Source organism: Proteiniphilum sp. (assembly GCF_040307845.1).
Taxonomy (GTDB): domain Bacteria; phylum Bacteroidota; class Bacteroidia; order Bacteroidales; family Dysgonomonadaceae; genus Proteiniphilum.
The window spans coordinates 173,015-230,685 of record NZ_JAWRIS010000058.1 but is presented as its reverse complement, the minus strand read 5'-3'; the positions used below and the strand labels follow the sequence as shown (position 1 = coordinate 230,685).

Annotated in this window: 34 protein-coding genes (2 of these 34 running past the window's edge); 31 read left to right on the top strand and 3 right to left on the bottom strand. The window is 43.4% G+C overall.

Annotated features, from left to right (window positions below; translation table 11 throughout):
• Together ABV001_RS13940 and ABV001_RS13935 are read right to left on the bottom strand one after the other, a co-directional pair.
• Positions 1–1,995 carry the 5' portion of a TonB-dependent receptor gene (locus ABV001_RS13940; protein ID WP_352423372.1) on the bottom strand. 714 nt of this gene lie to the left of the window's left edge, so 1,995 of the gene's 2,709 nt are visible here — the first part of the coding sequence; it begins with the start codon at positions 1,993–1,995; its stop codon lies beyond the left edge, outside the window.
• Between the two features lie 197 nt (positions 1,996–2,192).
• Entirely contained in the window at positions 2,193–3,923 is a 1,731-nt protein-coding gene (locus ABV001_RS13935) for a DEAD/DEAH box helicase (RefSeq protein ID WP_352423371.1), read from the bottom strand.
• Between the two features lie 566 nt (positions 3,924–4,489).
• Here ABV001_RS13935 and ABV001_RS13930 point away from each other — a divergent pair.
• The 9 genes from ABV001_RS13930 (at position 4,490) to ABV001_RS13890 (ending at position 21,839) form a co-directional block, all read left to right on the top strand.
• Positions 4,490–5,497 (top strand): LacI family DNA-binding transcriptional regulator, encoded by a 1,008-nt coding sequence (locus ABV001_RS13930; RefSeq protein WP_352423370.1) that lies wholly within the window; start codon positions 4,490–4,492, stop codon positions 5,495–5,497.
• A 90-nt stretch (positions 5,498–5,587) separates the two neighbouring features.
• Entirely contained in the window at positions 5,588–6,868 is a 1,281-nt protein-coding gene (locus ABV001_RS13925; RefSeq protein WP_352423369.1) for a bile acid:sodium symporter family protein, read from the top strand.
• 120 nt (positions 6,869–6,988) lie between these two features.
• Positions 6,989–10,360 (top strand): SusC/RagA family TonB-linked outer membrane protein, encoded by a 3,372-nt coding sequence (locus ABV001_RS13920; protein WP_352423368.1) that lies wholly within the window; start codon positions 6,989–6,991, stop codon positions 10,358–10,360.
• Between the two features lie 20 nt (positions 10,361–10,380).
• On the top strand, positions 10,381–12,285 hold the full coding sequence (locus ABV001_RS13915) for a RagB/SusD family nutrient uptake outer membrane protein (RefSeq protein ID WP_352423367.1): 1,905 nt from the start codon (positions 10,381–10,383) through the stop codon (positions 12,283–12,285).
• Between the two features lie 12 nt (positions 12,286–12,297).
• Positions 12,298–16,275 (top strand): type 1 glutamine amidotransferase family protein, encoded by a 3,978-nt coding sequence (locus ABV001_RS13910; protein ID WP_352423366.1) that lies wholly within the window; start codon positions 12,298–12,300, stop codon positions 16,273–16,275.
• A gap of 102 nt (positions 16,276–16,377) precedes the next feature.
• On the top strand, positions 16,378–17,838 hold the full coding sequence (locus tag ABV001_RS13905) for a sialidase family protein (RefSeq protein WP_352423365.1): 1,461 nt from the start codon (positions 16,378–16,380) through the stop codon (positions 17,836–17,838).
• Between the two features lie 103 nt (positions 17,839–17,941).
• The gene (locus tag ABV001_RS13900) at positions 17,942–18,763 is read left to right on the top strand and encodes an HpcH/HpaI aldolase family protein (protein ID WP_352423364.1); all 822 of its coding nucleotides are present in this window, start codon (positions 17,942–17,944) and stop codon (positions 18,761–18,763) included.
• Between the two features lie 109 nt (positions 18,764–18,872).
• Entirely contained in the window at positions 18,873–19,829 is a 957-nt protein-coding gene (locus ABV001_RS13895) for a 2-hydroxyacid dehydrogenase (RefSeq protein ID WP_352423363.1), read from the top strand.
• Between the two features lie 45 nt (positions 19,830–19,874).
• The gene (locus ABV001_RS13890) at positions 19,875–21,839 is read left to right on the top strand and encodes a glycoside hydrolase family 97 protein (RefSeq protein ID WP_352423362.1); all 1,965 of its coding nucleotides are present in this window, start codon (positions 19,875–19,877) and stop codon (positions 21,837–21,839) included.
• A 250-nt stretch (positions 21,840–22,089) separates the two neighbouring features.
• Here the strand turns inward: ABV001_RS13890 and ABV001_RS13885 are convergent, their stop codons facing one another.
• On the bottom strand, positions 22,090–23,097 hold the full coding sequence (locus tag ABV001_RS13885) for a tyrosine-protein phosphatase (protein ID WP_352423361.1): 1,008 nt from the start codon (positions 23,095–23,097) through the stop codon (positions 22,090–22,092).
• Positions 23,098–23,907: 810 nt separating this feature from the next.
• Between ABV001_RS13885 and nadA the strand changes: the two genes are divergently transcribed.
• The 22 genes from nadA to ABV001_RS13775 form a co-directional block, all read left to right on the top strand.
• On the top strand, positions 23,908–24,852 hold the full coding sequence (gene nadA, locus ABV001_RS13880; RefSeq protein WP_352423360.1) for a quinolinate synthase NadA: 945 nt from the start codon (positions 23,908–23,910) through the stop codon (positions 24,850–24,852).
• A 268-nt stretch (positions 24,853–25,120) separates the two neighbouring features.
• On the top strand, positions 25,121–26,224 hold the full coding sequence (ychF, locus tag ABV001_RS13875) for a redox-regulated ATPase YchF (protein WP_323425615.1): 1,104 nt from the start codon (positions 25,121–25,123) through the stop codon (positions 26,222–26,224).
• Positions 26,225–26,362: 138 nt separating this feature from the next.
• A complete protein-coding gene (locus ABV001_RS13870) occupies positions 26,363–27,358 on the top strand; it encodes a LacI family DNA-binding transcriptional regulator (RefSeq protein WP_352423359.1) in 996 nt (331 codons plus the stop codon).
• 196 nt (positions 27,359–27,554) lie between these two features.
• Positions 27,555–29,330 carry an L-fucose isomerase gene (locus ABV001_RS13865; protein WP_352423358.1) on the top strand — a complete coding sequence of 592 codons (1,776 nt, stop codon included), beginning with the start codon at positions 27,555–27,557 and terminating at the stop codon, positions 29,328–29,330.
• A 211-nt stretch (positions 29,331–29,541) separates the two neighbouring features.
• Positions 29,542–30,741 (top strand): glycoside hydrolase family 172 protein, encoded by a 1,200-nt coding sequence (locus ABV001_RS13860; RefSeq protein WP_352423357.1) that lies wholly within the window; start codon positions 29,542–29,544, stop codon positions 30,739–30,741.
• 21 nt (positions 30,742–30,762) lie between these two features.
• The gene (locus ABV001_RS13855) at positions 30,763–33,906 is read left to right on the top strand and encodes a SusC/RagA family TonB-linked outer membrane protein (RefSeq protein WP_352423356.1); all 3,144 of its coding nucleotides are present in this window, start codon (positions 30,763–30,765) and stop codon (positions 33,904–33,906) included.
• 95 nt (positions 33,907–34,001) lie between these two features.
• Positions 34,002–35,810, top strand: a complete 1,809-nt coding sequence (locus ABV001_RS13850) for a RagB/SusD family nutrient uptake outer membrane protein (protein ID WP_352423355.1) — start codon at positions 34,002–34,004, stop codon at positions 35,808–35,810.
• A 23-nt stretch (positions 35,811–35,833) separates the two neighbouring features.
• Positions 35,834–36,244 carry a DUF4945 domain-containing protein gene (locus ABV001_RS13845; RefSeq protein WP_352423354.1) on the top strand — a complete coding sequence of 137 codons (411 nt, stop codon included), beginning with the start codon at positions 35,834–35,836 and terminating at the stop codon, positions 36,242–36,244.
• A 129-nt stretch (positions 36,245–36,373) separates the two neighbouring features.
• Positions 36,374–37,804: a glycoside hydrolase family 183 protein gene (locus ABV001_RS13840; protein WP_352423353.1), complete on the top strand. Its 1,431-nt coding sequence runs from the start codon at positions 36,374–36,376 to the stop codon at positions 37,802–37,804.
• Positions 37,805–37,808: 4 nt separating this feature from the next.
• Complete coding sequence (locus ABV001_RS13835) at positions 37,809–38,456, top strand: hypothetical protein (RefSeq protein WP_352423352.1); 648 nt, start codon at positions 37,809–37,811, stop codon at positions 38,454–38,456.
• Positions 38,457–38,582: 126 nt separating this feature from the next.
• The gene (locus ABV001_RS13830; RefSeq protein WP_352423351.1) at positions 38,583–39,749 is read left to right on the top strand and encodes a glycoside hydrolase family 172 protein; all 1,167 of its coding nucleotides are present in this window, start codon (positions 38,583–38,585) and stop codon (positions 39,747–39,749) included.
• A 57-nt stretch (positions 39,750–39,806) separates the two neighbouring features.
• A complete protein-coding gene (locus ABV001_RS13825; protein ID WP_352423350.1) occupies positions 39,807–41,900 on the top strand; it encodes a hypothetical protein in 2,094 nt (697 codons plus the stop codon).
• A 99-nt stretch (positions 41,901–41,999) separates the two neighbouring features.
• Positions 42,000–43,253: a DUF6786 family protein gene (locus tag ABV001_RS13820; RefSeq protein ID WP_352423349.1), complete on the top strand. Its 1,254-nt coding sequence runs from the start codon at positions 42,000–42,002 to the stop codon at positions 43,251–43,253.
• A 175-nt stretch (positions 43,254–43,428) separates the two neighbouring features.
• Positions 43,429–44,877, top strand: coding sequence for an L-fucose:H+ symporter permease (gene fucP, locus ABV001_RS13815; RefSeq protein ID WP_352423348.1), 1,449 nt, complete (start codon positions 43,429–43,431; stop codon positions 44,875–44,877).
• A 5-nt stretch (positions 44,878–44,882) separates the two neighbouring features.
• Positions 44,883–46,511: a ribulokinase gene (locus ABV001_RS13810; protein ID WP_352423347.1), complete on the top strand. Its 1,629-nt coding sequence runs from the start codon at positions 44,883–44,885 to the stop codon at positions 46,509–46,511.
• A 143-nt stretch (positions 46,512–46,654) separates the two neighbouring features.
• Entirely contained in the window at positions 46,655–47,671 is a 1,017-nt protein-coding gene (locus tag ABV001_RS13805; protein WP_352423346.1) for a LacI family DNA-binding transcriptional regulator, read from the top strand.
• 144 nt (positions 47,672–47,815) lie between these two features.
• Positions 47,816–48,754, top strand: a complete 939-nt coding sequence (locus ABV001_RS13800; protein ID WP_352423345.1) for a dihydrodipicolinate synthase family protein — start codon at positions 47,816–47,818, stop codon at positions 48,752–48,754.
• A gap of 120 nt (positions 48,755–48,874) precedes the next feature.
• Positions 48,875–49,894 carry a PKD domain-containing protein gene (locus tag ABV001_RS13795; RefSeq protein WP_352423344.1) on the top strand — a complete coding sequence of 340 codons (1,020 nt, stop codon included), beginning with the start codon at positions 48,875–48,877 and terminating at the stop codon, positions 49,892–49,894.
• A 41-nt stretch (positions 49,895–49,935) separates the two neighbouring features.
• The gene (locus ABV001_RS13790; protein ID WP_352423343.1) at positions 49,936–53,349 is read left to right on the top strand and encodes a SusC/RagA family TonB-linked outer membrane protein; all 3,414 of its coding nucleotides are present in this window, start codon (positions 49,936–49,938) and stop codon (positions 53,347–53,349) included.
• Between the two features lie 13 nt (positions 53,350–53,362).
• Entirely contained in the window at positions 53,363–55,021 is a 1,659-nt protein-coding gene (locus ABV001_RS13785; protein ID WP_352423342.1) for a SusD/RagB family nutrient-binding outer membrane lipoprotein, read from the top strand.
• 113 nt (positions 55,022–55,134) lie between these two features.
• On the top strand, positions 55,135–57,315 hold the full coding sequence (locus tag ABV001_RS13780) for a ligand-binding sensor domain-containing protein (RefSeq protein ID WP_352423341.1): 2,181 nt from the start codon (positions 55,135–55,137) through the stop codon (positions 57,313–57,315).
• A gap of 93 nt (positions 57,316–57,408) precedes the next feature.
• On the top strand, positions 57,409–57,671 hold the 5' portion of the coding sequence (locus ABV001_RS13775) for a PhoPQ-activated pathogenicity-related family protein (RefSeq protein ID WP_352423340.1). Its footprint extends 1,096 nt past the window's final position; the window shows 263 of its 1,359 coding nt (coding positions 1–263); its start codon is at positions 57,409–57,411; the stop codon falls past the right edge of the window.

Sequence of the window (57,671 nt, the reverse complement as noted above, 5' to 3'; positions counted from 1 at the left end):
CTGGTAGGGAGAAATCTCCTTCGATTGCGGCAGGGTGTATGTTTTGCTTGCACCGAAACGTACACTGTTTTTGTCGTTCAGGTCATATTTTAAATTGAGGCTTGGCAGGAAATAATTCTTCCTGATGGCCTCTTTACCGGGAGCAACATGGGTAACATGATGCTCTATGGTTAAATCCACCCTGTCCATACGAAAACCTATGTTACCCGTAAGCACTCTTGACAAAGAATAAGATGCTTCGGCAAAACCGGAATGGATCTGTTTCGTCACATGATATGAATTCGGGTCACCCACAGCCATAGTCAACAGTCCGTTAGCCAGGTTTTGCCTGAACAACTCATCCATATCCAGATTTTCAAGGGATAAAGAAGGCATCCCCAACGGACTGAAATTATACTCGATCGCCTTAAACTTGTCATCTACAAAACGCCCGTTATAACCGATCTTCAGATGTGAGTTATCTGTCCCGAAGTGGTTTTTCAATTTGAGAGTAAGCGTAGCCCTTGTATTCACGTCATTGTTCTTCAGATCGGAAAAGAAACGCTTGTTCCTGTTGCTTCTGGTCAGGTCATACAAATTATCCTCCTTTAAAGAGAAATAATTTTCTCTCCGGTCAGGTTCCAATCCTTTTATGGTGTTGTAAGAAACACCCACATCAAGTTTGAGCGAACCCGTCAGTGCCCAGTCAGACAATAGTTGATTTACAACCAACAGGTTGTCATTGGTCTGTTGTCTTCTTGAGAAGCCCATATAGGTAGGGCTTCCCTGATGACGTTCCGAATTGTATCCGCTGTATTCACCCACATATTGGTCATTGGCATGAACCAGCATGAAATTATATTGTAGATTGTGTTTGCGGTTGAGGCCCAAAAGTGCATTCGCGAGAACAAGCTGGTTGGTGTTCTGCAAAAATTTATCACCTGTCTGGTCCTGCCAGATAGTTCCGTCCGTTGTGGTGTTGCGGACAATCTCTTCGGTATAGGAATAATCGGTACTGTGTGAAGCCACCACAAAAAACGAGAAAGGATTGTTATTTTCACCCAGCCGGAACGATTTCCCGCCGGAGATGCCGTAACTATGGTTCAACGGCATAGAAATCTCCTTCGGATTGAGGCTGTTAGGAAAATTATACTGGTTATCTGAGGGACGACTATTATTGGCAAACCCAAAATAACCGGAACCGTCCTGACGTAAAAAATCAGTTCCTGCTGCGGCTGTATTTACTCCTCCGGAAAAATCAACCGACAACGCACGATCTCCCACAAGTTCTTTCGAAATAATATTGATACTCGCACCCCCCACATCGGAGTAATCGCTGCTACTGAATGCCTTGCTTACACTTATGTTTTGAATTATATCGGTTCCGAAGAACTCAAGTGCTATGTTCTTGTACTGGGGATCTTCCGAAGGAATGGCAAAACCATTGAGCAAGGTCACATTGTACCGGTCTCCCAATCCGCGGACAAATACATTTTTCACCCCTTCCTGACGGGAAATACCGGAAATCTGGGCGACCGCCGCCTGCGCGTCACCGATCCCTTTTCTCGACAGTTCACGTGCACCGACCGCCTGCGTGGCGACCAGAGCCTGACGTTGCTCCATCAACAGGATATTCTCACTCTCACGGTTTGCCCGTGCAACCACTTCCACTTCCTGCAGGCTGATATCATCTGGATTCAACAAAAAATCGATGGTGATTTCATTGTTCGTTCCAACTACAACCCCGGTTTTTGTCTTACTTTGATAAGCAACATACGACGCAATAAGCGTGTAACTGCCCGTTTCCACATTCCGGATAATATAATTCCCGTCTAAATCGGCAGCGGCGCCATGATTGGTTCCTTCAATCAGCACCGATGCACCGATCAAGGGTTCATTGGTCTGGGCGTCCTCTATTTTTCCTTTGATAGTGCCTGTCTGGCTATAACTGTATGCCGGAAAGACAAGAAAAAATAATAAACCGGACAATATTGACAAAATACATCTATGTCTCACAAATTTCTCTTTACGTTAGATTTTCGGGACAAAGGTCATTTATAAATGTTACAGATCGATTACGGTTTGGTTACGTTGTTATTAAGATTTCAAGGATAGTGTGGTAACGCAACTAAATCAGTCACCTGACGGCACACTAAAAAAGGGGTAAATCACATTGTGAAATACCCCTTGTATAAAAAGCTTCATTAGCCTGTTTACCTTTTCTGTTTATTTTTTTTCTTCTTCTTTCCATTGAAAGATTCATAGAATTGTTTCTTTTCCTTCTGCGGTTTATTTTCATCGCGGGAAATTTCAACAACCAGTCTCCTGTCTTCGATATACATCCCCTTGAATGATTTCACTACTTTCGGGGCAAGTTCTTCCGGTATTTCAAAAAAAGAAAAATTCTTCATCAGGTCAATCCTGCCTACCGGCACTTTCCCTTTTACATGTTCATTGATAAAACCCATCAAGGTAGCCGGATTTACCCCGTCCATCTTCCCGATATTGATAAACAGGCGGGCATATCCTTTTTCCGGCTGCACTACTCCACCTTTCTCGCGCTTTCCTTTCTTATCCGGCCATGCATCCTCTCTCCTGCCCTTCGATGATCTCTCTTCCGGTTCGTAGATCTCCTCCGCCTGGCGGTAATATTCAATCAGACGATTGAATTCAAGCGATACCACCCTTTTGATGATATCTTCTTTTTCTAGCCATTCCAACTTACGGAAAATAGAGGGCAATAACCGGTCTATCTCTTCTTCGTTGACTTTTACCTTCTCAATCTTGTCCACGAAATTGAATAGTTGTTTTTCACAGATCAGGTCACCTTTAGGAACAGAACGTTTCTCAAATTGCTTGTTGATCAACTTCTCGATCTGCGCGATCTTCCCTTTTTCCTTTATATGGATGATGGAGATAGAGGTACCTGTCTTTCCGGCGCGGCCTGTCCTGCCGCTACGATGGGTGTATACTTCATAATCATCGGGCAACCCGAAGTTAATGATATGGCTTACATCATCCACATCCAATCCCCGGGCGGCCACGTCGGTAGCCACCAATATCTGGAGATTATGGTTCCTGTACTTACTCATCACATAATCGCGCTGCGCCTGCGACAGGTCGCCATGCAACGAGTCGGCGTCATAGCCGTCCTGCATAAGTTTGTCGGCAATCTCCTGTGTTTCTTTTCTGGTACGGCAAAATACAATACCGTATATATTGGGATAATAATCCACGATCCTTTTCAGTGCGAGGTACTTATCTTTGGCATGTACCATATAATAGAGATGCCGCACATTCTGTGCCCCTTCGTTTTTCCTGCCGATAGTGATCTCCACCGGATCACTCATATACTTACGGGTGATTTTCTCGATCTCTTTTGGCATGGTAGCCGAGAATAACAGCATGGAGCGGTTTTCGGGCACACTGGAAAGGATCTCATCAATGCTTTCCGAAAAACCCATGTTCAGCATCTCGTCCGCTTCATCCAGTACAATGGTATGCACATGTTTCAACGAAACCGTTTTACGGTTGATCAGGTCGATAAGCCGCCCCGGGGTAGCCACGATGATGTGCACTCCTCTTTTCAAAGTCCGTATCTGGCTTTCTATACTCGATCCTCCATATACAGGAAGAATTTTCAGGTCTTCTATATAAGTGGAGAAGTCAGTAAGGTCACCTGCTATCTGAAGGCATAATTCCCTTGTAGGGCAAAGGATGACCGTCTGTGGAGATAATAATGAAAGATCTGTTTTCTGGATGACAGGAATGCCGAATGCAGCTGTCTTGCCCGTACCGGTCTGTGCCAGGGCGATAATGTCTCTCGTCTCGGAGAGTAATTGCGGGATTACTTCTGCCTGTACCGGCATGGGATTTTCAAATCCCAATTCCTCGATAGCCCGGCGGATCTCCGGAATGACTCCCAATTCTTCAAATGTGTTCATTTTATAAATATTTTAGCGTGATGGGTATCGATGCTTCTCTTTACCCCATTACCGCGACAAGAAAGAAGAGAGAGAATTCAATGACAACCTGTGACTTTTTGAGGACGGCAACCGGAAACTCCGAAAAAGCCGGTTAAAAATTATCCTGTTATTAAAATCGGATGCAAAGGTATGAAAATAAATTGAATATTTTCTATAAGTAAAGGATTGGATGTTGTTATATTATGCTATTGTGAAAAAATAGAATATCTAAGCTTACCGAATAGTGCCTGTCAATAAATTCAAAACGTTTACAATTCCTCAAGTTTGTAGACACTCATTCGCATTGTCAAGACATATCAAATCCCTGTTTATCCGTTCGCTTAGCATCATCCGTGCCCTAAAAATAGAATTTGTTAAATCATATGGATATTCATTATTTATCAATCGAAATAGAAAAAACGTTTTTTTACATTAATTAATTGATAAACAAATATATAAATAAAAATATGTTTTATAACATATAAAATAATTATAAAAAGTGTATTTTGTTGTTTTATATTTGCAGTGTAAAATTATTATGATTGATGGCTACGACGATTAAAGATATTGCACAATATACAGGCCTGTCAATTTCGACTGTATCTGTAGCTCTTAGTGGGAAAGCCAATAAATCCCGAATTACCCAGGAGACGATTAACCGGGTAAAAGAGGCTCAGATTGCACTTAATTACAAGCCGAATATGTTGGCAAGCGGACTCAGAAAGGGCTATACAAATACCATCGGATTTGTTCTATCGGACGTAGCCAATCCTTTCTTTGTCAAACTGGCGAGTGTTGTAGAAATGGAGGCTGCAAAACATGGTTACAGGGTATTTTTTGCCGGTTCGGAAGAAGACGATTTGAAATGTAAGCAGGCGATAGAAACTTTTGTAAACTATCAGGTTGATGGTTTAATTATAGCACCTACAAGTGGGGTAAAAGAGACAATCCAGCAGCTTTCGAGACGAAAAATTCCGTTTGTATTGGTAGACCGTTATTTCAAGAGGATGAATGTCAATTATGTTGTGATGGATAATTATGGTTCTGCCTACCGTGCGACCAAATATCTTTTGTCGAAAGGACGCAAACGGATAGCTACTTTTTCTTACAATACGGATTTGCTTCATATGCTGGATCGTTTTGAAGGGTACAGGGCTGCGTTGAAAGAACATCAGATCAGGTTTGATAAAAGGTTGGCACCCGTCATTCCTTTTATGAAAGACGAGAGTTTGATGATAAAAGAGTATGTGAAAGATTTGATGGAAAATCAAAAAGCGGATGCATTCTTCTTCCAGACGAATCAGACCGCCTTGCCTGCTTTGGAGTTTTTGCTACTTAACGGTTACAAGATACCAGAAGACGTGTCAGTTATTGTTTTTCATGATAATGATTTTTATAAATTGATAAGCCCGGGTATTACGGCATTAAGACAGCCGATGGAAAATTTAGGTTTGGAAAGTGTCGATACGCTGATAAAATGGATTGAGGGCGCTACGAATGTAGAAAAGAAAACACTCCCCATGTTAGGAATAGAAGAACGTAGAAGTGTTTAAATTTTTACCAGTTTGAAAAAACGTTTTTTCAAAAAAACATGTTGATTATAAGATATTTATTAATATATAAAAAAGTAAATAATAAAATTAATGTCAACAAACATCGTAAAGAACATCTTTAAGGTATTATTATATTTAGGAATTGTAAATTTGTTTTTTGCAATTCTCATTTATTCATTTCAGCTGCCGTTTTCTGCCGCGTTGATTGCCGTAATAGGATTAGTATGTATCGCAATTTCATTCAACGGGTTTGAAAGACTGAAAGGATTTGCCTATACTGTATGGATATTAGTAGCCATTACGTTGGGGATGTGCTTTCCAAGTCATTTCATCACATGGGGTGATTTTGAGCTAAAACGGGTCATAATACCTTTTACGCAGATAACCATGTTGGGAATGGGGGCACAAATGAGCTTTGACGACTTCAAAGGTGTTGTGAAAATGCCAAAAGGAGTGCTTATTGGGCTGATTTGTCATTTTACCGTCATGCCCCTAATCGGTTATACACTCTCAAAGACATTCCATTTTCCGCCTGAAATTGCCGCGGGAGTAGTATTGATAGGTTGCGTTCCGAGCGCGATGGCGTCCAATGTCATGTCGTTTTTGGCAAAAGCCAATTTAGCCTTATCGGTAACTGTCGGCGCCATAGGTACCATGTTGGCGCCATTTCTTACACCTTTACTAATGCAATGGTTAGGTGGAGCATATGTCGAAATCAACGTGCTTAAAATGATGATGGAAATTATTAATATGATTATTTTTCCCATCATAGCCGGTTTTATTTTCAATATGTTCTATCACCGGAATGCAACGCCAAAAGCAATGAAAGTACAACTCTCGGCTTTTGCCCTCATCATTATAATTACGATCATCGTTCTGCATTTTTCAATGAAAAACCCGGTTGAAACTTCACTGAAAACCTTTGGGAATATTATGTTCTGGTTTTATTTGCTTCCGATGGTAATCACGTTGATATTAAGGAATATTAGAAAAATAACTAAACAGCACATCAGTAATGCATTGGGCTTTATCGCCATGATGGGTATCGTCATCAATACGGTAGTCATTACCTCTGCCGGACGAGACAACTTTATACAGGTCGGTTGGCTGTTGGTGCTGAGTTGTTTGCTCCATAATGTAATAGGTTATACTATCGGGTATTCGACCGCAACCCTTTTCCGATTGCCGATTCCCGATCGCCGTACAATTGCTTTTGAAGTTGGTATGCAGAACGGAGGCGTAGCTACCGGACTTGCATTGGAAATAGGGAAAATAGCAACAGTAGGATTGGCTTCTGCTATTTTCGGACCCTTGCAGAATCTGACTGGGTCGGCTTTGGTGAATATATTTAAAAGGAGGCCGATAGATTGACATATTTCAATTTTAATAACCATTTAAAAACAAAAACAATTCATTTAAACGATTTAAAACATGAAAAAGAAAAAGACTTTAAGGGGATGCCGAAAAAGGTTAAAAAAATGTTTGAGCGTTATGAAGTATTTATTTTTCTTTATGACACTAGGACCGCTTCAGGCCATTGCTACAGTGAACTATTTCCACACTGAAATTGAGTACCAGGACCAGGATAATGTTATCCAGGAGATTACTATAACCGGTACCGTCACCGACGAATTCGGAGAAGCATTACCTGGCGTGAATGTAATCGTCAAAGGAACCACTACTGGTGTAGCTACCGATGCTAGTGGCAGGTATTCTATCAAAGTTCCGGGAAACAATGCCGTGTTGGTTTTTTCGTTTGTGGGCTATGCCAGTCGAGAGTTTTTAGTCGGCAATCAACGATCTATAAATGTCAGACTTAGTGAATACACCAGCGAAATAGAAGAAGTGGTGGTCGTTGGTTATAGCGAACAGAAAAAAGTGAATTTGACAGGATCGGTATCTACCATCAGTTCTGAACAATTAGAGAATCGTGCCACACCAAACTTTCAGACTTCTTTAGTGGGTTTGGCTCCAGGTCTAAACGTTACTCAGAATTCTGGTAATCCGGGTGATGAGAATGTGGCGATCAGGATTCGCGGATTGGGTTCCATCAATGGCGGAAGTCCAATGTTTATAGTAGATGGTGTACAAGTTGATCAGGGTAGTATGGCAGCTATTAATTCCGAAGATGTGGAAAATATTAGTATCCTTAAAGACGCAGCTTCTGCGGCTATTTACGGATCGCGGGCGGCAAACGGGGTGATACTAATTACCACCAAAAAGGGAAAAGGGAAAAAGCCAACGGTTACTGTTTCGGCCATGTATGCCCAACAATCGGCGAAAACGGAAAAAGCGTTTTTATCGGACGTACCTACACTCATGAATATTATTAACACGGCGTATCGTAACTCTTCTCCATTAACATATATTCCAATCTTCTCCCAAGATATGATTGACGAGTGGGAAGCAGCAAATAGAAACCCCAACGGAATGTACACACATCCCGTTACAGGAAACACAATTCCTAACTGGTTGGCGTACCCGAATACCGATTGGTATTCCGTACTCTTCCAGCCCACGATGTATCATCGTTATAATGCTTCCGTTTCGGGAAGAAGCGATAATATTAGTCATATGCTGTCGATAGGATATCAGGATAACCCCGGTACAATAGAAAATACCGGACAAAAGCGCTTTAATGTTCGTGTAAATCTAGAGTCTAAAATTGCCAACTTCCTTACGATAGGAACTCAAACGCATGCATCAAAGGATTTTAAGGATCCGGGGAGTTTAGATTGGAATAGTAATGTCTCATATAACATTTCCCCGATGATATATCCGAAATACAATGGTATGTATGGCCATATTGAGGACAACCGTGTAAGTTGGGGGAATGGTAATCACCTGCGAGCGATTGCACAAAAAGGTGGAAAACTGGAAAATACCCGCATCAGTTCCACATGGTTTGCTGAAGCGGATATTTGGAATGGAATATCTGCTGAGGCCCGGTTTAATTACAGCGAACATCACGACGAAGAGGAATCTTATACAAAGAATATTCCCCGATACAGCTTTCGCGAAGGACCGGATTATCCGCAATATACATCACAGCTTGCAACGTCGCCTTCGAGTCGTTATTCCGGCGTTTTGTCCAATTATACAGCCGATCTGATATTACGGTATGAAGGTGTTTTTAAGGATCATAAGGTCAATACTTTTGCCGGCTACGAACAATACTATTGGAAAAATACAGCCTTTAGTGCCACAAAAAGAGGTTTGATGGATTTTGAGGTTACAGATTTTCAAAGTGCAACCGAAATGGTGTCAATGGGAGGCTCTGCCAAAACTGAATTAGCAATACTGTCATACTTTGGTCGGCTAAATTATGCATACAAAAACAGATATTTATTTGAAGCCAATATCCGTGTCGACGGATCATCCCGCTTTGCGCCCGGTCATCGTTGGGGTACCTTTACAGCATTCTCCGGAGGATGGCGTATATCAGAAGAACCATTTTTCGAGCCGATCAAGAAATATGTGAACGATTTGAAGTTGAAAGCGTCCCATGGCGAATTGGGTAATCAGGTTAGCGGATTTTATAGCTGGCAGTCTATTTACGGGAAGAAAGACGTAGTACTTGATCAGGCTGTGACAGCTGCTATCGCGGCGACACAGTTGCCAAACTTTCAGATGTCATGGGAAAAGACAACTACCACCAATATCGGTTTTGAGTCAAGCTTCCTCAAAAGACGACTATCACTGGAAGTAGATTATTTTATTAAAAAGACTACTGACATGCTGATAAACCCTTCTGTATATCTGTCAGTGGGTAATATTAGCCTGCCTCAAACCAATGCGGCCGAATTGACCAATAAGGGTTTTGACATCAGTATTGGATGGAAAGATACAATTAAAAAAATGCAATACTCCATCGATATTAACGCTGGCTATGCCGCCAACGAAATAACCAAATATTATGGAGAACTAAAATACGAGGCCGATCCAAACGTCCTTGATGTATGGGGAAATCCTACATGGCGTTATACCAATCTTGCAGCTGTATCTACTGGCGGCAATAATCGCATTGTAGAAGGACATCCGTACAATGAATATTACCTGCGTCGACCGTATCAGGGAACTGGTACCTATACAAAAGCAGATGGCTCCGTGGATCCTGACGGTGGGCCAAAAGATGGCATGATCCGCACCAAAGCAGACTTGGATTGGGCAAGAAGCATGATAGCTGCTGGATATTCTTTCAACAATCAGGCTTTAAGCCCTACAGGAGCTACCAATTACTGGTATGGCGAAGTATTGATGGCTGATGTTAATGGCGATGGACGGTACGGTAACAATGACGACATTGTTTTTACGGGAAAAACACCTTTCCCAAAGTGGATATTTGGCGCAACCCTGTCCGCCCAATGGAACGGAATCGACTTGAGCATGACCTGGTCGTGTCGTCTGGGTTCTTATCACTACATACTTGAACGCGGCGTTAACAGTTCAAATCTGGCTATTCGTCAAGTTCCGGCCCGCTATGTGAACGACTATTACACATACGACGCAGTTGCCGCGGCAACCAATGGGGGGGTGAACGATTACGATCCGGCACTAGATCCCAATGCAAATTTCACTGCTAAATTCCCTCGGTTTAATATAGGTGCGGCAATGCCAGTCAGTTCTTTCTATTTGTATAATTCTTCTTATCTGAAATTAAAAACAATGCAGGTAGGTTATTCGTTGCCAAATAAATGGTTAAATGAATTAAATATCAGAAATTTGCGCGTTTTTATTTCAGGCGAAAACATGCTGACCATCCGGCATAAAGATTACCCGGGTGTAGACCCTGAATTTGGCAGCAATGTTAATCTGTATCCTATGGCAAAGATCTTTTCTGGAGGTGTAACCATTACTTTTTAATTTTTTTAAATATATATACAATGAAAAGGCTAATATTTTTAACTATAATTGCTGTTATGCTGATTCATATAGCGGCATGTACAAGTTTATTAGATCAAAATCCTCACAATAGTCTTACCAGCGGTAACATGTGGAAGACTGAGGAGCATGCGGACCAGGGTGTTGCTGGTATTTATAGTGCATTGAAGGATCCTTTATCAAGTAGTGAGATTGCAAGCGAATCAGTTAATCTGGGTCATTATGCTTTTGATTTATACGGTATGACCATGGATGCACGAGGGAGTAGTTCTATGTTTCAAGCCTCTGCCAGTCCAAACATCGACATGTTTGCACGTATTTGGAAATGGTGTTATACCGGAATCCATCGGGCAAATAATGCCATTGCTTATATTCCGGATATCGACATGAACGCACAGAAAAAAGCCCGATTGATTGCCGAAAGTAAAGTTCTGCGGGCGTTTTTCTATATGCGCCTGAACGAATTGTATGGCAGCGACGGATTGGGTGTACCGGTATATCTGGAACCGATATCACCCACTGATGCAAACCGAGGACAAACACCCGAAGCCGAAGTATGGGCTAACGTGATTATTAAAGATCTTACTGATGCCATCAATGAACCTGCTTTGCCTGACAACTATATTCCGGCTACAGGACGCATCAGCAAGGGGGCAGCATACGCTTTCAGAGGACGCGTCTACCTGCTCGCAAAAGAATATAACAAAGCGATCCTTGATTTTGCAAAAGTGGGCGATTGTGGATATAAGCTATATAATCCAACCAATCAGCCTTCTGATTACAAACAGTTGTTTAAAGTGGCGCAGGAACGTTGTGAAGAAATGATATTCAGTGTACAGTATATTGAAACACCGACGGGTTTTGGAAGCAAGTTCCAAAAATATTTAGCAGCCTATCAACAAGGAGCCAAAGCAGGGAGCCTCGTTCCCAATACTGATTTTCGGGTTTCAAAGAATATGGCGGAGCTATATGAGACGATTGTAGATGCTAATACAGTTAAACCATTCACCTGGAGCGACTATATTCCGGAATGGGAGTCTATAACCGATCCGGCACAGCGAAAAGTTTTTTTCATTCGTGATACCAAGCTGAATGGGATGGAAATTCATCCTCAAATTACCAATGTTATTAATCGAGAGCTAAATTCATTGCCTTCCGCAGTTCAGGCGCTGTATCTGAAAGAAGGTAATGAAGCCCGCATAAAGGCAGCTTTTGCCAATCGGGATCCTCGTTTGGCATATAATGTCATCACGCCCTATTCTGATTTTCTAGGGCGACTAAGAAATACTATAACTACGTGTTGGTATACATATCGTTTTCCCGTATATAACAGAAATCATAATGATGAGCCAACTAGTGACCGCAACTTAAATCCGTTATTACCTGCAAATTATTATTCTTCAGGATGCGCCAACGCTATTTCTGATTTCTGTTATTTGGCCCGCAAGTTTGTTGGTGAGGGAATTGAATATGAACAAATGGATCACAATCCCGTAGATGAGCCACTTATACGTTATGCTGACATATTGTTGATGTGGGCAGAAGCTCTGGTAGAATTAAACGATCTGCCTGGAGCCATGGCAAAGGTGAAACAGATAAGAGACCGCATCGGAATTCCTACAATGGCATCATCATTTGCCAATCAAACAATAGCCCGTAATTATGTACGCGATGAACGCCGACGTGAACTGATGACCGAAGGAATCAACTACTTCGACGAATTACGTTGGAGAACACTCAAAGAGACAAAGTTCGATCAGGGAGGCACATATACTGTGTGGGGAGGACCTAACACCACCAATATAGTTTTCCAATGGATTGGCGATCACTATTATACATGGCCGGTTCCCAGAGCCGAAGTTGAGATGAACCCTAACCTACAGCTTACACCGGGATGGCATTATTAAAGTTTATTGAGTATGAAAACTTTTCAAATATTCTGTTTAATTTTTTTCCTGACCAATTGTTTTGGTCAGGAAAAAATTAGAGATGCGGATTACATAAAGACATTGCAAAACATCTATAGGGATAGTGTAGGCACTGACTGGCTAAATTGGGTGGTTGTTGATGCGGCGCCAACAAGAATTTATATGCAAAGCTGGACAGATGAACAACGGGAAACCTTTTTTAATGATTTTGATCCGGATTTTCTCGATATGTGGAGCGGTGCTGCAATGAATCGCGGTGATTTTTACCGGATGCGCGGTGTGGCGGTGAACAGCCCTATGGAATGCGAATACCAGGAATCCATAAATCCAGTAATGTTCTATGCTGAAAAATTGTTCGGAACGAACGGAATTGCCCGTAAGGAAGACGGGACTGTGGCAATGCGGGGATTTACGGAAACAGTAAGTGCGACATGTATGTGTAATCTTGCTCCAAAATGGGAAGAGGTAGTGCGACAAGGGGTGATTCGTCCGGGTATTTTCGGCAACGCGCTCTATCAAGATAACATCGCCAATCCACTTTACACATGGAATCAGGGCTTCTGCGGGTGGTGCAATTATCGGTTTATTCGTTTCATGGAAGAGCGTTTTACGAAAAAGCAACTTTCGGAAATGCACTTTGACCCCGAAACTTTTAATATCAATAAATACATCAGAGAAAAGCGTCTGCTCTTGAATACCGATTTTAGCATGGATGGCTCTCAAATTTATCAGGAACAGGAGCTGAAGAATTCATCGGCAGAGGAATTACTGATTGACCCAATTTTACGAGAGTATATTCGATTTCAGTATATTACAAATATAGCACTGGTTGTAGATAAAGCCAATGCTTTGAAAAAAGTCGCCAGACAATTTGAACTCCCAACACCTGTGTTTTATGGTAATATACCGCATATAAGCGGATTACGCGCTTCCCCGACAATTATGGCAGCATACGTTGACGTTCCATGGTCGGAAGTGTCAACAGAATTACAGCCACCGTTTTATGCGGGACGTCAGGCATGGTCAACATTGGTATATAAAGTTGGCCGGGCGATGAGTAATTTTGAACGTCCTGTTTTTACCGTACAATATCACGGTGGCAAGCATAGTCCGTATGGAGGTAATAAAAAACTTCCAACGGCGTTGGCGGCAGCAGAAGCGCATGCAAACGGAGGTGTTCCGGTACAAACATGGATTGCTACTGAATTTAATCATTTAATGGGTAAAAAAGGATGGGATAAAAACTTTTACGAGGTGAACAGAGTACATGCCAAATTTACTGGTAGAAATCGAGTTTTGTTTACTGATCGTACACAAGTTGCGCATATCGGACTTGTGCACTCTTTAACCAGTACTTTCTGGAGACAGTTTCAATCATTTACTGTACCACGTCCTCACCTCAACCATTTTACGGCAGTGGCAAGATTTCTTGAAGAAGAACACCTGCCGTATGAAATTATTCCATTCGGACATCCTGACGTTTTTGATGACACTCCTGCTCTTGCACGACTAAACAGATACCGTTCAATAATCATTCCGGAGGCAGACTGCATCTCTGATGTACAGGCAGAGGCGATTTCGAATTGGGTGCGAAACGGAGGTAATTTAATATTATGGGGAATAAACGGCGTTCGTGATGAAGAAATGAACCCTCGGAAAAAGCCGGTCTTTTCAGATTTACTTAACAATACCGGTAGCGGGACAGTACGCATTGTTGACAAAAAAATGGCAGATCTCTATGCCTTGGGGGTGTACATTTTGCCGACCTCAAAAGAGAAGGCTAAAAAATGGAAATACACTTTTTCAATGCCGTCGCCTGACTGGTTTCATACCGATTTTAACGATGCGGGCTGGGCCAGCGGTAACGCTCCGTTTGGCAGCAAAGAGATTAGAGGTGCAGTACCGAATACTGAGTGGACGTCTTCCGATATTTGGCTGCGCCGGGAGTTTGATGTTCAAACAAATGCAAATCTAAAGACATTGATTTTTGATATAATTCATTTATGGGATACCGATGTGTATATCAATGGTGTTCTTGCAGCGAATGCAAAGGGTAGGGGACGGGTCTTTGAAGGTTACCAAACGTTAGACCTCTCACCTGAAGCAATGGCTGCAGTTCGTATTGGATGTAATGTCATTGCTTTACACTGTAAAAATAATCCTGCTGATATTGCCAGCGGCCAGATTGTGGATGTCGGTATTCTTTCTTTCGAAGGCAATGAGAAAATTACCGGCATCATGCAGCTCGAAAAAGATATTTTGGACACTGATCTGCTGCCAACGGTCTGGACAAATGTCTGGAAGCATGGCGCCGGACCGATGACCACCGTCACACTGGTAAATTATGATCTCAAAGCCAATGATGATTTTGTACGCCCCGTTAGAAATTTCACCATTCGTTTCCAATCGCCTGATGTAAATAAGCTTTCTAAAGCATATTGGTTTGCACCTGATTATTTTGGTGACGATCCACCTCCACCGATCGAACTTGCCATCACGAGAGATGGCAACTGGATTAATGTACAGATTCCGCAACTGGATTTGTTCGGCGTTGTGGTGTTTTCGGCAGAGCAGGAACTGCCGGTGCGCACTAATGCCGCCGCTGCCCGTAAAGCGTTTAACCGAATTCGTATTGCGCAACATTGTCTTGAAGGTGCACCGGTTATGGATGATGCTGCAGAAACAGCCGTTCGACAAACTTTGGCTAAAATTCAAGGCAACGCGGCGGTTGAAGAATGCAGCGCATTGTCCGAAGAAATGCAGATACTGGCTGATAGTCTGTACGCCATTCAAACAACAGTTACATACCGTGTTATGGCCGAAATAGAACAGTCACGACAACAAACCCTGAATGCCGAAGGGGTTTTAAGGTTCGATTTTGGAACACGAAATGCCGCCAAAGAATGGATAGCAATAGAACCTAACACGATATACACAAGTATGCTCGGATACGGATGGACGGTCAATCAGGATATCGTGGCTGTTGAGCGTAGCAAGCCTGATGCCCTGCATTCCGATTTTATCCGTAACATAAATCCCATAAATAGCTCATGGCCAGGTAAAAGCAAAAACCGCATGTATCCGTTTATTGATCCACCGCATCGCCCTGGTGAGTTTCGCATAGATCTGCCAAATGGAAAATATCGTGTCACCATCATTTCCGGTGATTATAGCGAGATGAATCCGGGAGGAGGTACTGCGAACGAAGGGCGTACAGCCTCCACATATGTGGAAGCCAACGGGAAGCTGAAACTTTTCGGTGAAATGTTGCGTTCAGGCCGGTTTGATAATCGAGCGTTTGAAACAACGGTAACCGATGGAAAGCTTATCCTCAGGTTTTTTGGGAAAAATGTAGGACCCCTCTACCATAACAGCATTGAATGGCTGGTAAACGGCGTGTTGATTCAAACAATGGATCAAACACCGACCGCGGCAGCTCAAACATCTATTAAATCCGGTATGTTTATGAAGGCTGCTTCCATCACCAATTGGCATGTCCTCGGTCCGTTTGCCGACAAGGATTTCCAGGGGATGGAAATCGATTTTGGCCCTGAAACAAATACTGATTTGTTCAAAACCTGGCAAGGCAAAAACGGAGTGGTTTCTTGGGTGCCGTGGACGGCAGACTCCTCTGAAGTTGCACGGGTGCCACTGGATGTTTTATGTAATGTTTCAACCGAAGGGCTTGTTGCATTTGCACAGACAAGAGTGAGTTGTTCCGTTCCGACCGATGCCCTGCTACATATTTCTATGACGCAGCGCGGCGCAGTGTATGTTAACGGGGAGAAAGTTTATGAGGATCAACTCGCTGTAGGATTGTTACCACAAGAAGCGCAGATTCCGATCCGGCTGAATGCAGGTGAAAATACTATTTTGGTTAAATCGTTGCACCATTGGGGTGATGATTGGGCGATTCGGACAGGACTTAACGATTTGAGAGGTCAACCATTAAGTAATTTAAAACCATAATTGAATGTGGAGGAGATGATACTTCCAATGGAAGAGTATTTATACCGAGCAATGGCTATCGGATAATTTCACAGACATAATCAGAATAAAATAGAAATAGACATGATAGATAAACGTAAAATGAACAAAGTGATAAATAGAATTCTATCCTTATTATTATTCAGTACGCTTTTCACCGGCTATTCCTGTGGCAATAGTAAAAAAGCGACAGAGCAGCAAAATACGGATAAAGAACTGTCTGTAAAAAAACTTTTTACACGTGATGAGTTGATCAGGTATGGGTATCCCTTTGGGAAATATGGGAAGGATATACCCCTTGGGGATCCGGATATTGAATGGAAAAGAACTCAACCTGATATAGAAGTATATGTACCAACAGGGGCAGGTCATTATAATGGGGATAATGAGCATTTTCTGGTGTTTAAAGCTCCCAAAAGCAAAGAACTTCTGGGTTTGTGGACGCAAAGTTCTGTTGAAGGGAAAGGTGATAATCACTTGGTCTTATCACGAAGTTCAGATGCACTAAAATGGTCTCAGCCAAGATACCTTGTTGGAACAGAGTATGGCAAAGGTGGCCTGCAGGCAAGTTGGGGATTTCCGATAGTGTCAAAAGGTGGACGTATCTATATTTTTTATACCAAAGAAATTGAGGTATTTGATAATGACCGGCAAGGTAGTGGATCAATGGGATGTATTTATTCCGACGATAATGGACATACATGGTCTAAACCTCAGGAGATTACAATGAAAAGATCCAGGTATGATAATCCAGATAAAAAATTTCCTAAAAACTGGATTGTCTGGCAGAAGCCAATTCAGGATAGAGAAGGGAAATGGATTGTTGGTTATACATTGATAACTTCTAAAACTTTGAAAAAGAGTGAAAAGAATTGGGTCAATGCTGACTCGAGATCCTATTTTATGCGGTTCGTGAATATTGATGATAATCCTGGGGTTCCTGGAATAAAAATTGAATGGTATCCGGAGGACGACAAAGGTTTAGAAGTACAAAACCCTGTATATCCTCATATGAGTGTGGCCCAGGAACCGGCGTTGGTTCTGCTCCCAGATGGGAAGCTGTTTACAGTTATGCGCAATATGACCGGATATATTTATTATTCGGTTTCTTCTGATAACGGTAGAACATGGATCCCTACCAGAATATTAAGATATTCTGATACACGAGAAGGAATTGCACATCCGATGTCACCCTGTCCAATTTACCGATTAACTGATGGTAGATTCATCCTGTTTTTTCATAATAATGCTGGAAAGAGATTCGGTTATGATCAGCATAATAAGAATTGGGAAATTAATTATACGAATGTCATTCGCAATCCAACTTACTACGTAATTGGTGAGTTTAAAAAAGATGCAGACCAACCTATATGGTTTGGAAAGCCTGTAGAAATATTAAACTCGAATGATATAGCAGTATCTCCTAAGATGTCTACGGAGGTTGGTACATATTGCAGTATCACTGAATATGACGGAAAAACTATTCTATGGTACCCTGATAGAAAAAGATTTTTACTTGGTAAATACTTGAATTTGAAATATTGATATATCTATAGGAGGTATTCAAAGTAAAGGAGAACGAAAAAATCAGTTATTTGAGAGATAAATAGAAATTTAGTTGTCAGCTTTTTATAGAAAGATTAAGAAAATGATGGTTAAGAAAAATTTAGTTCTGGAACGGTTAAGAAAGAATCAGCCCGCATTAGGAGGGTGGATAATGGGTAATAGTCCTGTTTCCGCCGAAATTATGGCTCTGTCGGGCTTTTCATGGGTCTGTATCGATGCAGAACATTCGCAGGTATCGAAGGAAACGGCTCTGGATATGTTCAGGGCTATTGAATTACATGGAGCCGAACCTTTTGTACGGGTAAGTTCAAACAATGAAGTGGAAATAAAAAAATACCTGGATATGGGAGCGCGAGGTATTATTGTTCCTATGATAAAATCATTGAAGGATGTTCTAAATGCTCTTTCCCATATAAAATTTCCCCCCGAAGGAAACCGCTCCTATGCTCTACCACGATGTACTGGATACGGAGAGTTCTCGAAAGAATATTTTATAGAGGCAAATCAGGAAATTTTTATTGCGATTATGATTGAACATATCGATGCCTTGAAAGATTTGGATGATATCTTTGCCTGCAAAGCTATTAACGCTGTTTTTGTCGGTCCTTACGATCTTTCCGGTTCAATGGGAATCCCCGGTCAATTTGACAACATTGATTTTCGGAAAGTTATGAAAACTATCCAGAGCAAAGCGCAACAATATGGTGTGACGATGGGATTACATGAAGTACATCCTACATCTGAAAAAATCCTCGAATTGCTGAAAAAAGGAATTCGTTTTATTGCTTGCGGTATGGATACGATATTTTTGATGGAAAAATCCAAAGAATTCGCATCGTTGAATGCTTCCAATATTTGCAACAAAACAGAAAAGCCTGCATATAATAATCATTCTGCAAAGTAAACTTATGAGGCAGCCTTGAGATACAGCTCATCCTTGTGTTTCCCAATTTTTTTCGGAATAAGTTGGGAAAGGGGTGATTAAAAAAAGTCTTGACGATAATTTTGAACAAATGAAAATTGTAGTACAAAAAAACCTTTACGACCGCAGTCTTTCTGTATTTTCTGAAGCTGCAAAAAAATATTCTATTGGGTTCTTGCTTACAGAAGTTTTGGATGAAGTTGCTATGTTGGAATATCACCATGCTGGGGCAGATTGCTTTATAATCGGAGCAGAGGCCTATTCATCAAATTTTTATCGTGCGTTGCGTTCCGGTTCGTTAGTTATCCGTTACGGAGTGGGTTACAATTCCGTACCAGTGGAGTTATGTAAAGAGCGTAGAATTCGAGTAGCCTATACTCCTGATACACTGACGGATTCCGTTGCCGAATACACTTTCGCGTTATTGCTGACTCTTTGCAGGCATACTGCGGATTTGGATAAATCTATGAAAAGCAACGAATGGATAGGAGTAGGAGGCATTGAGTTAAAAGGTAAAACCATTGCTATCATTGGATTCGGAAAGATTGGACAAGCTGTTGCCAGGATCGCTAAATATGGTTTCGGGATGAAAGTGAATGCTTACTCCAGGCATTTCCCTAAACAGAACAATTTGGCCGATTTCTTTTCATTGGATTACAAACAGGTTGTAAAAGAAGCAGATATAATTAGTTTACATTTAGCAACAACTCCAGAAACCAAAGGTTTTTTCAACAAAGAACGTTTGTCTCTTTGTAAAAAAGGTGCTATCCTTGTTAATACATCACGAGGAGAACTAGTTGTTGAGAGTGATTTGTACGAAGCTTTATTAGATAATACTTTGGGGGCTGCAGCCCTTGATGTTTTTGTTAAAGAACCTTATTATCCGACAGATAAGGTTGATTTTCGAAAACTTCCAAATGTATTATTAACACCTCATTGCGGTTCGAATACAAAAGAAGCAAATGACAATATAGCTCATACAGTGATTAGGAACATATTAGCTTTTAGAGACGGAAAAGAGATTACCTTAATTCCTGAATTGAAATGAACAACTAAACTTCAATGAATTAATAACTTACAATAAAAAAATAAAATGAAAAGAATAATCTTACTACTCCTTGTAGTCTCGTTTCTTATAAGTAGTAGTTCTTATGCGAAAACTATAGAACTAATATCCCCGAACAAAGAAATCAAACTGACTATTATTATTGGGGACAAGATATATTATAATATCTCCTATAATAACGACCTCCTGCTAAAGGACTGCTATCTGCAGCTCACCTTACAGGATGAGGTATTTGGAAAAGATCCGAAGTTAAAGGGAGTAAAGGAAAAAAAGGTATCAGAAACGATCACGCCGGATATACCGTTAAAATTCTCAACGGTAAAAAACGAATACAACTCATTGTTGCTCAATTTCAGAAACGGTTATTCCGTGGAATTCAGAGCCTTCGACGACGGTGTAGCCTACCGTTTCATTACCGACAAAAAAGGGAAAGTGAAAATAAAGGGGGAGGATTTTGCCATCGGATTCCCCGAGGATTACCTGGCACATATGCAACAACCCCATTCTTTTAAAACAGCTTACGAAGAAATTTACACGCACGTCCGTACAAAAGATTTTATTTCGGAAAATCATAACAGATGTGTGTTACCTGTTTTGCTGGATACTGAGAAAGATTATAAAATTCTGATCTCGGAATCCGATCTGTCCGATTACCCATGTATGTTTTTACAGGGAACCAACAATAACGGCATGATTTCGACTTTCCCGAAAGTGCCGCTCGAGTTTGGAGAGGATGGCGACCGGAGCATGAAAATCCTGAAAGAAGCCGATTATATTGCCGAAACTTCGGGTACAAGAAATTTCCCCTGGCGTTATTTTGTACTGACCAATAATGACGGGCAACTGATTGAAAACACGATGACTTTAAGGCTTTCTGCTCCCAGGGAGATCGAAAATCCGAGCTGGATCGTTCCCGGCCAGGCAAGTTGGGAATGGTGGAACGGAGCGACTCCTTATGGTCCGGATGTGAATTTCGTATCCGGATTTAATACGGATACCTACAAATACTTCATCGATTTTGCTGCAACATACGGTATGGAATATATCGTTATGGACGAAGGATGGGCTCTGTCGACACCTGATCCCTATACACCCAGTCCGGTAGTGGATGTACATGAAATCATCCGTTACGGGAAAGAAAAAAATGTAGGGGTATTTCTATGGTTGACATGGTTGGCGGTTGAGAACCATTTCGATTTATTTAAAACGGTCGCCGGATGGGGTGTAAAAGGTCTGAAAATTGACTTTATGAACCGGAGCGATCAATGGATGGTGAATTACTATGAACGGGTAGCAAAAGAAGCGGCAAAGCATGAACTGCTGGTAGATTTCCATGGTTCGTTCAAGCCTGCCGGTCTCGAATATAAATATCCGAATGTAATCTCTTATGAGGGTGTCAGGGGGATGGAACAGATGGGAAGATGTTATCCCGACAACAGCATTTACCATCCATTCATCCGGAATGCTGTTGGACCTATGGATTATACGCCGGGTGCAATGATCAGCATGCAGCCAGAAAGGTATGGAGGAGGGTCGGGAGACCGCCCTAACTCGGCAAGTATCGGCACACGTGCATACCAAATGGCTTTGTTCGTCATATTTGAAAGCGGGCTGCAAATGCTGGCTGATAATCCTACACTTTATTACCGTCACCACGAATGTACCGAATTTATCACACAAGTACCCACGACGTGGGATGAAACAAAAGTACTGGAAGCTAAAGTAGGGGAATATCTCATTGTGGCTAAACGCAAAAAGGATAAATGGTATATCGGTAGCATGACAAACGGAAAAGAAAATGAAAGGACTTTTGACATAGACCTCTCTTTCCTATCGAAGGACAAAAAATACCATATAACATCATTTGAAGATGGGATCAACGCCGGTCGACAAGCAATGGATTACCGTAAAAAAGAATCAAATATAAAACAAAGCGATATCATCCACATTAAAATGACAAAAAATGGTGGATGGGTGGCAGTTATTGAATAATTAAAGATACATTTTCTTTAAGATTTTATCTGTATTATTATCCATCTACCGCAAGATCAGGGTCAATTACGTGCTTGTGGACAGCTGGTTCATCTGTGATGCGCTGGTTACAGGCAGTCCGTAGTGTGAAGGACCCGGTGGTTCACTTGATCGGGATGTACAAGTTCCCGAATACCCGGTTAAGGAGATCAATCCCGATGATACACTAAAGGTATATTAGAGGAATCTGCTTACGACTATGTCGGTAGTATCAGTACTGGTAAAGCAGGTATTTTCGCAATAAATTTTTCTTTCCTGAAGTAACCCGAAGTTCTTTTTCAAGATAGTTATCTACAGACCCGTATTTTTGTTTTATATAATCAATCGCATAGTTCAGATAGGCCCTATTGACTGAAAGCATAGCAGTAACAGCTTCCTGTAAGGGTTCTGAAAGATTCTGTGCATCCATTTTCGCTTTTGCAGGATCAATCTCCTGGTTCGAAAGCATATAATCTTCTTCCAGGGTACCATGAGGAACACCCAAAGCATACAGAATAAAGTAAGAAGCCAGTCCTACACCATCTTTACCCAACGATTCCGTCAGAAGGACAGGATAATTACTGTCATTAGTCAGTATATCAAACATTTCACCGAATTGTTCCTTGTGATTCTCAACGATATCTACATAGGCTTCTTGTACGTAACGGATAGCATCACTTCTGTCGAACCCTGCATCTTTCAATTGTTCATCCAGTTTTTCAGCGTCCATAGGACTCAGAGGCAGCGCTATTTTCCGGATAGAAGGATGAAGGAGCAGCGGATACTTTTTTGCTGTCCTTTCGGATCTGAAATCAATAATCGTTTTAATATTCAACCTGCGTATTCTTTCCTGATCATATAAAGTGGCATCACTTAAATTAGCCGACCTGTATATCTCTCCCCATTTAATTTGACGATTATCAGTAGTGGAATACCCTCCTATATCCCTGAAATTTTTGACGTTATTCATCTCTATGATCCTATTCGCCACAACACCCGAATAGACACCGGCAGTACGAAGTAAAAAATATTCCCTCAGTCCCGAACCGGCAGGACTTATCCTTAATACCTGATCAGTAACTTTCTTAGAGGTAAGGGGGGTGAAACTGGTCATGGAACTGTCGGTGAGAGAAGAATAAATATCTATAGTGCCCTCCTGGTCAGGGCTCACTTCCCATTTCAACAGGAAATCCCCCTCCTTGTCTTTTTCTACGACAGAAGTTATTTTTACTGTCGACATACAAGAATATCCGGGAATCAACAATAAAATCAGATACGATATAAAACGAAATATATAATCAATTTTCATACAAGTAAATGATTAAAAGATAGTTACATACTATTTCCCTGAATATGAAAATCTTCATCATACGAAATTAGTATTCTCACCTCTTCTTTTACAAATACTATAAACAAACAAATGTACAAAAAACTTTATTCCAAACTAAAAACAAGAGATATCGATTAACAATATATAATTATTCGTTTTTCTTTTTAATACTTAATTTTTAAACATTTAGTCCGATAGTTAGTCTATAGTTGATGAACTATAAACAACACAATTACAACAGTAAAATAACAGCGAAGGTTAAACGACTGTTGATAACTTGTGAAATGAGTGTAGATAGAAATTGATAAAAAAATTTGCAGGAGAGAAAAAAATAATCCTTTGTAAAAAATTTCGACTTTTGCTAAAAAAGATACTTTTTTTATTGGAAAGATTTCCGCCACTTTTCAACAGGAGAAATGAAACAAAAAAGAAATAAATTATTAACTTTGCCCTTCTGAACAGTTTATGATAACATTTGTAATGATCACATTGACAGATATAAATTAAATATTTTATTGTTGATAAATTATGATAACATGGTTTCTAAGTTTAATAACATAATTTCTTGCTTTTCTATGTAAAAATCATCAACTGTTTCAACAGGCATTTATCATTATCATACATTTTTTTAAATGTATAAATATATATAATAAATATAAATCCGGTTGAAAAAATAGGTTGGATATATAAACACGAAAATAAGAAAAAATAAATAGCTGTATGACTAAAGAAGAACTTGTCAAAAATATAACATCACTGAAAAAGGAGAAGAATGCTATTATATTGGCTCACTACTATCAGGAGGCTGAAATACAAGATATTGCTGATTTTGTAGGAGACAGTCTTGCATTGGCACAATGGGCTGCTAAGACTTCCGCTGATATCATTGTGTTGTGCGGCGTGCATTTTATGGGTGAGACAGCCAAAATACTAAGCCCGGAAAAACGGGTTTTTATTCCCGATCTGAATGCCGGGTGTTCTTTGGCTGAGAGTTGTCCTGCCGAACCATTCGAACAGTTTGTAAATGCACATCCCGGTCATACTGTTATTTCTTATGTAAATACAACAGCAGCTGTAAAAGCGCTTACGGATATTGTAGTTACTTCCACCAATGCCAAACAGATTGTAGAGTCGCTTCCGGAAGATGAAAAAATAATTTTTGGGCCAGATAAGAATTTAGGTGACTATATCAATAAGTTGACAGGTAGAAATATGCTTTTATGGGATGGCGTATGTCATGTACATGCGCAGTTTTCCCTTGAAAGAATTCTGGAATTGAAAAGGGAATACCCGAATGCTTTATTATTAGCTCATCCCGAATGTCCTAAATATCTGTTGGAAATAGCCGATCATGTGGGGTCCACTTCTGCTATTATACAATTTGCCACTAATTCCCACAACAAGCAGTTTATTGTGGCTACCGAAGCGGGAATATTACATCAAATGCAAAAAGAGAACCCCAATAAAGAGTTTATACCCGCTCCCCCGGAAGATTCCACTTGTGCCTGTAATGAGTGCTTTTATATGAAGATGAACACCCTGGAGAAATTATATCTCTGTCTGAAAAATGAAAATCCGGAGATCATAGTGGATGAAGAGATAAGGGTGAAGGCCGTGAAACCTATTGAACGGATGCTGGAAATATCGGCACGTTATGGTTTATAGTTATATGAATAACTACGCTCTTTTTTGTACCTTTGCAGCCATAAATACAAATTTTAGCTTTGCTGCTAATCTTGGTTGATTTCGTCCATTTTCTGTCGTCACTCGGCATATTCGAGCAAACTCAGATGTTTTCTTCGCTCAACAGAGAAAAACTTGTTTTTCATCTGTGTTCACTTATCGAAAACATTGTCAAACAAGTTTGTTTCTGCCCTCGTTTCTAAGAAAATTCTTGATTCTTGCAGCGAAGCGGTCTTAAAGTATTAATCAAATGGCTCTACAATGTGGTATTGTAGGACTTCCCAATGTGGGGAAATCCACCCTTTTTAATTGTTTGTCGAATGCGAAAGCGCAAGCGGCGAATTTTCCATTCTGTACTATAGAACCCAATGTAGGGGTTATTACTGTTCCGGATGAACGTCTGAATAAATTGGCAGAATTGGTCCATCCACAAAAGATTGTACCCACTACTGTAGAGATCGTCGATATTGCAGGATTGGTAAAAGGAGCCAGTAAAGGAGAAGGGTTAGGAAATAAATTTCTGGCAAATATACGGGAAACGGATGCTATATTACATGTGTTGCGTTGTTTTGAGGATGAAAACGTAACACATGTCGATGGTAGCGTGGATCCTGTACGTGATAAGGAGATTATTGATGCTGAATTACAACTGAAAGATCTGGAAACGATTGAGGCCCGTATCAATAAGGTTGAAAAGCAGGCTAAAACCGGAGGAGATAAAGATGCCAGGCTTGCTTTTGAAGTCTATTCTAAAATTCGTGAAGCTTTAGTACAGGGTCAGTCAGCACGTACGGTAACTTTTGATACCAAGGATGAAAATAAAATTGCCCGTGAACTTTTTTTGTTGACGGCAAAACCCGTATTATATGTATGCAATGTAGATGAAGCAAGTGCGGTAACCGGTAATCAACATGTAGAGACGATACGTGAAGTCGTCAGGAATGAAAAGGCGCAGATACTGGTTGTTGCTGCAAAAATTGAATCTGAAATAGCTGAATTTGATACCTATGAAGAAAGGGAAATGTTTCTCAATGAGATCGGGTTGGAAGAATCCGGGGTAAGTCGCCTGATTAAAGCCGCTTATAGCTTATTGGATCTACAGACGTTCCTTACTGCAGGTGTGCAGGAAGTACGGGCATGGACTTTCCATAGAGGATGGAAGGCTCCCCAGTGTGCGGGAGTTATCCATACTGATTTTGAAAAGGGATTTATCCGTGCCGAAGTGATCAAATACGATGATTATATTGCCTATGGTTCTGAAAATGCCGTGAAGGAAGCCGGGAAAATGAATGTGGAAGGAAAAGAATATGTCGTGCAGGATGGCGATATTATGCATTTCAGGTTTAATGTATAAACCCATCTTATTTATTTAGAATCAGTATAAATAAAGGATAAAGGCCTTAAATATGTTATAGAACATATAGAATAATTTTTAATTAATCGATTAACCCATTACTTTTGCGTTAAGTTACGTTATAAATATCTATTGAGAGTGGAAAAAGTTTCCTTAAAAGTAATAGCAAGAGAATTGGGAGTCTCTGCTGCAACCGTGTCGCTGGTGTTAAATGGAAAGAACAAGAATGGCAGGGTGAGTGAGGAAATGTCCAAAAGAATCATAGATAAGGCGGCGGAATTACATTATATACCCAATAGTCTGGCCAAAGGCCTGAAAATGGGTCATTCAAAGTCGATCGGATTGATAGTGGCTGATATTTCGAACGTGTTTTTTGGTACGCTGGCGCTGCATCTTCAGAATTATGCCGAAAAAGAGGGATATACTGTGATTATAGGAAATACCAATGAAAAATTGGAAGAAATGGAAAAGATGATTGCTTTCCTTAACTCACGGCAGGTAGACGGACTGATTATCACTCCGGCTGAAGGAAGTGAGGTTTTGATCGAATCTCTTTTGAATGCCAAGAAACCATTGGTTTTGGTTGACAGGGGATTTCTGGATTTGGATGTTCCATCCGTGCTGATCAATAATTATGAAGTATGTTATCAGTCCACAAAACAATTGATAGATCAGGGATATAAAAATTCGGCATTTATCACTTATAAACAGGATCAGTTTCATACCAATGAACGTAAGAGAGGATTTATAGAAGCAATGAAAGATGCCGGGCTGTTCACTCCGGATCATGTGAAGGAAGTCTCTTATCAATCTTTGGAGGAAGATATGGATAAGGCTATTTTGCAATTATTGGAATGTGAAAAAAAGGTGGATGCCATTTTCTTTGCCACCAATACTATTTCTATGGCGGGAGTAAAATCATTGCTTAAACATGGGTTGCTCATTCAAAAGGATATCCAGGTAATGTGTTTCGATGAAACAGATGCCATTAATCTATTCCCATTCAGGGTGCCGTTTATTAAACAACCCATTGAAGAAATGGCAAAAAGTGCGTTAGAGTTGCTGATAGGACAAATAGAAAAGAAAGATATAAAAAACCGGAAACTCTTTCTGGAGGCTGAATTGATTTCCTGAAGTTTTTTCTATGGTAAGTTAAACGTTTAATTATTATTTATGATTGATTATGTGAGTAAAAAGATGAAAAAGTAGCCGATAGTTAAACGTTTAATTATTTTATTCTGTAATTAATTGTATATATAAATAGGTGAGTAAATTAAACGTTTAATCTAATTTTATAAATAATATAGTATAAAAAAGTAAACTAAATCGTATGCAACAAAATTATCCTAAAATCGGAATCCGCCCAATAATTGATGGGCGGCGCGGAGGTATCAGGGAATCCCTGGAAGATACCACCATGAATTTAGCGAAAAGCGTGGAGAAACTGTACCGCGAGAACCTCCGTTATCCCGACGGTTCCCCGGTGGAATGTGTAATTGCCGACACCTGTATCGGGGGTGTGAGGGAGGCCGCAATGTGTGCGGAAAAATTTGAAAAAGATAACGTGGGTCTTTCCCTGTCCGTCACCCCCTGTTGGTGCTACGGGTCGGAGACCATCGACATGAACCCGAACATCCCCAAGGCGATCTGGGGGTTCAACGGCACTGAACGGCCCGGCGCGGTGTATCTTGCCGCCGCGTTGGCGGTCCATAACCAGAAGGGCCTGCCCGCCTTCGGTATTTATGGAAAGGAAGTGCAGGACATGAACGACCCGGCCATACCGGACGACGTGCGGGAAAAACTGCTCCGGTTTGCTCGGGCTGGATTGGCCGTGGCCATCATGCGCGGGAAATCCTACCTCTCCATCGGTTCCGTATCGATGGGTATCGGCGGGTCGATGACCAACCCCGATTTCCTGCAGGAATACCTCGGCATGCGTACCGAATTTGTGGATACCAGCGAGATACTTCGTCGCATCCAGCTGGGTATCTATGACCATGATGAATTCACCAAGGCGATGGAATGGACCAAAAAGCATTGCATGCCCCGGGAAGGGGAGGATTTCAACCCCGCACACCTGAAACATACCCGTGAACAGAAAGACCAGGACTGGGAGTTCGTGGTGAAGATGACGCTCATCATGCGCGACCTGATGGAGGGTAATCCCGTACTGGACAAAATGGGCCGTGGCGAGGAAGCGCTTGGCCATAATGCCATCGCGGGCGGTTTCCAGGGACAGCGCCAGTGGACGGATTTCCTGCCCGACGGTGATTTCTCCGAAGCGATCCTGAATTCGTCGTTCGACTGGAACGGTATCCGCAAACCCTACACCTTCGCTACCGAAGACGACCACCTGAACGGTATCAGCATGCTGTTCAACCAGCTGCTGACCAACACCGCCCAGATCTTTGCCGACGTGCGCACCTACTGGAGTCCCGAAGCGATAGAACGGGTAAGCGGATGGAGCCCGGAAGGTATCCTGAAGGATGGTGCCATCCACCTGATCAATTCCGGCTCATGCACCCTCGACGGTACCGGCCAACAATCGGATGAAAACGGTAATCCCATCATGAAACCCTTCTGGGAAGTCAGTGAGGAAGAGGTGGAAAAGATGCTCGGCGCTACCACCTGGTACCCCGCCTCGCTCGAATATATGCGTGGGGGAGGCTATTCTTCGCAATTCCTGACCCGGGCAGGCATGCCGGTGACCATGTGCCGCCTGAACCTGGTCAAGGGATTGGGGCCTGTATTGCAGATTGCCGAGGGATGGACAGCCACCTTCCCGGATGAAGTCTTCGACATCATCAACAAGCGGACCGACAAGACGTGGCCGTCAACCTTCTTCGTACCGCGTATTACCGGTAAAGGCCGTTTTACGGATATCTACTCGGTAATGAATTACTGGGGCGCCAACCATGGAGCCATCAGTTACGGACACATAGGCGCCGATCTGATCACCCTGGCATCGGCACTCTCTATCCCCGTGAATATGCACAATGTGGATGAAGGAAAGATCTTCCGCCCTGATGCATGGTCGGCGTTCGGTTCCGATAACGAAGGGGCGGATTACCGTGCCTGTGCCGCTTATGGGCCGTTGTATAAATAGAGTAAAGAGCAAGGAATAAAGAGTAAAGACTTGGTGGAATCTATGATCTATGATCAATTGTAACGGAGTGAAACTCCCGATTTATCGGAAGAATGAAAATGTTTGGCTTCAGGACATTTGATTTAGAGGATGAAATAAGCGTGATGAACGTGTAAATCGGAACGGAGGTTCCGTTCTATCGGAATAATAGTGAGCCAAATAAGCAAATACAATGAAGAAAATTGATTTTAAAATACTGAGATTAAGCGCCCTTATTCTGGGGATTATGCTTTCATTTTCCCTCTTTTCACAGACGGAGTCGATGGGGGATATGTTTGAACTGGCAAAAATGAAATCGGGCATGAAAAACAGGAGGATTTCGAGTACCGATCCTACGGGAGGGAACCGGGATCATCTCGAACCGTTTCAACCCGGCGAGAAGCGAACCATTGCGGAGATAAAAGGCACCGGTGTGATCAACCATATCTGGATCACCATTGCTCCTCCGCCCGGTGAATTAAGCAGGAACGATATCATTATCAGGATGTATTGGGACGGGAATGATTATCCTTCGGTGGAATCGCCGATCGGGCCTTTCTTTGGCCAGGGATGGGATGAGCGGTATAATTATGCCTCGCTTCCCTTGTCGGCAGGACCCGAGGAAGGAACAGGCCTGAGCAGTTATTTTGCAATGCCCTTTGAGAAAGGAGCAAGGATAGAGATTGAGAACCAGACCGATAAAACGATCAATGCTTTCTATTTCTATGTGGATTATCTGGAGATGACGGAACTTCCCGAAGGAATGGGACGTTTTCATGCCTGGTATAATCACAGCCTGACCAAAGCGTTACCCGAAGGGGAAACTGAATGGGCGCTTATTGCTCCCCAGCAACCCAATCTCAAAGGCGAACGTAATTATGTATTTATTGAGACCCAGGGGAAAGGGCATTTTGTAGGGATCAATTATTATGTACACTCCCCTACCCCTATGTGGTATGGCGAGGGAGATGACATGTGGTTTATCGACGGGGAGAAGACTCCTTCTCTGATAGGCACCGGTACGGAGGATTTTTTCAATACCTCCTGGTGTCCCAAAGAGCCGTTCTCACACCCCCATTTCGGTTATCCCAGGGTGAATAATGACATAGGCTGGCTGGGAAGGACGCATGTGTACCGGTTTTTTATCAATGACCCCATCTTCTTTGAGACTGAATTGAAGGGAACCATTGAAACAGGGCATGATAACAACCTTACCCTTGATCTGGCTACAGTAGCTTACTGGTATCAGGAAAGCGCAGTGAAACTGCCTCCCGCACCTTCTAAAGAAGTGCGTAAACTCAAGCCGTTCATTAACCATATGGACATACACCGCTGGAGGGATGCATGGCGGAAAGCAAAAGGAAATGACCCGCAGTTGTGGGGAAATGAGTGATCAATCAATAAATTTAATTGTATGAAAAATTTTATCTGCAAACTCGCTTTGGTTTGTTTGTTTTTGGGATTCACTGTCTATACCTTTGCGGCCCGGATCCCCAACGAGGTACAACAAGCCAGGACTGTCAGGGGAGTGATTACGGAACAGGTTAGCGGTGAGCCTTTACCCGGGGCAAGTGTATATGTAAAAGGCACGACTATAGGGACTACTACCGATATGGACGGTAAATACCAGCTAAACGTGCCATCAGAAGATGTGGTACTGGTCTTTTCCTTTATCGGGAAGAAGACAATGGAACTATCGGTGAGGGGAATGATGGTAATTGATGTGCTGATGGAAGAGGATGCTACCATGCTCGACGAAGTGGTGTATACAGGTTATATGACACAGCGGAAAGCCGATCTTACCGGATCTGTTTCTATGGCAACAAGTAGTGATATCATCAAAAATCCTTCGGCCAATGCAATGAAATCATTACAGGGAAAATTATCCGGGGTGCATATTACGACCAACGGGGGAAATCCCGCGGAAGGGGTCACTATCCAGGTCAGGGGGCTATCTTCCCTTTCGGGAGGGGTGAAGCCATTGATCGTGTTGGACGGAATGCCTACCGAAAACCTTAACCTCAGGGATATTAATTCCGGGGATATAGAATCGATCCAGGTGTTGAAAGATGCTGCTTCAGCCAGTATATACGGTGCCCGCGCGTCGGGGGGTGTAATTTTAATCCAGACCAAAAAAGGAAAAGAAGGTGCGATATCCGTTGAATACAACGGAAGTGTCTCATTCAGTTCCGTGGTGAATAAGCCCCGGTTGATGAATGCTGAGGAGTACGGAATTGCAGCTTTCAGAGCCCAGGCGTATGATGAAAAAGTATATGGGACCGCAATTTCATTACCTACAACTTATGATTTTACCTGGCACAGAAACGAGAACGGATTGGCAATACTCGACGGAGTGAAGCCGGCGGAATGGCTTAATCCGGAACAGACTGTCAGGAGTTCTGATACCGACTGGATGGACGAGATTTTCCGTACCGCGATCATGACAAACCATCAGGTGACTGTTTCACAAGGGACAGACCGGTCAAAAAGTTTGTTTTCACTCGGATATTTCAATAATGAAGGGACGCAAATCCATACTTTCTTTCGCCAATATTCAGTGCGTGCCAATACGGAATATAACTTGTTGGATAACCGGTTGAAAATGGGTGAGAATCTTGCGTTGACCTACCTGCAATACAAGGATGCGAATGAAACTCGTTGGGCAATGATCAATCCCCCTGCCGGCCCCGTGTATGATATCAACGGCAACTGGGCGGGGGCTCCCGGCTTCGATGACTTTACTAATCCGGTGCGTTTGTTGACCATGAATAAGGATAATATCAACAATTATGTCAAAATAATCGGTAATATTTTCCTCGACCTTGATATCTGGAAAGGAATATCGGCACGTACCCAGTTCGGGGTGGATTACGGAAATGCTTATAACAGAGCGGTCGATGGTGTATGGTCCGAAACCGGTGGAAGGAACAGCAACGGAGAAAATTATGTAGGAAGCTGGCAATCACATCCGCTGAGTTATGTATGGACCAATACCCTTTCCTATACGCTGAGTACCGGAAGACATTCATTGGATGCGGTGGCGGGTACTGAATTTACCCGATTTGTACAGGAGGGATTTAACGCGCGAAGAGAGGGAATTTATCTTGAGGATAGGGATTTTGCCCATATTGGCGTGACTACCGGTACGAAATATTCATTGGGCAGCTCGGCAGATGAATATACCTATTTCTCACTTTTTGGAAAAGTAAATTATGCCCTGGACTCTAAATATCTCCTTTCGTTCACGCTGCGGCGTGACGGATCATCACTTTTTGGAGCAAATAACAGGTACGGTACTTTTCCTGCTGTCTCGGCCGGCTGGAGGATCAATAACGAACCTTTTATGGCTGATGTGGAAGCGGTATCCGACCTGAAACTCCGTGCGAGCTGGGGTGCCAATGGAAGTGTGCAGGGATTACCCCGTGGATATACCTCCACACCTTTTACCACCGACTATTTTGGTACATCCTATCCGATAGAAGGGAATGAAACAGGGGCGCTTTGGTCGGGTTATCGGAGAACCTGGCTTGGAAATCCCGATCTGAAATGGGAAACCACAAAACAAACCGACATAGCAGTCGATTTTGGTTTTCTGAACCAACGCCTGTTCGGTTCACTAAGCTACTATTTTAAAAAGACGAACGACGTGTTGGTGCAGGTTCCTTATATTGCCGCCATGGGTGAAGGAGGTGAACCCTGGATCAATGGTGCCAATATGAATAACCAGGGTATTGAGTTTGAAATTACTTACCGAAACGATCCTACTGCTGATTTCCAGTATGCCGTAAGTGCCAATATCGGTTCTTACAGGACTAAACTGGTAGAACTTCCAGAAAACGTGGTCAACAGGTACCCCGGTGATGGTATGCGTGATTTTGTTTTGGGAAAAACACCCAATATACTCTACGGGCTGGTGGCCGATGGAATCTTTAAAACTCAGGAAGAGGTGGATGCCCATGCCGAACAGGCAGGGAAGGCGGTCGGAAGAATCCGGTATAAAGACCTGGATGGGAATGGAGTGGTTGACGAATTGTATGACCGTACATTTATAGGGATTACCGATCCGGATTTTTTCGGAGGTATCACTTTTGACCTTGGTTACAAAAATTTTGACATGAATATTTTTTTCCAGGGAGTATATGGTAATAAGGTGAATAATATCTGGAAACAAGAGAGTGATCTCTGGAACATTTCCGTACCCTCAGGAAAAAATCATGAAAAAAGAATATTGAATGCATGGTATTTCGATAATCCCGATTCCGATATTCCTGCCGTTTCAAACTCAAATCCAAATAGTGAGCAACGCTTCTCCTCCTATTTTGTAGAAGATGGCTCCTATCTCAAACTGAGAAATGTTGAGTTAGGATACACTTTCCCTAAACATCTTACCAATGCGATGATGATGCAACATCTCCGGATCTATGCTTCGGCTCGTAATCTGTTTACGCTGAAAAAAGGCTGGGGAAAAGATAAATATACCAGTTTTGATCCTGAAATGCCGGGATATGGTTATTTGACGCCGTTCACCATGGCTTTTGGAGTTAATGTAACATTCTAAATTTTACAGATTATGAAACGAGCATTTAAATCATTACACACAAGAACATGATTATTGCGAGTTCCATACACCGAAATATAAAAATAAAAAATCGTATGAAAAAGTATACATATATCTTTTTGCTCGCCATTTTCCTCTTTACGGCAAATAACTGTTCCGATCTGCTGGACGTGAATCCCAAGCAGGTATTGGATGATGGGTTGCTGAATTCTCCCGAAGACATGGAAGGATTTGTGACGGCAGCATATGCAAGAATTACCGATATACCTTCCTGGGATTCTCCTTTTTCGCCCTGGTGGTCTGGCTCTATGCGGGCTGACGACTCCTATAAAGGGGGCGGTGGAACCTGGGACGGCGGTGATGGATGGGGTTTTATGGAAACCTTTGTGAATCTGACGCCAAATGGTTGGCCGATCGATTATCCATGGTATGTTTCCTATCAGATTATTCAACGGTGTAATACTGCCATACAGAAAATGAATAATATCTCTGAAGAAGATTTTCCTTTGAAGAGTGTGAGGATGGGGGAAATGAAGTTTATCAGGGGTTTCGTTCATTTCAGGTTGAAAGAATTTTTCAAATATATACCTTATATCGATGAAAATGTGGTGGGGAGTTCTGCTGCGTTTGAGGCAATACCTAACAGGGATTCCAACTACCCTAACGACCAGTATCTCTGGGAACGGATACTGAGTGATTTTAAAGATGCCGAAGAGGCGTTGCCCGATATACAACCGGAGAAAGGAAGAGTAGATAAGAATGCTGCCACGGCCATGGTGGCCAGGACCCTCATGTTCATGGCATACGAACAAGACGACAGGCATCAGGTAGTCAATATCAATAAAGACCGGCTCTCGGAAGCGTTGGTCTACCTGAATAAGCTGACCGGCCAGGAAGGCGGTAAAGTGGGTCTTTGTCAAGATTTCGGAGAGAACTTTATTCATACTTCCGATAACAATACCAAAGAGTCGATCTGGGAAATTCAATATTCTATTGATGACGGGAGTTCTACCGGTGGAAAAATCAATCGTAGCGAAGGATTGAACCACCCCTGGAACTGGGCAGGTTTTCAATGTTGCGGGTTCCATCATATCAGTTATACTATGGGAAATGCTTTTAAGACCGGAACTGACGGATTACCTCTGTTTGATGATTATAATAAAGACAGTTATGGCGATTATATCAAAAATGCTGAAGGAGGTAATAATATGGCGCTTGTGGAAGCAGGAAATCCTGACTATTTTAATAAGTACAGTTGGGATCCCCGTTTCAGCCATACCGCTGGAGTTCCGGGACATCCATGGAAGTACGACCCGGATCTGATTTTTGAAAGCAGGGGAATAAGGAATGGAGCCGAATATGGTTGGCTGAAATCGGTGAAAGAATTACCCCATCCCGGTTGCGGTTGCCTCCTGTATGACGGCTGGCAGTTCAATTCAATGAACAAACGGATGATTCGTTACGATGAAGTATTACTTTGGCAGGCAGAAGTATTGATTCAGCTGGATAGATGGAATGAAGCATTAATTCCTATCAATAAAGTACGTGAACGGGCTGCCCATAGTGCCGGTTGGTTGATCAAGGCAGACGGAACACCGGTAATGAACTACCATATAGAAGTCTATAAACCGGGAGAAAATTGCGTATGGGATAAAGATTTTGCATGGAAGGCGATGCAGTGGGAGAACCGCCTGGAAATGGCCGGTGAAGGCCGCCGTTTCTTCGACCTGCAACGTTGGGGTATCCTGGAAGAGGTGATGAACAACTATTTTACTGTAGAGAAAACCCGTTTCTCTTGGATGTCAAATGCACGCTTCACTGCCGGACGGGATGAGTATTTTCCTATTCATCAAAATCAGATGAAATGGGCCAAAGGTAACTATACACAAAACCCCGGATATTGATGCCGGATATAAAACCGATGGTTATGAGAAAAATAGAAAAACTGATTATTATAGCACTCACCTTGATCCTTTTTACAGGGTGCTACGACAGAGATATTGTTGACAGGAAAGACTTCAATCATTCTTTGCCTAAAGTGGAAAATTTATCCTACACACAGGAAGGAAATGTGATTACACTGTCATGGGAAATACCGGACAATATCCCGGGAGATTTCAATCGACCGCTGGAAGTAAGTATTCAAGTGGTGGAGAATGATATTTACAGACAGAAAATCTCGGTATTTAATGAAAATAAATCCCAGACAGTTACAATAGACCCGAATAAGCAATACAGGTTTATCGTCAAATTGCTGGGGTTCCTGACTCCGGAAGCGGAAGAGGAAGGATTTACGGACAGAGTTTTTTCTGAAGGTGTGATTATTGAAATTAAATGACAACTGTTACAATGTAATTAACTGGTGAGGGTGTACCGCAAAAGAGGTACATATCCTTGATAATACCGCTGGATGGTACACCCTTTTCTCTTGAAAGTAATGAGAGTTGTATTTAGTCGTAGAAAGTATATGAGTCCGGAAAAAACTAAAAATTATTGTATATGTATAGCCTTTGCCATCATTACGATCATTATATCGTCCTGTAGCAAAGAAGAAGGCAATGATGAGCCTTATATTCCGGTGGATGAGATCACGTCGGACGCAACCGATCTCATACCCGACAAAATAACAAAAAGTGTTTCCACATATCTCCGGTTCAAAAATCTTAATAATATCGATTATCTGATTATTACTAAGAGTGGAGGAGAAAGTTATTCGGAAAAGATCAGCCGGGGCGACCTCTCTTCCTCTTATCTTTTTACATACAAAGTAAGAGCTTCCGACCCTGATTTCTTCAAACTATTGCTGAAAGCTGTTTATCAGGATGGAAATATCTCGAAAGAAATTTCACTTAATATAGACAACCGGTGGGGCTTTTTTATCCGTAATGTAAGTCGGATAGCACGTGTGACCGGTGCCCCGATATCCGGGGAGACTTTTCCAGGCCCCAACAATACATTGAACTGGAATGTGGGCGGGACTGATTTGGGCATTGTCTGGGAAATGGAACCGGGTAAATATGGATTGTTCTTTGGAGACACTTTTGGTAGGGATTTTAAGCCGAACCCCACCAACCCAGGACCCAACGGAGGTAGTTGGAGAAGTAATGTACTGGCTTTCTCAGAAGATAAAAACCTTGACGATGGGTTGACCTTCAGCAGCATGGCGACCGATGCCAGGGGGGATGCCCGTGAAATTATATATGGTGGAAAGGACGGTTCGGGCAATGGTGACTGGACCTCTATTCCCACGGCGGCCATTCGTGCCAACGGGGTCGATTATGTCCATTATTTCAATATGAGAAATTGGACCGGCTGGATCACCAATTATTCCGGGATATATAAATCAACCGATAACGGGCAAACATGGGAAAAATGTGAAGGTATCACATTCTCCTCCAACAGTCCTTTCGGGCAAGGTGGATATTTTAAGAAAGACGGATATGTCTATATGATCGGTACACAGACCGGTAGAGACAGCAAAGCGGCTCTTGCCCGTTTTCATGAAACGGATATTGAGAACAGGGATCAATATGAATATTGGAACGGCTCTTCCCTTCAATGGATCAAGGGAGATGAAAATCTTGCAACTGTCATTATTGACGATAAAGTGGGTGAGTTATCATTTATCTATAGTGAGACCTTTAAGAAGTGGTTCATTGCCTATTTCAATGGTGACCGCTATAATATCACCATGCGTACTGCGGAACAGATTACCGGGCCCTGGAGTGAACCGTATGAACTCGCTGCGGGAAAAGATTATGCACAGTTATATGGTTCCTATTTCCATCCTCTGTCGGTAAACGGCGACAATCTCTATTTTCTGATGTCGATGTGGATGCCGTACAATGTCTTTCTGATGAAAGCAGATATGGCAGATATGGGTAGCTTTATGGATTAAAGATATGCGACAGTTACTACTTTCTTTATTTTTACTGATAATCACCCCGTCGGGTGCTCAGCAGAGTTTTTCGGATTGGAAGCAATTGGCGCCTCCCGATACGGTTGGCACATGGATACAACCGGTACAGGGAAAACCGGCTATGCCGGTATGGGGCCATGCCGATGGTATAATTGTGGGGTTAGCTCCGTTACCAGGTCCCAGAGGATTGATCAGAATTTACACGCCGTATCTGGATTATGAATTTCCGGAGGTGATGAATTTCATTGCTTTTGAGCCAATTCCAAGAGGAGCTGAAGAACGTGGGTATTCTGAACTTGAAAAGAGTAGCCTGGATAAGGAAAAATGGGGGAAACGTTTTTGGAGTTCTGACGATGCTACGGCTGTTTTACCTTTAAATGAGCAATACCCGGCAAGAGGGGTAGTGGAGAAGGTAAATGGAGAGGAGACGCTGACATTGTATGTCTTTTCCGAACCTTTTGACAATGGTGCCAAAGTATACGCCCGCCTTCGTTTCTTCGAATCCCGCCCTTATGAATTGGAGATAACGACAAATATTTATGACGATTCCATATTTAAGAATGGAGAAAAGTTTATCTTTGGGATTACTCCATTGTCACCGCAACAGTTTATCGGGAAGATACAACATTAATTTGCTTTTATTTAGCGTGTTGACGATCGATCAAATATGATCAGTTGATGTGAAAAAATATAATATCTTTGGGAAAGAAATTAATCTATAAAAATAAGAATATCTATAATTTTTAATTTGTGTATTATGCGTTTAAAATCAACTTTCATTTTTCTTTTTTGTATTGCATTTACGGCAAGCATTTTTTCCCAAAACCGTGATTTCAATGGTCTGGATATGAACATGGGTAATTTATATCGACTATCCAACGCGGAGACACGTTCTATTAGTCCGGAAAATTTTACCGGAGAGAAAGGGAAAGGAGGAATGGCTACTCCCGATCCCAATGCACCCCGCAATACTGCAAATGCCACACATGCTTCACGTGATCTGGGACAGGGTTGGAAAGTGAATCCGTTTGTGACGATCAATTCTGGAGAAACTTTCACTATGGCCGAAATTGATGGGCCGGGTGCCATCCAGCATATATGGATGACGCCGACCGGTAACTGGCGGTTCTCCATTATCCGTATCTATTGGGATGATGAGAAGGAACCGTCGGTGGAAGTACCGGTGGGCGATTTCTTTGGCATGGGATGGAACGAATATACCCATCTCAATTCCTTACCGGTGACCGTCAATCCGGGAAGTGCGTTCAACTGCTATTGGGTGATGCCGTTCCGCAAAAAATGCAGGATCACCATGACCAATATCAATGATGCACAGCCGATGAACCTTTATTACCAGATCGATTATACGCTAACCGATGTGCCTGATGATGCCGCCTATTTCCATGCACAATTCCGCCGTACAAAAGTCAACAAAACCTCCGATTATACCATTATCGACGGGATAAAGGGAGAAGGGCACTATGTGGGTATATATATGGCGTGGCAAGTGAATAACAACGGCTGGTGGGGCGAAGGAGAAATCAAATTCTTCATGGATGGTGACAAGCAATTCCCCACTATCATCGGTACAGGAACCGAAGATTATTTCTGTGGATCGTATAATTTCGACCGGAATGGAAAATATGTGCCCTTTACAACACCTTACGCCGGGTTGATACAGGTATTGCCGCCCGATATTATCTATAGGTCCGGACAAAGATTTGGCCTGTATCGCTGGCATGTGATGGATCCGATACGGTTTAAGAAAGACCTGAGGATCACGATCCAGGATCTGGGATGGCGGCATGGAGGCCGTTATCTGCCACAGCAATCGGATATCGCATCCACTACTTTCTGGTATCAGAAAGAACCCCATGCTTCATTCCCCAAATTGCCTTCCTGGCAAGAACTGGAAGTGAATTGAATTGATTCCGACAAGTCGGGACGAGTAGTGATGATTTATTGGTTTGATAATGAAGATATGATGATGAGGATTATATATCCAATCTTAGGCATGGTTATGGCTTTTACTTCTGTGTTACATGCTCAGAGTGCGAGAATAACGGCTCTGCCTTTGCAGAAAGAACTGAAGCTGCCCGCTTCATTCGAAACCGCAGTTGAAAAAATTCAATACGACCTGTTGGAGAATGAAAATGGGGAAAGCCGGATCGAGGTAGTGGATGAGAATTGCCTGCATATACAATTTATTTTCTCTACTGATAAAGCGGTGAAGCAGGATGACTGGCAGGTGTCGGTTACTCCGGCCTTTTCTCCGTCATTCCATTGGGCTCCACACCTTACTCCTACTGATCGTCATATCATCGACCAGCATGTATTTCGCTCTCCGGCACTGATTATGGCCGATGGCCGGCAGGTAATTACCCTTATCCCCGATCTCGATATCATGAAAAAGGGAACCCCGGTAAGGTGGTATCTTGATCTCGATGCGGAAGGTAATCGACTCGTATTGGGGATGAGCAATAGCAGGGTCGACGATCATGTGCTGTTTGTACGTGAGCCAGGGGCCGAATACCCTGCCGGAGAAGTGGAGATCGGTTTTTACCTGATGGTAAACAGAGATGAACCATCACTAAAAAATCCTTTCCGCAGACCGCTTGAATTCCTGTGGAAGCGTTGGGGACACGGTCTTTATCAGGACGGAAATCCGGTAGATGCCGATCTGGAAAGGTATGTGGAGCACACCTATAATTGGGCTTTCAACAGTTGGGCGGAGAACGTATGGCAGGAGTTTGAGTTGAATGGCAACAAGGTCGGAGCGCCGGTCTTTATCGTGAATTATACCCAAAGCCCCAACTATCCGGGGGAAGTCAATGAACGGGAATTCCGTTCGGTATGGAACCAGGCATGGTTCAGCTCCCTGCGCTCTGCAGGAGGGTTGTACCGGTATGCCAAAAGGACCGGCAATACAGACCTGATGGAAAAGGCGCTGCTCACTAAAGAACTGGCGCTCTCCTTTCCTCAAGTTGAAGGCTTCTTTTATGGTTTGATCGGTACTGAGATGCATGAAGTGGAAATAGACGGAAAAAAATATAACCGCAGTAAGGGATGGGATACCCATTATTGGGGGAACTCAAACAGGAATCCCTATACCTGGAACGCGGCCGAATCACCTTTCCACATCCTCGATATGAGTTGGACGGCATTGTTGATGCTTCGATGGTATGATGAACTGGAAAAGGACGAACGATTACTTCGTTATGCGGAGCAATATGCCGGATCATTGCTCGGTATCCAGTCGGAAAGCGGTTTTTTCCCCGGATGGCTCGACCTGCATACGCTGCAACCAATGGCTCACCTGAATGAATCGCCTGAGACCTCTATGTCGGCTACTTTTCTTTTGAAACTCTATGAGTTGACCGGAAAACAGGAATACAAAGAGGTAGGACTCAAAGCTATTGATGCGATAATTCGGGATGTCATTCCGTCGGGACGATGGGAAGATTTCGAGACCTACTGGTCCTGCTCGCGATATGGTTCGGACTATCTGGTCGGTAAGAAGGTAGCCCGCAACGACATGTACAAGCAGAACAACTTTTCCATGTTCTGGACGGCGGAAGCACTTCTTGAGAGTTATCGGCTGACTGGCGACCGGCGATATCTGGAATGGGGACAGCGTACGCTCGATGAAATGTTGATGACGCAGGCTTCCTGGCAGCCGCCCTACATGTATGTGAATGTACTTGGCGGTTTCGGCGTGCTGAATGCCGATGGCGAATGGAATGACTCACGCCAGAGCCTCTTCTCCGAGTTGATCCTGCAATACGGGAAACTTTTAGATAGTGATGAGTACAATGAAAGAGGATGGGCAGCGCTGAAAGCATCGTTTGTAATGATGTACAGTCCTTTGAATCCCGTCACCAAGGCACAATGGGAGAAAGTATATCCTTTCTTCGGTAAGGAGGACTACGGATTTATGATGGAAAATTATGGCCATGGAGGACGTACCAACGCCGAAGGTGAAGGAATGGGGGAATTTACCATATACGATTGGGGAAATGGTGCGGCAGCAGAGGCCTATAACCGTATCCTCGACAAATTCGGAAAAATCAAGTAAAATTATCAATAATCGACGCGACCAATTACGAAGTAACCGATATTATCTATAAAATGTCTTGGTTCTTGCATCTTGGTTCTTGTGTCTAATTTTTATCGTATGCAACTAAAACAAATCTTTCGCATTGTAATGCCTGTCATGATGGGAGGAGCAATTCTACTCTCCTGCACAGGCAACAGGAAAACAGCAGAAAATATGAATAGGGATTATGAAAAAGGAACTTTCGGATATGATCTGGATTATCTGTCTGAAAAAGATGAAGGGTTAATCGTGTTAAAGTCGGAAGATGAAAAAGCACAGGTAATCCTGTCGGCAAAGTATCAGGGTAAAGTATTTACTTCCACGGCCAACGGCCTTGAGGGGAACAGTCACGGGTTCGTGAACTACAATTTCTTTGATGCGGGTATTGTGGATGAGCATATGAACGGATTCGGTGGTGAGGATCGTTTCTGGCTTGGGCCGGAAGGCGGAAAGTATTCAATCTACTTTGAGCCCGGAAAAGAGCAGGTGTATGATAACTGGCATACTCCGAAAGCTATCGATATTGAGGAATGGAAAGTGGGCCATGCTACTGCCAGAGAGGTCGTCTTCACCAAAGAGATGGAACAGGAAAATTACCTTGGAAATCTTTTGAATATCGGCATAGAACGGAAGATATCACTACTCTCCGGCAACGAAGTAGCCGATAAATTACAGGTGGAGATCCCTGAAGGAGTGAGCGGGGTGGCTTATGAGACATCCAACAGGATTACCAATGTCAACGATTTCGAGTGGACTCCCGAAACCGGAACAGTCTGTATCTGGATGCTCGATATGTTTAACCCTTCCGAGGGAGCTGTGACCATTATCCCATATAATACCGGTGACGGGAAAGAGTTGGGAAAAGTGGCGACATCCGATTATTTCGGTGAAATTCCAGCCGACCGATTGGTCGACGAGAATGGCGTCCTCTATTTTAAAACCGATGGAAAATCGAGAGGCAAACTGGGAATGAATGCCAAACGTACCAAGGCGATCGCAGGGAATTATGATCCGCTTGCGAAACGATTGACCATTATCACATTCGATACGAATCCGGATGCCACCTACCTGAACCAGGAATGGAATCCCGACCGCGATCCGCTGGTAGGAGATGCACTCAATGCTTATAACGACGGCCCGCTGGAAGATGGAAGTATCATGGGACCCTTTCTGGAGTTGGAAAGCTGTTCACCTGCTGCATTCCTGAAACCGGGAGAGTCATTGTCGCACAGACACAACGTCTTCCATTTCACAGGCGAAGAGGCGGACCTCTCCCCGATCGCGGAAAAATTGCTGGGAGTAAATCTTGAGAAAGTCAGGAGCATCTTTTAAGCGAGTTTTTCCTCTTAACTTCTTAACTTCTCAACTTCTCAACTTCTTAACTTCAGACTTCTTTAAAAATTATGTAAACCAATAAGAAACAGGAGATAAGAATAAATATCTATTTTGCGAGAGTGAATACAACATATCTTTATTCTTTACTCTTTACTCTTTATTCTCAATAAATATGAACACAAAAAATGTAGAAAAGCACCGATTGATTCCTGAAGGAATCCTGTTCCCTTTTATTCTTCTTACTTCCCTCTTTTTTATCTGGGCGGTACCTAATAATATGACCGACACCATGCTGGCGGCGTTCAAGCGTATTATGAGCCTGACCGATACACAGACAGCATGGATCCAGGTGGTTTGCTATCTTCTTGGGTATGGTTGTTTTGCCCTTCCGGGCGCCATTTACATCAAGAAGCGTACTTTCAAGTCGGGCGTGCAGTTGGGACTGTTGCTCTGTATCACTGGATCGATGCTCTTTTATCCAGCAATGCTGGTCAATGAGATCAGTTCACCGTTGAGTTTTGCCACTTATCTCTTCGGTATTTTCGTGCTGTTTGCCGGTTTATCGGTGCTTGAAACCTCTACCAATGCGTATGTATATGCACTTGGAGACCCCAGGACAGCTACCCGCAGGCTGAATTTCTCACAGTCATTCAATCCATTCGGTGCATTGACAGGCGTGTTGGCCAGCCAGATATTTGTATTGTCACAGTTAAATACTATGACAGCCGGCGAAAGGAATGCCCTTAGCGGAGCCGAGCTGGTCTCTATTCAAAGGGGAGAACTCAATGCCGTTACAATGGCCTATTTGATTCTGGGGGCGGTGATGCTGGTACTGTTACTGTTGATCATTTTTACCAAAATGCCCAAAGCGCAGGATGATGACAAGAGTTTAGACCTGAAAGCGACCTGGGGAAGGTTGAAAAGAAATAAGAACTATGTCTGGGGTGTAGTGGCACAGTTCTTTTATGTGGGTGCACAGATTGCTGTCTGGTCATTCATTATCCGTTATGCCATGCAGCAGCTTGATCTGGATGCGGTGATCGCCGGTCTGGGAGTGAACCCTTCACAGGAAACAATTATTGGTGCATTGCGAAGTGTGGAACCGGTAGCCGGAGGCTTTTACTCCCTCAGTGAATTCCTCGGTTTGGATGCACTGCTGCCCCGTACGGCGGAGCAGGCCGGAGCTACCTACTATATCTTGTCGTTGGTATTATTCGTCGTGGGACGATTTATCTGTACCTGGCTGATGAAATATACCCGGCCGGTGAACATATTGTCGGGATTGGGTATTCTGGCGGTAGTCTGTTCCCTGTTGGCTATTTATGGAGAAGGATTTATCGGCGTATATGCCCTGATGGGCATTTCGGGTTGTATGTCGGCTATGTTCCCCACTATTTACGGTCTTGGCATGAGAGGTCTGGGGGATGATACCAAGATCGCCGGTTCAGGCATGGTGATGGCCATCGCCGGTGCGGCGTTGTTGACGCAAATACAAGGTATCCTGTCCGATCAGGCAGGAAGCATTAAATTTGCCTACTGGGTACCTGCCATTGCGTTTATTATTATCACTTTTTACAGTTTTACAATAGCACGCAGCAAAAAGCTGGGTAACGGAAAATAAATGAAATGGAAAAATTAGTCATAGGAATTGATTATGGCACCGATTCGTGTCGGGCCATATCATTAGATACCGTATCAGGGAAGGAGCTGGCATCACACACCTCGGTCTATCCCCGCTGGAAGAAAGGATTGTATTGCGATCCTTCTTCCAACCGCTACCGGCAACATCCGCAGGATTATATCGACTCCCTGGTGGAGGTGATCCATGGCTTATTGGCACAATTACCGCCCGATAAAGTGGAAAATATTGTTGCCCTGGGTATCGACACGACAGGGAGCACGCCTTGCCTTACAGACCGTGATGGTACGCCGCTGGCACTGTTGCCGGAATATGGCGATGATCCCGATGCCATGTTTATCCTCTGGAAGGATCATACGTCGATCCGTGAAGCGGATGAGATCAATGCCCTTGCCCATAAATGGGAGATCGATTATACATCGCGTTCGGGGGGGATCTACTCTTCCGAATGGTTCTGGGCAAAAGCACTGCATGCGCTCCGGGTAAATAGAAAAATAAGGGAGCAGGCCTGTTCCATCATAGAACATTGCGACTGGATGCCGGCATTATTGACCGGAAACCTGAAGCCTGAAAAGGTAAAGCGCAGCCGTTGCGCTGCCGGGCACAAAGGAATGTGGGCGGCAGAATGGGGCGGTTATCCATCGCAGGAGTTCCTATCTGCACTCGATCCTTTATTGGAAGGATTTGGAGCCCGTTTAAAAAACGAAACATACACAAGTGATAACTCTGCCGGGAAATTGACACCGGAGTGGGCAGAACGGCTGGGATTGCCTCAAGACGTGGATGTGGCCGTCGGGATTATCGATGCACATGCCGGGGCCATCGGTGCCGGTATTACTGCCCATACGATGGTAAAGATCGTCGGGACATCCACATGTGATATTGTGGTTACCCCGAAGGAAGATATAGCGGGGAAACTGATCCCCGGGATCAGCGGACAGGTAGACGGATCGGTTATCCCCGGCCTGATAGGGTTGGAGGCCGGGCAATCCGCTTTTGGTGATGTATATGCCTGGTGGAAAGAGGTACTTTCCTGGTCGTTGAACCTCTTGCCGGAAGGTGAGAGGGCGGAGGCGGAAGCACGGATATTACCGCAATTGAACGAAGAGGTGGAAAGGCTACCGGTAACGGAGTCGGATCCGGTGGCGGTCGACTGGCTGAACGGACGGCGTACTCCCTTTGTTGATCTTACGTTGAAAGGCGCCATCACCGGTATCACTCTGGCCACTACCCCGGCACAAATTTTTAAGAGCCTGGTAGAAGCCACTGCTTTCGGGTCCCGTGCCATCATGGAGCATCTTGCGAAGGAAGGTGTACGGGTGAATGAGGTGATTGGCGTGGGAGGTATTTCATTGAAATCGCCCTATGTGATGCAGACGCTTTCCGATATCATGGGCGTACCTATCAAAGTGGCGGCAACGCAACAGGCCGGAGCTTTGGGTGCCGCCATGTGTGCTGCTGTCGCTTCCGGTGTCTTCCCTGCAATGGAAAGCGCTTCGGAATTCTTGGGACAGGACTACAGCACAGCCTACACTCCCCGTGCCGAAAACCGTGGGATATACGATATTTTGTATGATAAATACCGAAAGTTGGGAAAATTTTGTAGTGACTTTTAGAAGAGAAAATCTTGGCCGGGATAAAATGAAGTCATTCCTTTTTTCATAAAATTTGATCCATATGTTATAAAACATATATTTTTATTTTGCTAAAACGATTTAATGATATAGATTTGCAGTCTATTCAATAATTTTCACCTGGAATGGAGAAAAAGGTATCGATCAAGGATATTGCGAAAATGGTGGGTGTTTCACCTTCCCTTGTATCAATGGTGTTGAATGGGAAAGCTGAGCAATACAGGATCGGGGAGGAAGTTGCAAGGCGGGTTGAGGAGACGGCAAAAGAGATGCACTATGTTCCGAATGTTTACGCCAAAACCCTTCGTTCCGGAAAAACACAATTGATAGGATTGATCGTTACCGATATTTCCAACCCCTTTTATTCGGCAATCGCAAGAATTGTAGAAGACAGGGCCAGTGAATTGAATTACACAGTATTAATCAGTAGTACGGATGAAAATCTGAAAAATACCGAAAGGTTGGTGGATGTGTTGCTCAACAAAGGAGTAGAAGGATTGATACTGGTGCCATGCGATGGTTCGATGAAGCTTGTCCAAAGACTTTATGAGAGCCATTTCCCTACAGTGTTGCTTGACAGATATTTTCCGGATATAGATTTGAGTTCGTCCTGTTTGGATAATTACAGGGCAACGGAACTGGCCACGGAGCATTTGCTCGGACAAGGATATAAAAACATCGCGTTGATCGCTTATAATACAGAAATGCATCATATTCTGGATCGTATTTCGGGATATGAAGACACGATGAAAAATGCGGGACTAAGTGCTTATGTACATGTCAGGAAGGTGAATATCCTGAATCCGAGACCGGGTATCAGGGAAGCATTGGAGGAATTAGTCCGTAAACAACATGTAGATGCGGTGATTTTCCTGACCAATATGCTTGCCACCAATGGATTGTACTGCTTAAATGAAATGAATGTAAAAATACCGGGGGAGGTTGCGGTAGTGGGGTTTAATGGGAATGATGCTTTTAATCTCTTTTATTCGCCCATAACCTATGTCAGACAACCGATCGAGCAAATAGCAAAAGGATCAATTGATATATTGATTAAACGCATTAAGAAAAGTAATTATAAATCGAAACTGTTTTTAGAACCTGAGTTGGTGATCCAGAAGTCGTCGCTGAGACAAACGTAAAAGTAAAGCAAAGTTATATCTACAGCTCCTGCTTGTTTTTATAATGAATAGCTAAAACGATTTAGCCGTAATAGAATGAAAAGTGGGACGGGGCAGTATTTCCGTTTGTAGATGGAGTAAGAATTATATTAATAAAATAATCGTATGGTAAACAGGGAATTAAAGCCACTTGAAGGGATTGTTGTCCCGCTTGTCACACCCTTATCCGGTAATAACCGGATTGATATAGATGGGTTGAATAATCTGGTTGAGCATGTGATAAAGGGGGGAGTACATGGGATTTTTATCCTGGGCACTACCGGGGAAGCGCAAAGCTTAAGTATGAGCCAACGTGAAGAGATGATAAAAGAGACAAGCCGGATTCTGGGGAACCGGTTACCTTTATTGGTCGGTATTTCCGACACATCTCTCAGTGATAGTGTCGCATTAGCCCAAAAGGCGTACGAAGCCGAGGCGTATGCGGTGGTGGCTACTCCTCCCTATTATTTTGCGACAGCCCAGTCGGAATTGATCGATTACTTCGATAATCTGGTTTCACTGCTGCCACTGCCCCTGTTTTTGTATAATATGCCGGTTCATACAAAAGTGTCATTCGATCCTAAAACGATTAAGCGGATTGCACAGAATGAGAAAGTAATCGGCTTTAAAGACAGCTCTGCCAACGGTACCTATCTTCAGACGGTAATGTACACCATGAAAGATGATCCTAAATTCATCATTTTTGTCGGCCCCGAAGAAATGACTGCCGAAATGGTACTGATGGGTGCCCACGGAGGGGTCAACGGAGGTGCCAATTTATTCCCTGAATTATATGTTGAACTCTATAATGCCGCCAAATCCCACGATATTGAAAAAGTGAGGGACCTGCAGGAAAAAGTAATGCGGATATCCACCGGCATTTACAGCAAAGGCAAGTACGGGTCCAGTTACCTGCTTGGACTCAAATGCGCCTTGTCCGTAGCAGGTATATGTCCTGATTTTTCGGCAATGCCTTTTACTCATTTCGGTGAGGAGTATAGAAAAATGATTGAAAAAGAGATGGTAGAAATAAAAAGTATGTTTATAGATTTAACTTTTATGTAATAAAGTGCCCTCAAAACTTCATCATATCGTAACATCATTAATATATTTTTGTAAAATACTTATTTAAATAGTTACAGTGAATATTATCCACGTTATTAATCCAAAAAATGCAACAATTGTATGAGAAGAAACATCTATTATCTTTCATCCGTTTTTTTGTGTCTGCTGGTTTTCTTTTTGCCGGCATGTTCAGATGACGGATCAAAAACAGATTTTCCGCTTTCTGCCGTGATTTTTCACAGTATAGACGGAAAACAGGTTGCTTTCACAGCGCTTACCCATAGTGCTGTGAACTGGGAATGGAATTTTGGAGACGGAAACGTCAGTACGGAAAAAGATCCTGTGCATGTCTATGACGAAGGGGGTTATTATATGGCCACATTGACAGCAAAAGACAATACCGGCAACTCGGTCTCTACAAAGGTTAGTCTGGCAATTTCCCTTACCCCTTATGCTTTGTTGACAGGGGATCATACAGCCGAAGGTTACAACGGCAAAACATGGAAACTGACCATGTCACATACTGTCAACGACAAGCTGGTGAACTCCGATGCGAATTTCTCATTGCTTGCCCCCAATATTCCGTCGTTACCGGCCGGGGCTTTCAGCGTATATGTCGGAATTCCGGAGGCGTATAATGATGAGTTCACCTTTTACCATGATGGCCGTTACAGGCACAATACTACCGACGGTACCTCATTCGGAGGTATTGTATATGCTACGGTGTTGCAACAGATGGGATTATCCCAGATTACCAAAGTAGGCGGAAAAGCGGCGTTGGGACAGGATCTGTTTGCATTGACAACCTATACTCCCGATGAGAACGCCACCTTTGTGTTGAATGAGAATGAAAATTTCACCATACCAACCGCTCCTGATTTCGCCACCGGTATACAGCCTCCCGGCATACCGGTAGTGACCTATTCGAATGTGATGACGCTCGATTTTCCCAATTCGAATGCATTTATCGGTATACGGGATTTTCATCGGAAAGTGATTGTGCAGGAGATCACAAGCAGTTCCATGAGGGTGGTGATGTTTATGACTTTGACTGATGATCCCAATGCAATTATCAGTATGAATCCCCTGAGTGCTATAAGCACTTCTGCAGCAATACTCACATTCGAAGTAGTTAATTAAAACTTTCAAAAAACTGTAAAATGGAAGCAAAAAATTTGCCAATGAATACATATCAAACTTGGTGTAAAGTGATGCTCTCTTTGGCCTTTCTCCTGTTATCTATAGGAAATGGTTTCGCAGAGACAACGGATACAAAACAAAATACAATAACTGTTGCCGGTAGGGTTACATCAGCCAGCGACGGGATGCCGCTTATCGGAGTCAGTATCGTTTTAAAGGGAACTGCGGAAGGAACCGTCACCGATTTGGAAGGAAATTATACAATAAATGTGCCGTCAAACGCCACGCTTGTTTTTTCCTATATAGGATATGTAATTCAGGAGATAGCGGTTGAAAACCGTAGAAATATCAGCATTGTCATGGACGAGAGTGCTGAAACACTGAGTGAGGTCGTGGTGACAGCATTGGGTATCGGACGTGAGGAGAAATCACTGGGTTATTCCGTCGGAAAACTGGGCTCTGAAGAATTAGCCAAAGTAGTGCATGAGAATGTGCTCACTTCAATGGCCGGTAAGGTGACGGGGGTGACCATCAACTCCACTGGTAGTGCAGGATCTACCGTCAGCATGGTGATCAGGGGAGCGACTTCCATGAGTACCGATAACCAACCATTGTTCGTGATTGACGGTGTGCCCATGACCAGTTCGGTGAATAATGTCGGCGGTTTCGGTAGTGGTAATCTGGTCGACTACGGGAATGCGATTTCGGATATCGATCCGGAGAGTATTGAAAGTGTTTCCATCCTGAAAGGGCCCAGCGCGGCAGCACTGTACGGAACCCGTGCTGGCAACGGGGTGGTGCTTATCACCACGAAAAAATCGGACCGGAAAGGCGGGATGAAAGTGGAAGTGGCTTCAAACACCGTTTTTGATATCCCATCAAAATACCTGGATGTGCAAAACCGCTTTGCATTTGGTGCCAGGGGGTATACCGGTACTACCTTTCCCGATGGTATCATTCCTCCTTTCAGTCCCTCAGAACAGGCCGGAGCAGGCCCTGAACTGAATAAAGGGTACTGGCAGGTGCAGCCGTTTGCGCCGCTCGACGCCAATGGAGTTCCAATCCCTACGGAATTGGTTTCTTATCCCGATAACTATAAGAATTTTATTAGAGGTAGCGCTATCACCACAACCAACAGCGTGGCGATTTCAAGTAGTAGTGACAGGGTGAATTACCGGCTTGGGGTATCCAATATGACTAACAAAGGGTTGGTTCCCAATTCGGATCTCCACAGGAATAACCTGACACTTGCAGCCGCATCTGAGGTCATGAAAGGGCTTACTGTAAGTACCGATATCAACTACACCCAGAACTGGGCCGATAACAGGCCGTCCACGCAGGAAAGGGGTGCCAATCCCCTACAATGGGCCGCATGGACGCCGCCCAACGTGGATATCCGTAAGCTCAAAGATTATAATCTCGGGGGAGGCGAAGTGCTTACCATAGGTGACGGCTGGGAGAATCCGTACTTTCTTGCTTATGGCATCAATAACAGTTTTAAGAGGAACAGGCTTATCGGCAATGTCTCCGCTACATGGGACATAACTCCCAAGTTGAGCCTTATGGGAAGATACGCATTGAACAGATCGGACGAAACAAGGGAAACGAAAATAGATCCGGGATATTCCGGTGAGCCCAATAATGGAGCGTACGGAATTGTAACCAGTGAAAGCACTGAAACCAACGCCGATATGCTGGCTACCTATAAGGACCGTTGGAGTGATTTCTCCCTTACGGCTTCTGTCGGTGGTAACCTCCTCTATTCCCGCTGGGCAAATGTGAGCAATTCTTCGAAGCCGGGATCGGGCTTAATTATCCCCTATTTATATACGATCCAGAATATTGAAAACACTTCGTTGAATTATTCAAATGCCCGCTACGAAAGAGCGATCAACAGTATATATGCAATGGCCAACCTGGGATGGAAAGATATGGCCTATCTTGACCTTACAATAAGAAATGACTGGTCCAGCACACTTCCAAAAGAAAACAGATCCTATTCTTATCCCTCCGCTTCATTGAGCCTTTTGCTGAATAATATGATCGATATGGGGCAGCATGTAAATCTTTTCAAAATAAGAGGGGGTATTGCCCAGGTAGGGAATGACACTTCTCCTTACAGCCTTTATGCCACCTATTATGATGCAGGACAATGGGGTGATGCGATCCGCCTCGGAAAACCGGGGGATCTCTTAAATCCGGTACTGCTCCCCGAAAAGTCGAAATCCTACGAACTGGGGATGGACCTGAAAATGTTCCATAACCGGTTGCGGTTCGAAGGAACCTGGTACCGGGCAGATAACCGTAATCAGATCCTTAGCGTACCGTTGGCAGGCTCGGCCGGATTCAACAGTATAAAGGTCAATGCCGGCCTGTTGCAGAGCAAGGGCGTGGAATTGATGCTTGGCATCACGCCTATTCAGACCAAAGATTGGACCTGGGATCTGAATGTGAATTTCACGAAGAATAAGACCTGGCTGCTCGAACTGTCGGAAGGAACCGATTTTGTGGAGTTCTGGAATGAAGCCAGGGTGAGGAATATTGCCTACGCAAAAGATAAATCCCAAGGCAGGGATGGGTTGATCGGTAACCTTTATACCCGAAAAATATTGAGGGTGACTGATAAGAATTCTCCTTATTACGGGTATCCCCTGTTGCCGGAGAACAGTGAAGATGCCGAATGGCAATCAGAAGACGACTATTCCAAGGTGGGCAATTATAACCCCAAGTTTATCATGGGGCTCCAAACCTCTATTACCTACAAAAATTTCACGTTGAGTATGACCTTCGACTGGAGATCGGGCGGACAATATGTGTCGCAGACCTGGCGGTACCTCACTGAGGGTGTTGTCTCAAACACATGGCTCAACCAATTGGTTACGCCTCCCGATGGAATGGGTGGTGCACCCAGCCAGGCACTTCGTGACTGGGTTGTAGCCAATGCCGATAGATTGATTTATACCAACAATCCAAGGCCTGTCGGTGGGCCCACCCCTGATTTCGGCGGATTTTACAACGATTTTTATACAGGTATCGGAGCATACGATGGAGTTTTTGCACCCGGTGTGTATGGCCGGTATGACGACAGCGGTAATTTTATCCTTACCAAGGAAAACCTTGGAAATGAAGGCACTGAATTCAGGCCCTATGTGATGAGTTATCCATGGGATATCGGGGAAGCGAATATTTTCGATGCAGACTACATAAAACTGAGGGAGATTTCGTTGAATTACAGGGTTCCCGACAAGGCAGCCCAGAAACTGCGGATGAGAGACCTGAATATTTCGGTATATAGCAGAAACATCATGCTTTGGGCCAAAAGTTCCGGTATGGGGATAGATCCTGAAAGAGCTTATCAATCGGGTAGTAATGGAGGATTTAAACAAGGTGTCGAACGTTTTAACGCAGAGCCTTGGGTTGTTCCGGTTGGGTTTAAATTAAGTTTTACTTTTTGATTGAAATAATGTCATGCATAAGTTAAAGAACAGTTTTATCATATTTTTAACACTGATGCTCGGGTTTGTAGTTTCATGCAAGGATTTGGATGAACTGAATATCAATCCGAATGGTGTTGATCCGGCAATCGCTGATCTGAATTTCCTGCTGCCCACAATCCAGACAAATGTAGGACAAACCGTTTATAATATTGGGTTTGGGACCTTCTCCGGAATTATGCAGCATACCCAGCAAACCGGTTGGTTTAGCGGTTATAATAATTACGATTGGACTACCCTTTCGCATAGCTGGAACAGTTATTACAGTATCCTGATGAATAACGATGAGTATTTCACAAAGTCAGTGGAGCAAAATAACGAATTCCACGAAGGCGTTGCCCGTATCATGAGGGCTTATGTCTTTGGCCTGATCACTGATATATGGGGTGATGCACCCTATAAGGATGCGCTTAAAGCCGAGCAGGGATCCGATCATTTTATGCCGGCTTTCGATCCGCAACAGGATATCTACCATGGAATCCTTGCCGATCTCGATACGGCCAATACACTTTTGTCGAAAACAGCCGGAGAATACCGTAATATTGTAGCCAAACAGGATGTGGTTTACAAAGGTGATGTCGCCAAATGGCAGAAATTTGCGAATTCACTTGCATTGCGCTATTATATGAGGTTACAGGCCAAAGAGCCTGCATTCGCGGAAGAAGGGATCAAGAGGATTGCGGGAGATCCGGCCAGATATCCGTTGATCAGGGTAGCCGGTGATGATGCCAATATCAGTTACCCCGGTACTTCAAAAGCGACATCCAATCCGTTAAATACGGTGTATGATGTGGATCCGGCAGGCGCTTATATGAGGGTGAAGATGGGAAAAACAATGGTCGATATAATGAAGGATTATGATGACCCGCGCCTTGGGGTATGGGCCAATAAGATTGCGGTCCCGCTGAAATTGGTTTCGGGAACAAATATTGACCAAGTGAATAGTAACGGTGAACGTGAAGTATCCCAGGATGTGGTAACCAAGTTTGAAAACGATTTTGGGATGAAAGTGGATTTTGATCCCGAATACGCCGGAGTGACCATTTCTCATCCGTATGTGCAGATATTCAATATGAACAATGCCAATGCGTCTCAGGGTACCGTGAATCCGTATGCCTCCCATCTGAACGACCGGTATACGAAGACTGCTGATCCTCTTGTACTGATGAGATTGATATCAGCAGCAGAGGTCAATTTGATCCTTGCCGAAGCGGCGTACAGGGGATGGATTGCCGGCGAACCGGCCGATTATTATGCTGAAGGTGTGAGGGAGTCGTTCAGAGCCTGGGGAGTAGACGCCCAATTCAGCGACTATATAGAGAACGCACCTTATGACGGGTTGGAAAGTATTATTGAGCAAAAGTGGATTGCCCATTGGACTACGGCGCAGGAAGCCTGGTTTGACTGGCGCAGGACAGGATTGCCGGCGCTGGAGACGGGTCCGGCGGCAGTACGAACAGTGTTGCCTGTCCGCTGGTATTACCATACCACTGATGAGATCAATAAAAACAGGGCAAATGCAGAAGCAGCCATCGAAAGACTGGAAGCGACACCCTATCAGGGTACAGACCAATCCAAGAACAGTGCCTGGTCTAAAATGTGGCTTTTGCAGGGAACAGGTAAACCGTGGTGATGATTTAGAGTAAAGAATAAAGAGTAAAGACTGGGAAATTGAAAACTTTTCATTTTTCACTATTAATTCTTAGTTATTCACTCTTAGTTCTTAGTTCTCAAAAATGTAATTATATGAAATTAAGCCAGATAAGTGTTTTATTATGCCTCTTATTGATAGAACCGGTTTTTGCAGGAAAAGCCGACCAGCCGGTGAAAGACGATCCTTACACGGTTCCGGTATCAGTCAAGTATACATTATCCCCGAAATGGAAAGATCTCCACTTCAAGAAAGTTGTAGCAGACGGGGATAACAGCATTTTTATATTGACCGATGCCGGCCTGTTCCGCGATTTTCCGGGGGAAGTCATTTCCAAGGATCTCCGGTATGCTTCGCTGGCAGACAAGCATCCTGTGGATATTTGTATCCAGGAAGGGACTGGTTACCTCTATTATCTTTATCCCGACCGTTTTCTTACCAATAAACACGCCGGTACAATATGTGGCCTGTTGCCTGAAAACCAATATAGCCACATTGCAGTAAATGGTGATGATGATGTGCTATTGATAGGAAAGCAAGGAGGCGTCTTGTATAACCGGGGCAGGAAAATAAGAGAGCTGGATGTGCCACAGGGTGGATTTGTCAGGTTGTATGTATCGGACAATCAATTTTGGTATTTATCTGCTACGGGTATCTATTGGCTCAAGGACGATAAATGGATAAAAATCCATTCTGGTAATAGTATGACCGCGATAGCGTTCAATGGCGACAAGATCGCGGTGGGCACAACGGATGGCTATTTTGTGATCGACCGGAGCGGAAAAATCATTGAACCTCACAATAATAGGCTTCCTGTTCCCGTTATTACCAATATGTTGACGGTGGATGGTAAATATTGGTTCGCCACCGAGGGAGGTGCTTTTGTAAAACAACCGGAACGGTTCGACTATTTCGCCTCTGAACGTTGGCTCGATCAGGACAAAATCGTGGATATGGCTGCCGATAACAAGGGGAACCTATACTTTTTAACCCCGACCGGATTGAATAAGGTGCAGTTCGTACAGGAAACCCTGGCTGAAAAAGCGGAGTTCCTGCAGGATAACCTGCGCAAATATCATCTCCGCTATGGTTTTTCATCTGCTTCACGGTTGGTCGACCCCGACGATCCCACCACCATGCGCCTCGATGATGATGATAATGATGGCTTATGGACTTCATTCTATCTGGGAAGCCAGGCGTTCCGTTATGCCGTCACCAAAGAAGAAAAGGCCAAAGAATATGTATGGGAGTCGTTCGAGGCTTTTGAGAGGCTGTTGGTTATCCATCCCATTACGGGATTTTCGGCAAGGACATTCGAACGGACGGGCTATATTGCCGGAGATACGGTTCCCTGGAGGCCTGCACCCGATAAGAACTGGTGGTGGAAAGGAACTACCAGTACCGATGAGTTTGTCGGCTATCTGTTTGTTACGTCGGTGATAGACCAGTACGTGGCACAAACGCCGGAAGAGAAAAAACGGGTAGCCGACTACATCGACGCCATTATGACCCATATCATCACCAATGATTATTATTTTATAGATTATGATGGTCAACCCACGCTCTGGGGAAGATGGAATCCCGATTATGTGAACTCATTCGCTACCACGCAGTTCGACCGCAGGCTGAACAGCACGCTGACCATTACGGGGCTCCAACTGGCCTATAAGCTGACAGGGAAAGAGATCTATAAGACAGAGGCTTTTCGTTTGATGGAAAAGCATGGATATCTCGATAATATGAAAATATCCATGGCTAATATCCGGTTTACTTCCGGATTCCAACACGATGGAATCACCATGGGAGAGGACTGGAACCATTCCGATGATGAGATGGCATTCCTCACCTACTGGGTGTTATATCATTATGCTTTCAATGATGATCTAAAACAGGAATATGCGGAGATGATACGCGACCATTGGGAAATTGAAAAGCCTGAACGCAATGCCCTCTGGAACCTTTTGACCTATGGTACTTCAGGTGATATGGACTTGGAATCCACCATCTGGTATTTGCAAGGCTTTCCCAAAGACCGTAACCGTTACGTGATAAAAAACTCGCACCGGAAAGACCTGGAATTCCTGCCGAAAGATATCCACACCAATTTCAGGGAGCAGACAACGACCGAACTTATTCCTAAAAGGGAACGCCCCATGAACCGGCATAATAATAATGAGTTTATTATTGACGGGGGGCGGGGAGCGCACCAGCAACTTACCGGCGATGAATATCTGTTGCCCTACTGGATGGCGCGTTTCCTGAATGTGATTTATTGATTTACTGATCCCGATAAATCGAGATAACTTGTCCCGACAAGCCGGGAAGTTATGATGATTCAACAACTCAACAACCAAATAATTGATTATAAGATGAAACGGAATTTATTTGTTTTTTTAATTGCTATTTTTTGCTTTGTTGTAAGTTATGCGCAACAAGCTGTTACACCTGAAACGGCACTCAATGCCTATGTGCATAATGATGACCCTACCTGGGGATGGGAAGTGCGGAACACATACCAAATGGATGATACAAAGGTTTATTCCTTGTTGTTTATTTCTCAGAAATGGCATGGCATGCTGTGGAAGCATGAATTGATTATCTTTGTCCCGGAGTCTGTAAAACAGGATGGCGC

Coding starts and splice junctions, on each gene's coding strand:
- ABV001_RS13790 (WP_352423343.1), top strand. CDS start 49,936: ATGAATACATATCAAACTTGGTGTAAAGTGATGCTCTCTTTGGCCTTT.
- ABV001_RS13840 (WP_352423353.1), top strand. CDS start 36,374: ATGAGTCCGGAAAAAACTAAAAATTATTGTATATGTATAGCCTTTGCC.
- ABV001_RS13900 (WP_352423364.1), top strand. CDS start 17,942: ATGATGGTTAAGAAAAATTTAGTTCTGGAACGGTTAAGAAAGAATCAG.
- ABV001_RS13910 (WP_352423366.1), top strand. CDS start 12,298: ATGAAAACTTTTCAAATATTCTGTTTAATTTTTTTCCTGACCAATTGT.
- ABV001_RS13810 (WP_352423347.1), top strand. CDS start 44,883: ATGGAAAAATTAGTCATAGGAATTGATTATGGCACCGATTCGTGTCGG.
- ABV001_RS13820 (WP_352423349.1), top strand. CDS start 42,000: ATGCAACTAAAACAAATCTTTCGCATTGTAATGCCTGTCATGATGGGA.
- ABV001_RS13785 (WP_352423342.1), top strand. CDS start 53,363: ATGCATAAGTTAAAGAACAGTTTTATCATATTTTTAACACTGATGCTC.
- ABV001_RS13920 (WP_352423368.1), top strand. CDS start 6,989: ATGAAGTATTTATTTTTCTTTATGACACTAGGACCGCTTCAGGCCATT.
- ABV001_RS13895 (WP_352423363.1), top strand. CDS start 18,873: ATGAAAATTGTAGTACAAAAAAACCTTTACGACCGCAGTCTTTCTGTA.
- ABV001_RS13905 (WP_352423365.1), top strand. CDS start 16,378: ATGATAGATAAACGTAAAATGAACAAAGTGATAAATAGAATTCTATCC.
- ABV001_RS13805 (WP_352423346.1), top strand. CDS start 46,655: ATGGAGAAAAAGGTATCGATCAAGGATATTGCGAAAATGGTGGGTGTT.
- ABV001_RS13795 (WP_352423344.1), top strand. CDS start 48,875: ATGAGAAGAAACATCTATTATCTTTCATCCGTTTTTTTGTGTCTGCTG.
- ABV001_RS13935 (WP_352423371.1), bottom strand. CDS start 3,923: ATGAACACATTTGAAGAATTGGGAGTCATTCCGGAGATCCGCCGGGCT.
- ABV001_RS13780 (WP_352423341.1), top strand. CDS start 55,135: ATGAAATTAAGCCAGATAAGTGTTTTATTATGCCTCTTATTGATAGAA.
- ABV001_RS13825 (WP_352423350.1), top strand. CDS start 39,807: ATGATGATGAGGATTATATATCCAATCTTAGGCATGGTTATGGCTTTT.
- ABV001_RS13865 (WP_352423358.1), top strand. CDS start 27,555: ATGCAACAAAATTATCCTAAAATCGGAATCCGCCCAATAATTGATGGG.
- ychF (WP_323425615.1), top strand. CDS start 25,121: ATGGCTCTACAATGTGGTATTGTAGGACTTCCCAATGTGGGGAAATCC.
- ABV001_RS13860 (WP_352423357.1), top strand. CDS start 29,542: ATGAAGAAAATTGATTTTAAAATACTGAGATTAAGCGCCCTTATTCTG.
- ABV001_RS13925 (WP_352423369.1), top strand. CDS start 5,588: ATGTCAACAAACATCGTAAAGAACATCTTTAAGGTATTATTATATTTA.
- ABV001_RS13845 (WP_352423354.1), top strand. CDS start 35,834: ATGAGAAAAATAGAAAAACTGATTATTATAGCACTCACCTTGATCCTT.
- nadA (WP_352423360.1), top strand. CDS start 23,908: ATGACTAAAGAAGAACTTGTCAAAAATATAACATCACTGAAAAAGGAG.
- ABV001_RS13890 (WP_352423362.1), top strand. CDS start 19,875: ATGAAAAGAATAATCTTACTACTCCTTGTAGTCTCGTTTCTTATAAGT.
- fucP (WP_352423348.1), top strand. CDS start 43,429: ATGAACACAAAAAATGTAGAAAAGCACCGATTGATTCCTGAAGGAATC.
- ABV001_RS13835 (WP_352423352.1), top strand. CDS start 37,809: ATGCGACAGTTACTACTTTCTTTATTTTTACTGATAATCACCCCGTCG.
- ABV001_RS13800 (WP_352423345.1), top strand. CDS start 47,816: ATGGTAAACAGGGAATTAAAGCCACTTGAAGGGATTGTTGTCCCGCTT.
- ABV001_RS13930 (WP_352423370.1), top strand. CDS start 4,490: ATGGCTACGACGATTAAAGATATTGCACAATATACAGGCCTGTCAATT.
- ABV001_RS13855 (WP_352423356.1), top strand. CDS start 30,763: ATGAAAAATTTTATCTGCAAACTCGCTTTGGTTTGTTTGTTTTTGGGA.
- ABV001_RS13885 (WP_352423361.1), bottom strand. CDS start 23,097: ATGTCGACAGTAAAAATAACTTCTGTCGTAGAAAAAGACAAGGAGGGG.
- ABV001_RS13830 (WP_352423351.1), top strand. CDS start 38,583: ATGCGTTTAAAATCAACTTTCATTTTTCTTTTTTGTATTGCATTTACG.
- ABV001_RS13915 (WP_352423367.1), top strand. CDS start 10,381: ATGAAAAGGCTAATATTTTTAACTATAATTGCTGTTATGCTGATTCAT.
- ABV001_RS13850 (WP_352423355.1), top strand. CDS start 34,002: ATGAAAAAGTATACATATATCTTTTTGCTCGCCATTTTCCTCTTTACG.